This is a genomic window from Deferrisoma camini S3R1 (assembly GCF_000526155.1).
Taxonomy (GTDB): domain Bacteria; phylum Desulfobacterota; class Deferrisomatia; order Deferrisomatales; family Deferrisomataceae; genus Deferrisoma; species Deferrisoma camini.
In genome coordinates, this window is sequence record NZ_JAFN01000001.1 from 3,708,741 (window position 1) to 3,766,411 (window position 57,671).

A 57,671-nucleotide genomic window follows, 5' to 3' on the forward strand; every position below is an offset into this window, starting at 1 on the left:
CAGGCGGCGGCCGACGGTTCGTTCGTTCCGTTTCTGCCGGGGGAGTATTGGCTCGACTACTACATCCCCACCACGAAGGACGGGGACCTTTGGAAGGATCCCGACACGGGGGCGGTTCTGGGCTCCAAGGCCCACCACCAACAGGGCATGGACCTGAACCTGGGGCCCCACGCCCCGGACAAGCCGTATGACGCCCCCTGTTTCGAGTGCCACGATGTCCACCGGGGCGCCGACGAGGTCGAGGCCGCGATCGCGGGGGAGATCGAAGGGGTGACGATCCCGGTGGAGGACGGCGAGGCCGACGGCGTGGTGCTGTGCCTGGCCTGCCATGCCGGGTTCGGGCCTTTCGGCAGCCTCGACAAGGACACCCTTCGTGCTGCCGTTGAGGGCGATACCACGGCCGAGGCGACCGTAGAGGAGACCGTGAAGGGGCATACGAGGCACCCTGCCGAGGTGTCGGAGTGCGCCAACTGCCACATGCCCAAGACGGCCAAGAGCGCGATTAAGTACGATATCCGAAGCCACACGTTCGAGATCATCGAGCCCAAGGAGTCCAAAACCACGGCTGCGGGAATTCCCAATGCCTGCGGGGGCTGCCACGTGCAAGGGTTGGAGGAGTCCCAGGACGCATGGGCCGACCGGCTCCAGGGGTACTTCGAGTATCTGTTCGAGGGGGGCGAGACGATCACGGTGGTCGACGACGGTTACGTCGGCACGAAGGTGTGCGCCACCTGCCACGAGGAGCAGTACGAGGAGTTCAGACTCTCGGGCCACAACTACAAGCTCAACAAGGTGGTGGCCGGGCGCAAGCCCACCTACCCCTTCTCCGAACTCCCCGACGCCTCGGTGTTCGGGGTGGACGGCCTCACCGACGGCGACAACACCCTCGGGCCTCCGGCGGACTACGGCGACGTGAGCTACGTCATCGGCGGGTACGGCTGGAAGGCACGGTTCATCGACAAGAACGGCTACATCGTCACGGGCGCCGACACCCAGTACAACCTGCCCCGAACCGATCTGGAGGGCACCTACCCGGACCTCGGGAAGTGGGTGGCCTACGACGACGGCGTGGTCGACAAGGAGTACAATCAGGGCTGCTTCAAGTGCCACACCACGGGCGCCGAGGACCTGAACGACCCGGACAACGTGAACCCCGATCTCCCGGGGTTCGGCGGCGACCGATTCGCCATGCCGGGCATCCAGTGCGAGCGGTGCCACGGCATGGGTGCCAAGCACGCCAACTCGCTCGACCCGGAGGACATCGACCACCCCGAGGACGAGGCGGGAAGCATGGAGGCCAGCGATCTGTGCGGCGAGTGCCACACCCGAGACGGCGAGAACCGGATCGCCGCTTCCGGGGGGCTCGTGAAGCACCACGAGCAGTACGACGAGTTCCTCCGGCTTCCGATCGACGCCGACGGCACTGTGACGGGGGCGGCCGAAGGAGGCCACTACACCAGCGGCGTGGGCTGCGTGGGGTGCCACGATCCCCACAAGACCACCCGGTACCAAGACGTGGCGTCCACGGGCCGGGCGATCCGCCAAGAGTGTATCGACTGCCACGAGGGCTACGACGAGTTCACCGAGGAAGCCGCTCCCATGGCCGGCGAGGTGGACTGTGAGGACTGCCACATGCCGCGAATGGCCAAGAGTGCCGTCAAGAGCGAGGCAGAGGGCTCGGGCCCGGCCCTGGGCGACATTCGCAGCCATATTTTCAAGATCGACACCTCGGCCTCCTCCCAGTTCACGTCGGACGGAAAGCTGGCGTTCCCGGCGATCACGGCCGAGTTCGCCTGCAAGACCTGCCACAACGGCGAGGAAGAGACCGATGAGGTCGACTTCGAGATCCGGGTCCACGTACAGACCCCAGACGAGTCGCCCACCTACGTGGGCACGGCCACCTGTGCCGTGTGCCACGACGAGCAGTATCAGGAGTTCAAGCTGTCCGGGCACAACTACAAGCTGAACCAGGTGACCTTCGACACCAAGCCCACCTACCCGTTCTCCGAGATCCCGGACGCATCGGCCTTTGGGGTGGACGGCCTGACCGATGGCGACAATGCGTTGGGGCCGCCGACCTCGTACGCGGACGTGGCCTACGTGATCGGCGGATACGGCTGGAAGGCCCGGTTCATCGACAAGAACGGGTACATCGTGACCGGTGCGGACACCCAGTACAACCTGCCCCGAACCGATCTGGAGGGCACCTACCCGGACCTCGGGAAGTGGGTGGCCTACGACGACGGCGAAGTGGACAAACCCTACGACTACTCCTGCTTCAAATGTCACACCACCGGTCCGGAGAACCTGGGTGACCCCAATGCGAACCCGGGCCTTCCGGGGTTCGGGGGGGACCGGTTCGCCGAGGCCGGCATCCAGTGCGAGGCGTGCCACGGGCCGGGATCGAGCCATGCCCTCTCGCGCAACCCCGAGCACATCGAGATCGACACCACGGCCGAGCTGTGCGGCCGGTGCCACACCCGCGACGCTCAGGGCCGGATCGCGGCCTCGGGGGGGCTGGTGAAGCATCACGAGCAGTACGATGAGCTGCGTGGCATCAACCCCGACGATGTGAATGCCGGACCCACCGGTGCACACTACAACGCGGGCATTACCTGCGTTACCTGCCACGACCCCCACAAGACCACCCGGTACCAAGACGTGGCGTCCACGGGCCGGGCCATCCGCCAGGAGTGCATCGACTGCCACGAGGGGTACGACGACCTGACGGTGGACGCGATGGAGGGCGAGGTGGAGTGCGAGGACTGCCATATGCCGCGCCTTGCCAAGAGCGCGGTGAAGAGCGATCCTGAGGGACCGGCGCCGGCGTTCGGTGGCATCCGCAGCCATATCGTGAAGATCGATCTGTCTGCGGCGGACCAGTTCACCTCGGACGGGAAGTTCGCGTATCCCTGGATCACCAGGAGCTTCGCTTGCATGGCGTGCCACAACGATGCGGAGGAGCCGGCGGACGACGCGACCGGCTTCACCGGGAACATGCACGTATCGACTCCGTAACGTACGGCAGACCTGGGACGGCGACGGGCCGGGTTCCGGTGAGGGGCCCGGCCCGTCGTGTAGGAGTTCGTGCGTGAGAGTGCTTGTGGTCGTGGTGATGGCGTTGCTCGGGGTGGCGTGGCCCTGGGAGGCCCCGTCCGCTCCCCCCCTGCGGCTCGGCGTGGCCTCGATTTTGTCGCCCGAGGTGGCGCGGCCGCTCTATCTGCCCCTGGCCCGCGCCCTGGGTAGCCGGCTGAACCGGCCGGTCGACCTGGTGCAGCGGTTCGGGTACGGCCGCCTGAACGATCTGCTGGCGCGGGGTGAGCTGGATATGGCGGTCCTGTGCACGGGCGGGTACTGCGACGTGGTGAGCCGAGGCGGCGGGGAGCCCCTGCTCGTGCCCGTCATGGGTGGCAGCCCCCGGTATCGGGCCCTGCTGGTGGTCCGCAGGGGGAGCGGGATCGGGTCGTTCGCCGACCTCGAGGGGCGGACCATGGTGTTCACCGACCCCCTGTCGTTGACCGGTTTCGTGTATCCCTGGGCGCGACTGAAGGAGTTCGGGGGGGCGCGGCGCTGGTTGGGCGACTACTTTTTCTCCCGGAGCCACGACCGATCGCTCCGGTGCGTGGCCCTGGGGCTGGCGGACGCGGCCTGCGTGGACAGCCGGGTGTGGGGGTACCTCGTGGCGACCCGCCCCGACACGGTGGCGGGCCTCGTGGTCGTGGCGCGGTCCGAGGAGTTTCCGATTGCTCCCCTCGTGGTGTCGAAGCGCCTGTCCCTCGGAGTCCGGGCCGAGCTCAAGCGGGCCCTGGTGACGCTGTCCCAGGACGGGGAGGGGCAGATGGCCCTGGCCCAACTGGGGATCGACGGCTTCGTGGACCCGGATCCCGAGGGGTACGCGCGGGTGCTCGATCTGTTCCGCCGGGTCGAGGCCGAGGTGGGCCGTGAGCCCTGATCGGCCCGTCCGCGGGACCGATCGCCCTCCCGCCGGGTGGGGCGGGTGGGGGCTGGTGCCGTCCCTGTGGGCGGTGATGGTGGCCCTCTCGCTGGGCGGGGTGGTGCTGACCGCGGTCTGGTTCGAGCGGGGGGCGGTGAGCGTGCTCGAGGACATGCGGGCCGAGCGGGCGGCGGAGGTGGCGAGCCTGGGGGCGCGGCTGGCCTCACCCCTGCTCGCCACGGACGACCGCTACGAGCTGTACCGCCTGGTGGACGGTCTGGTCACCAGCGCCCCCCACACGTGGTTCGCGGCCGCGGTGTGGGATGCCCAGGGGCGGGTGGTGGTGTTCCGGACCCAGCTGCCTGGGTGGGAGCCGGAGCCGGGTCCCCCTTCCGGCCGGACCGGAGCGGACGACGATCTGAAGGCGAGCGTGAGGCCGGCCGAGGTGGACGGTGCGGTTCTGGGATGGTTCGGGGTGTATTACGATCGAGCCGGCATCAAGGCGCGGGTGGCCCCGGTCCACCGGGCCCTTTGGCGGGTGGCCGCCCTCCTCATGGCCGTTTCGGTCGCAGTATCGGTGGTGGCGGCTGCACGCATCTCGGGGCCGATCCGGAGGCTGGATCGGGTCGTGGCCCGGGTGAGCGACGGGGACTTCACCGTCCGGGCCGACGAGACCGCCTGGGGCGAGGCGGGGCGGCTGGCCAAGGGGGTGAACGGGATGCTCGACCGGATCGAAGCGTTGGTCTCCGAGGTCCGGCGGGCCGAGGCCGCGTCCCGGCGAGCCGAAGAGCTGGAGAGCCTGGCGCATCTGGGCGGCGGGCTCGCCCACGAGATCAAGAATCCCCTGACCACGGTCCGGCTTCTTCTCGAGTCCATGGGCCGCGAGGCCCCCGAGGACTCCCCCCGCGTGGAGGTGGCCCGCCAGGACCTGGATCTTCTCGCAAGCCAGGCGGCCAAGATCGACGCGGTCCTGGAGGAGTTTGTTCGGTTCGCCCGACCCCGGCCCCTGCGGCCGGCGCCGGTGGACCTGGAGGACCTGGTGGGGGCCGTGGCCGAGGCCCAGGCCGTGGCGGCCCGGCAAAGAGGGGTGCGGATCCATGTGTACCCGGGACCGCCGGTACGAGTGACGGCCGACCGGCAACGACTGGAGCAGGCCCTGACGAACCTGGTGGCCAACGCCCTGGCCCACTCGCCGCCCCAGGGCACGGTGAGGCTGGGGTGGTCCGCGGATGGCGATCGGTTCGCCCTGTGGGTCGAGGACGAGGGAAGGGGGATCCCCGAGGAGCTCCGAAGCCGCGTGTTCGAGCCGTTCTTCACCCGGCGGGAGGGCGGGTTGGGTCTGGGGCTCAGCATCGCCCGGTCGGCGGTGCTCCAGCACGGGTGGGACATCGACGTCGAGGCCCCGGAACACGGTGGGGCCCGTTTCGTGATCCGGGGGGCCGTGGAAGCACAGGAGGCGTAGGTGGGTATTGTAATCCTGGTGGACGACGATCCGGACATTCGATACTCGTTCGGCCGTGCCCTCGGGCGGGACTACGACGTTCGGGCCTGCGCGTCGGCCGAGGAGGGCCTGGCGGCCGTGGAGGCCGATCCCGGAGGCGTTGACCTGGTGCTTCTCGACATTCGGATGCCGGGCCGGGACGGGTTCTGGCTGCTGGAGAGGCTGCGTTCCTCCCATCCGAACCTCCCGGTCGTCATGGTCACCGCCTACGGAGACACCGAGACGGCGATCCGGGCCATGAAACAGGGGGCCTACGACTACCTCGTCAAGCCGTTCGACGTGGGGCACGTGCAGACCCTGATCGAGGCCGCCCGCAAGCAGCGGGCCCTGACCCGCTCGGCCGTCTCCTTGGGGCCCGAGGCGGAGGCCGGCGCAGACCGAATCATCGGCAACTCCCCGGCGATGGTTCGGGTGTACAAGCGAATCGGTCAACTGGCGGCCACGAGCCTCCCGTGCTTGATCACCGGCGAGACGGGCACGGGCAAGGAACTCGTAGCCCGGGCCCTGGTCCACCACGGAGACCGGGCGGGGAGGCCGTTTCTCGTGGTGGACTGCGCCGCCGTGCCCAAGGATCTGTTGGAGTCGGAGCTGTTCGGCTACGAGGAGGGCGCGTTCACGGGCGCCCGAAAGGGGGGCAAGCTGGGGAAGTTCGAGCTGGCCCACGGGGGCACCCTGTTCCTGGACGAGATCGCCGAGATCCCGGTGGACCTCCAGGCGAAACTCCTCCGGGTCCTGCAGGGCGGCCGGATCCAGCGGGTGGGTGGGGCCGAGGAGATCCCGGTGGACGTCCGGGTGGTGGCCGCCACCTGCGCCGACCTGGAGGCACGGGTGGCGGACGGCACGTTTCGTTCGGACCTGTTCTACCGAATCAACGTGGGCCGCATCCACCTCCCGCCGCTGCGGGAGCGGCGGGAGGACATCCCCGCCCTGGTCCGGTACTTCGCCCGCAAGCACGGGGCCGCCGTGGGCCGAACCGTGACCGGGGTGTCTGAGGACCTGATCCGCACGTTCCAGGCTCGGTCGTGGCCGGGAAACGTGCGGGAGTTGGAGAACGAGGTGCGTCGGCTCCTGGCCTCGACCCGCGGGGAGGTCCTGGCCCCGGAGTTGGGTGTGGCGTGCGCGGAGGACACGGCGGTCTGCTCCGAGCTTCGCTCCCTGGCGGCCCGGGTCCTCGACGAAGGCCCGACCGACGCGTTCCATTCGTTCGTGGCCCGGGCCGAAGCGAGCCTGATCGCCGAGGCCCTGGAGCGAACGGGCGGCAACGTGAGCGCCGCGGCCCGGCTGCTCGGCATCACCCGCCTCACCCTGCGGAAGAAAGCCGAAACCTACGGGATCCGGGTTCGGGACCCCGCCGTTTGAGCCGGGTCGATGTTTCGGCCCCCCGTGCCACGGTCGGCTAGCCCGCATTATTCATGAGCGTTCGTCGCGAAACCGTCGAGTGTGAGTGAGATCGGGGCAAGCGCAGCAACGAGGGGCGCAGGCGTACTGGACGGTACGTCGAGCCCCGAGGCGCGAGCACGCCCCGAGATGGCGTGCAATCGGCGGTTGCAGCAGAAGGCTTCATGAATAATGCGGGCTGGGGCGCCGGGAGTTTCGCAGATCCTCTCCTTTCTCGGTTTCCGGGAGCCGCTCTTCCCACGACGCAGAAGTCCCTTCTCCCGGCTGTTCCCACGTGTGATCCTAACGACGTTTGGGGTATTGCGCGACTTCGGTTCGCATGGGTATACTCAGAACCGCGTTTGGGTTCGTGAGGGGCGACCCCGGGGGAGGAGAAGGGGAAACCGCCGGGTCGCGTTTTCGTTCAACCCGTTGGGAGAAGGAGGTCAGTCATGGCGGAAGAGATTCGCGAGGTGTATCCGGTTCCCGAGGAGTTTCGGAAGCGGGCGTACATCCAGAGCCGGGAGGAGTACGAGCGGCTCTACAAGGAGTCGTTGGAGAACAGCGACGCCTTCTGGGCCCGGGTGGCCGAGGAGCAGGTGACCTGGTTCAAGAAGTGGGATCGGGTGCAGGACTGGAAGTACTCCAAGGACGAGGTCTACATCAAGTGGTTCCTCAACGGCAAGCTGAACGTCGCGTACAACTGCGTGGACCGGCACCTCGAGAAGCGGGGGGACCAGGTGGCGATCATCTGGGAGGGCAACGAGCCCACCGAGGACCGCACAATCACCTACCGGGAGCTCCATGAGCAGGTGTGCCGGTTCGCCAACGTGCTGAAGTCCCGGGGCGTGAAAAAGGGCGATCGGGTGTCCATCTACCTGCCCATGATCCCCGAACTGGCCATCGCCATGCTCGCCTGCGCCCGGATCGGCGCCATCCACTCGGTGGTGTTCGGCGGGTTCTCGGCCGACGCCCTCAAGGACCGGATCCTGGACTGCGACTCCCACGTGCTGATCACCTGCGACGGGTTCTACCGGGGCAAGAAGCTGGTGAACCAGAAGGCCCAGGCCGACGCGGCCATGGCCCAGTGCCCGGGCGTGAGCACATGCATCGTGGTGAGCCGTGTCGGGGACGACGTGCAGGTGGAGATGAAGGAGGGGCGGGACATCTGGTGGCACGAGGCGGTGGCCGAAGCGAGCCCCGAGTGCGCCTACGAGGAGATGGACGCGGAGGACCCGCTGTTCATCCTGTACACCTCGGGCTCCACCGGAAAGCCCAAGGGCGTGATGCACACCACCGGCGGGTACCTGGTGTACACGTCCTACACCCACAAGCTGGTGTTCGACTACCACGACGGCGACATCTACTTCTGCGCGGCCGACATCGGGTGGGTCACCGGCCACAGCTACATCGTGTACGGCCCCCTGTGCAACGGCGCCACCACGGTGATGTTCGAGGGCGTGCCCACCTACCCGGATGCGGGGCGGTACTGGGACATCATCGGCAAGCACAAGATCAACATCCTGTACACGGCTCCCACGGCGATCCGGGCCATCGCGGCCCAGGGGGACGAGTACGTGACGAGCCGGCTGGACAAGCTGGAGACCCTCCGGCTGCTGGGCACGGTGGGCGAGCCGATCAACCCCGAGGCCTGGCGCTGGTACTATGAACTCCCCGGTCGGAGCAAGTGCCCCATCGTGGACACCTGGTGGCAGACCGAGACCGGCGGCATCCTGATCACGGGGCTCCCCGGCGCCATCGACATGAAGCCGGGCAAGGCCACCACCCCGTTCTTCGGGGTGGAGCCCGTGCTGGTGGACCCCGAGAAGGGGCACGTGCTCGAGGGGGAGGCCGAGGGCGCCCTGTGCATCGCCCGGCCGTGGCCCGGCCAGATGCGCGGCGTGTTCGGGGACCCGGACCGGTTCCGTCAGACCTACTTCGTGCAGTACGACGGGTACTACTTCACCGGCGACGGGGCCAACCGGGACGCGGACGGCGACTACCAGATCATCGGCCGCATCGACGACGTGATCAACGTCTCGGGGCACCGGATGGGCACGGCCGAGGTGGAGAGCGCCCTGGTGCTCCACCCGAAGGTGGCCGAGGCCGCGGTGGTGGGCTACCCCCACGACATGAAGGGCCAGGGGATCTACGCCTACGTGACCCTGGTGGCCGGGGCCGAGCCGTCGGAGGAACTGCGCAAGGAGCTGGTCCAGCTCGTGCGCAAGGAGATCGGGCCGATCGCCACCCCGGACTTCATCCAGTTCGCGCCGGGTCTGCCCAAGACCCGGTCCGGCAAGATCATGCGCCGGATCCTGCGGAAGATCGCGGCCAACGAGGTGGAGGCCGGGTTCGGCGACACCTCGACCCTGCTCGATCCATCGGTGGTGGACCAGCTCGTGGAGGGCCGGCTGAACAAGTAGCCGTCCCCCCTTTGATGGATCGAAAAGGCCGGCCCCTTGCAGGGCCGGCCTTTTCTTGGTCGCCGATCTTCGAGAGCCGAGAGAAGGCGCGGGCCGTTCTTCTCCCTGGCCTTCCCACCTCGAGCTGTGGTACCCGTTGGGGCCTTCGCGATCGGAGGCTCTCGGATGCGTACCCAGCCCAAAGCCGCCCCGTGGGCCGTGGATCTGGCCCTGGTGACGGTGGTCCTCCTGTGGTCCCTGAACTTCGTCATCCTGAAGGCGGCCCTGCCCCGGTTCGACCCCCTGGCCCTCGCGGCGTTGCGGTTCATGGGGATCGCCGTGCTGTTCGAGATCCTTCTGCGATTCAAAGGGGTCGAGGGGCGCCTGGATCGCGCCGACCGCAAGGCCTTCGTGGGGTCGGCCCTGGTGGGTTACACCCTGTACCAGGGGCTGTTCATCCTCGGGCTCCATCGGGGCACCGCGTTCTCCACCGCGCTCATGATCAACACCGGCCCGATGTGGGCCGCCCTGATCCTGACCCTCTGGGGGCTGGAGAGGGTCGGCCGCCGCCAATGGGCCGGCATCTTCCTGGCCCTGGTGGGGCTCGTGTTCTACGTCGGCCCCCGCCTCCTCGCCCGGGGAGGTGGCGGGGTCGGGGATCTCCTGGCCTTGGGGGCGGCCGTGTCGTGGTCGTGCTACGGCATCCTCAACAAGCCGCTGCTCAAGAGGTACGGGGCGTTCTACCTCACCACCCGCACGTTCCAGATCGGCGCGGCCCTCTTCCTGCCGTTCGCGGTGCCTGCGCTCCTTGGCCAGGACTGGGCCGGCATCGGCCCGGCCGGCTGGGCGGCCGTGGCCTACTCCGTGGTGTTCCCCATCGTGGTGGCCGTGAGCCTCTGGAACTGGGCCATCGGGCAGCGGGGCGTGAGCCGCACCGTGGTGTACCAGTACTTGGTACCCGTGGTGAGCGGTCTGCTCTCCTGGCTCTGCCTGGACGAACCCTTCACCCCCCAGAAGCTGGCCGGCGGGGCTCTTGTACTGGCGGGTGTGGCCCTGAGCCGAAGGGGTTGACCCGGCCTGCTCCGGCCGGACCACCAACTTGCGCAGCGCCTCACGCCCCCCCACAGGCCGTTTCCACTGTGCGAGGCTCAGGATGCCGCTGCTGGCGCGCCAGATGTTGGGAAAGATCCGCCGGCTCTGGCTCGTCTGGCTTCGTCCTCGATACGTGGCCCGGAAACGCCGGGAGCGGACCGGCCGGTGCCTGCGGTGCGGGCGTTGCTGCAGCCTTGCGTTCACCTGCCCGATGTTCGCCGGGCAAGGACTCTGTTTGACCTACGGTGCGATCCGACCCCGCGTTTGCGCCGCGTTCCCGATCGATGAGCGGGACCTCGCGGAGATCCGCGCGAGCGGCGGCGCGTGTGGGTCGTATCGCCCTATTTCCTGCCGGACGAGGCCCTGCTCCAGATGCTGGCCGTCCAGACCCGGGCCGGGGTCGAGGTGACGGTCGTCGTTCCAGAGCGTTCGAACCATCGGCTGGCGGACTGGGCACGGGAACGCCCGTTGCAGATCCTGCGGGACGCGGGAGCCCGGGTCCTGGGATACGGCCGCAGCATGATCCATGCGAATCTCGTCGCCGTCGACGAGAGCTTCGGTCTTTTCGGATCGGCCAATCTGGACATGCGAAGCCTCTATCTGAATTTCGAGGTCGGGCTGGCGCTCTACACCCCGGCGGACGTCAGAGCGCTCCGGCGGATTGCCGCCGAATACGCGTCGGCGTCCGGACCCCTGGCGTTTCCTCACCGCAGGGGCAACGTGGGAGAACTCCTGGTGGACTTGGCGGAACTCTTGGCACCCCTTTTGTGACGGCGGGAGACGGGAGTCGTGTACTCGGTTACCGAACGGATCCTGACGCTCCTGGCGGCCCATCCCCATCCGGTGACCTTCTTCCTGCTGGTGCTCACGGGACTGGGGCTTCCCGTGCCGGAGGACGTGATCCTTCTGGCGGCCGGGGCCGTGGTGAGCTGGGGGCGCACCGGCTACTACCCTATCGTGGGGGCGGCCCTCCTGGGGGTGCTGGTCGGGGATCTCCTGCTCTTCCTCCTGGGGCGGAGATACGGTCCCAACGTCCTCAAACATCGACCGTTTCGGTACCTGGCGAGCCCACGGCGCATGGACCGGGCGCGGGACATGCTGGCCCGTCGAGGCGCGGGAGCCGTGTTCCTCGCTCGGTTCGTCGCGGGGGTGCGGTTTGCGGTGTTCTTTGTGGCCGGGGCGAGCGGCATGAACGCGGCCACGTTCGTTCTGCTCGACCTCACGGGGGCCGTGCTCTCGGTTCCCCTGGTGGTCCTCGTGGGGTACGTGTTCGGCTCGAACCTGGAGGAGGCCCTGGGCTTCCTCCATGCCCACCGCTGGCAGGTGCTCGCCGCCGCGGTCGGCTTGGTGCTGGCGGGGTGGGCCCTCGTTCGGGTGGGCCGGGCCCTCGGCCTGTGGAACCGGATCCGGCGGGCCGGGGCGGCCCTGGCCGGCGGGTACCTGGGACGCCGCCGGTGGTTTCGTTTGGCCCTGCTGGCCGCGGCATTGGGCGGTGTGGTCTACTACGCGGCGGTGGCCGCCCAACCGCTGCCCGCGGCCGACCGGAACTTCCGGGAGATCGCCCGGATTCCCGCCGTGGGCCCGGGAGAGCCGTTCAGCTTTGCGGTGTTGGGCGACAACCGCAACAGCCAGACGGTGTTCACGGAGATTCTCCGGCGCATCGATGCGGATCCCGACATCCGGTTCGCGGTGGACCTGGGAGACCTGGTATTCGACGGCGAGAGGGAGAAGTACCGGTTCTTCTTGGAGCAGATCGGCGGATTCACGAAGCCCCTCCTGGTGGCGCCGGGAAACCACGACATCCGCGAGGGCGGCCGCGCCGTGTACTATGACGCGTTTGGCCCATTCTACTACTCGTTCCGGGTGGGCGACGCCCTGTTCGTGGTGCTGGACGACGCCGACGAGGTGGGATTCACGCCGTCCCAGTGGGCCTGGGCCGAGCGCGTGGTGAAGGAATCGGGCGCCGCGCACACGTTCGTGATGTTTCACGTGCCGCTGTTCGATCCCCGCCACCGCACGGACCTCGACTGGCTCAAAGCCGTGCTGCCGGGGCCCGCCCGGAACTGGATGTTCCACCACAGCCTGGCCGACGACGCGAAGGCCCGGGAGTATGCGGCAGCGTTCCGGCGGTGGGGGGTCACGAGGCTGTACTGCTCCCACGTTCACGGCTTCTACCGGGGAGAGTGGGCCGGCGTGCCGTTCACCCTGACGGGGGGTGCCGGCGCCCCGCTGGTCGGGGTCGACCCCGAGCACGATTTCTACCATTACGTGAAGGTCACGGTGGGACCCGGGGGCGTGCGCGAGGAGGTGGTTCGGATTCCTTCGCCCTCGTTCGGGCTTCTGGCCCGCGCCGGAAACCTGGTTTTTCTGCATCTGAGAAGCTTCGTGGCCACCCACGTCCCGGGTACGGTTCTGTTCCTCGTGTTCGCGGTGGGCGCGTGGGACCTCCTGGCTGCCCGGCGCGGTCGGGAGAACGCAGCGTGATGCGGGTCTCCCTCCTGGCCGTGGCCCTCGCCCTCATCATGGTGTCGGCGAGCTCGGCCTCTGCCGGGGTGGGCCGAGACCCGGTCCGGGCTGGTCGGGACGCCCTCGCGTACGCCGTGACCCCGGCCGGCTGGGGTGCCGAGGAATGGGGCCGGTTCGGGCTCGCCGCGGGGGCGGTGGCGGCCGTGGGGGTGGCCGACGAGGGCGTCCGGGTCTCCGTACGAGACGTCCGCACCGGGTTCACGGGGGATCTCGCCCGGGCGGTGAAGGGGCTCGGCGAGCCCCTGGGCTGGGGCGGGGCTGTGGTCGCGGCCACGTACCTGGGGGGCTGGGCGGCCGGAGCCGACGACGTGCGGGAGACCGGGTTTCGCATGGCCGAGGCCGGCGTGCTTTCGCTGGCGGCGGCATCGGTGCTCAAGGTCGCCGCAGGCCGAAGCCGGCCCGGGGAGGGGCAGGGCGCCGGCACGTTTCGGCCGCTCCGGGGCGGTCTGGGCGGCGGGCGCTCGTCGTTCCCCTCAGGCCACACCACGTTCGCCTTCGCCGTGGCCGCGGTGGCGGCCGAACGGGTGCCGGGTTCGGGCTGGGTGGCCTATCCGCTCGCGGCGCTCGTGGGCTGGTCGCGCCTCCACGACGACGACCACTGGGCGAGCGATGTCGCGGCGGGGGCCGCCCTGGGCGCGGCCACCGGCTGGTGGGCGGCGCACCGCCCGGATGAGTCCGCCGCCCGGCTGGTGCCCTGGGTCGGCCCGGGCGGGGGAGGCCTGGCATGGGCCGGAGAGTTCTGAGCCGGCCGCGCCTTCCCGGCACGGTCCGGGCGCTCGGGTGGGTGAGCCTGCTCACCGATCTGTCGAGCGAGATGATCTATCCCCTGCTCCCGGCGTTTCTCACGGGCGTCCTGGGGGCGGGGGCCGGAGCCTTGGGGGTGATCGAGGGGGTGGCCGAGGCCACGGCGTCGGTGCTCAAGTGGGTGTCGGGCCGGTGGTCCGACCGGATGGAGCGCCGGAAGCCGTTGGTGCTGGTGGGGTATACGGTGTCCGGGATGAGCCGCCCCCTGATCGGGGCGGCCTCCTCGTGGCTCGGGGTGCTGGGACTGCGGTTCTCGGATCGGGTGGGCAAGGGGCTTCGCACGTCCCCGCGCGACGCCTTGATCGCCGAGGCCGTGGCGCCCGAACAGCGCGGCCGGGCGTTCGGATTCCACCGGGCCATGGACCACGCGGGTGCCGTGGTGGGGCCCCTGGTGGCCGCGGCCCTGCTGGGCTGGGGCGTGCCGCTCCGCGTCGTGTTTGGGCTGGCCGCGCTGCCCGCAGCGGCGGTGGTCGTTGTGATCGCGCGAGGAGTTGCGGAGTCTCCCCGTTCTGCTCCGCAACCCGATCCGTCCCTGGCCGCGGCCCCAAAGCCGGGGGGATTCGGCCCCGGCTTCGGACGGTTTCTGCTGGCCCTGGCGGTGTTCACCCTGGGCAACTCTACCGACGCGTTTCTCCTGTTCCGGATGTCCGAGCTGGGGGCCCCGGCTGCCAGCGTGGCCGTGTTGTGGGCGGCCCACCACGGGGTGAAAACCGCGGCAACCCTCTGGGGGGGCCGGATCGTGGACCGGCTAGGCCCGCGACGGTGCCTCACAGCCGGGTGGTTGTGGTACGCCGTGGTCTACCTCGGCTTCGCCCTGGCGCGGGGGCCGGGCGCGGGCGTGGTGTGGTTCCTGGCTTACGGCCTCTATCACGGGTTGGCCGAGCCCGCCGAAAGGGCATGGACCGCCGCCCTGGCCCCCCGGGGCGTCCGGGGCGCCGCCTACGGGTGGGTTCACGGGGCGATGGGGCTCGCCGCCCTGCCTGCGAGCCTTCTTTTCGGGGGCCTCTGGGAGGCCTGGGGGGCTCCGGTGGCCTTCGGTGTCGGGGCGGCGCTGGCAGTGGGCGCGGCGGCGCTGCTGGCGGGCGTACCGAGCCGTCCCGTCGGCGGCGCGAACGCCTGAGCGGCCGCGCACGGACTTCCTCCCGTCCCCAGGGCGGACCGCCTCCCGGCCGGTCCCCGCCCGCAAAGAGGCTCCCGCCGAAGAGTCGGTCCAGGGCTACGGCGAGATCCAGGTGCTCGTCCCGTCGGAGATCGACTCCAGCACCGGATCGATCATCCGCAGCTCCAGCTCGCTCTCGCTCTGGTCCACGAACACCCGGGCCGTGGCCTGGGGGCTCGTGCGGCCTGCCTCCACCACGGTGGTGGTGAGGAACGGGAACGCGGTGGGGTCCGAGCCGCCCACTCGCACGCGGAAGTCCACGAGATTCCGCTGGGCCGGGTCCACCTCCGGGTACTTCGTGCTGAGATCGGAGGGGGCGGCCTGGGTCTGTCCCCCGGGTACCGCGACGATCACGAGGGGCCCGAACGCCGGCCTCATGCGCAGGTAGAACGGGGCGCTCCGGTCCTGCCCGGCCACCTGGACCGTGGCCCCCCCGCCCTTGCGGCTCGCCCGGGCGCTGGCTCGGGCCAGGATCCGGGCCGTGCGCAGGTCCAGATCGGACTGGGTTAGCCGGGCGAGCCACGCCACCCGGGCCCCGGCCTGGGGGTCGCCCTGCACCGCGTTCTCCGGGATCACCAGGGCCACCTGGTCCAGGGCGTAGGCGTGGGACGTATGGTTGGCCGAGTAGTTCTCCGGGGCTATGGAGTCGTTGATCACGTTGGCCAGCACCCCCGCGATGAGGCCTGCGGTGAGCTGGGCGCCGCTCACCTCGAACCGGAGGGATTCGGGAGCCTGAGTGAACACGCCGAAGGGCTTCTTCACCGGAACCCGTTCGAAGGTGCCCGTTTCATACAAGAGGAACTTGCCGGTGTCCTGGTCGAGCACGGCGTTCACGGTGAGGCGCTCCCATACCCGGGGGAACACCTCCTCCAGGCCCTCCTGGGCGAGGATCCCTGGCGGCGCCCCCTGGGCGGTGCTCACCAAAGAGGCCAGGGCGTGGTCCGGGAGGCCCTTGCCGGTGCTGGGGTTCATGGCCTGGTTGTCCCAGATCTGGAACGCCGCGGCTACCCCGGCGGAGGCCAGAACTCCGGCCGGGCCGGCCGCGGTGAGCATGGCGCCCACGGCCGCCGCCCCCACGGACACGACCACCTTGGCCGTGGAGGCCTTGAGGGCCGCCTCGGCGTCCACCCGGGTGGTCAGCCGGATGTCGTCGTCCCGAACCACCTGGGGGTAGCGGCTCAGCACCAGCGGCGCCTTGAGGGTGGCTTCGACCAGGGGCTGGCCGCTCGGGTCCGTCGGGTCGGTGGTGAACTCGAAGGCCGCGTTCGGCCCCCCCAGGTGGAACGCGGTGCGGATCACGTCCCGGCCGTCCAGGTCCTTGGAGAAGGTGACCACCCGGCCGTCGGCGGCCGAGTCCGCGCGCACCGCCTCCTCGCCGATCGTGTCGCCCAGGTCCGAGATCTGACCCGTGCGCAGGTAGCCGCAGTCGAGCCCGGGGGTGTCCACCCCGGGGGTTCGGGTGATCACCTGGTACCGGGTGCCCGCGAACCGTCCTCCCGAGGCGCCGCCCTGCTGATACAGAAGGCCGCTGTCGAGCATCGTGTCGGGCGGAGCAGGAAAGAACGACAGCAGTTCGGTCCCGTTGGGCGATTTCCTGCCGTACGTCCAAGGGTCGAAGCACACCCCCCCCAATGTGAGGCCAAAGGGCGTGAGCCGGGTGGACCCGGTCACAATCGTCTCGGTGACCGGATCCGGGGCGAACGGCTCCGGCTCACCGACGAAGTCCGCCCACCGGCCGTCGTCCGGGGTGCCGGGGAAGAACGGCATGTCCAGGACTCCGAGCCCCTTCTCCGGGTCGTGGTCGATCCCGATCCAGACCTCCTGAGCCGCGTTGGGATCCGGAGGGGTCGGCTCCCCGGTCGTCTGGTTCGGCTCGAAGGAAAGGGCGGCGTAGGCATCGTCCCGGGATAGGTTTCCTTCCTCCACGGCCAGCGTCGGCGCCCGAAGCGTCTCGTGCCGGGGCACGAAGTTGAAGACGGTGAGGGTCTGCTCCAAGATCGTCTGCGCCAGACCCTGCTGGGTCACCTCCACGGCGAGCGTGGTGTCCCCCGGGTTGGAGCTGACCCGGTCGGGCAGCCCGTCGGGCAGATCCACGGTCTGGTCGCCCACTGTGGTGGTCTGGTCCGTGAGGTCACCGTACAGGTCGAACCGCGCCGTCTGCCCGCCCGCAAGCCACCGCTGCAGCTTGGGCTGCAGGGTGTACGTGGGAACGTACACCCCGGGGGTCCGGGTGCGCGTGCGGGAGAACCCGGCAAGGGGAGTGGTCTGGCCCGCGGTCTCCACCCGGGCGGTCACGCGCACGGGAAGCGTGGTGCCCGTGACCTCCACCTCCACGGGCACCCGGGCCCGCTCCGCCACCCCGGGCCATTTGGCATTGAGCGGGAGCACCGTGGGAACGGCGCCCGTGGGCTTGACCTCGGCGATGTCCAGGGGGCCGGCCTTGTAGTGGGCCTCGCCCTGGCTCCCGAAGAACAGATGGAGCTCGAAGCTCCCCCGGCCGGAGGTGAAGTACTCTTCGGGCACGGTCAGGGTCACGTCCAGGGTGCTGGCGTCCACTGGCGTCACCGCATCCACCAAGGGCTCGAGCGCCGCCTGCCCGTCGCGCCGCAGCTCCACCCGGGCGAGGGTGGGCGTGCCGGCGGCCAGGAGGTCGGCGAAACTCTTTCCTCCCTTCAGCCGCCAGGTCGCCTGGAACGCCCCGGAGTGCCCCGAGGGGGCGAGCTGCACCGCCGGCGTGGCTACGAGGGAGGCGCCCCCGAACACGAGTTCGATCGTCCCGGCAGCCTGGTTGGGTAGTTCCGTGTAGAAGAACGAGCCCGCGATCACATCCCCGGGCTCGGCAGCCACGGCGAGCTGGGGCTGGAGTTCGGCGCACCCGCCCTTTGCGACCTCGGTGGTCGAGGAGGTGGTATTCGTCCCCCCGCTCAACACCGTAAAGGTGAGGGCGTTCGACTGCTGGCTGCCGTCCGGGCGGTACAGCGTGAAAGATCTGGAGGAGAAGTCTACCTCCACGCCGTTATCCGCGCTCGTGCACACCCTCACGGGCTGGAGCGCGCCTTCGGAGAAGTCCTGGACGGTCCGCTCGGCCCACGTGGAGGCGCTTCCCGTGACCACCTCGGTGGATTGCACCGCGTAGCCGGTGTCGTCCGGGAACTCCAGGTACCGGATGCGGAACTCGTAGGTGCCGGCCTGGCTCGAGTCGAACGCGGCCACGAACCCGTCGGTGCCCTGGGACGTGAGCCCCGAGCCGCCTCCGATCCCGGAGCCGGGGAAGGTCCCGGTGAGCAACGGCGCCGGAGTCCATCCCCCGCCGCCCCCCTGCGGCCGGTACTCCACCACCGGGGTGAGGCCGACGACGGCGGGGGCGTAGCTCACGTTGACGTAGAAGGGAGAGCCCGTGGGCCCGATGTTCGTGGGGCCCACGTTCACGGTGTCCGGCTCCGGGAAGGCCCCGGTCACCGTGAACTGCACCGGCGTGGCGATCCGCTGCCCCCGGTACAGGAGCACCGTGCCGGTCAGGTCGAGGGTCACGGTGACGTCGCCCACGGCCCGGGGCACGACGTCGGCGAGCACGTGCACCGTGCCCTGGAGATCCGGGTTCTGGCCGGGCAGGTCGAGGATGCCCCCGATCTGCGGAGCGGGCACCAGGCCGGAAACCGTGACGGTCTCCGTGCGGACCTCCACCTCGGCCACCCGGTCCGTGCCGTCTTCGTACACGATGGGCGGGTCGGCGACGGTGATGCTACCGCCGAACCCGCCTGCGGTGTTGTGCCAGAGGGCCTCCAGCCCCGGCGGCAGGAAGCCGCCCTGGTCCGCCGCGACCCGGAAGTTCCCCCGAACATCCCCCAGAAGCGCGGCGAGCTCGTCGGGCAAAAGGGTCTGCCCCTGGCTGTCGGTGGCTTTGAGGAAGAGCGCCAGGGCCACGGTCTCGTTGAAGCCCTGAGTTCCCTCGGGCGTCACCACCACGTCGCCGGCGTTGGTGGCCGCGCCTTCCACGCCATCGGCCTTCACGATCCAGGGGGTGACCTCCAGCCCCAGGAACTCGGCCGTGAACGTGGCGCTCTTCCCGGTCTGGCTCTCGGTGACCCGGAACGCGGCCACCCCCACCTTGCGGCCGAACACCACCCGGCCCGCGGCCGCGTCCACGTAGGCCACGTAGGTGGTGGGGTCCGGCAGGGGATCCACGGGGCTCTCCCGGGGCTGGACCCAGCCGTTCGAATCGAGGGCCTCGTAGGTCACCGCGTCGGTGGGCGCCAGGTCGTAGGCCCCACCGGCGTGGGGCCCCCGCTGGGGTTCTAGGAGCACCTGGATGGGCTTCTGGTAGCCTTCCACCGCTCCGTAGACCGCGTCCGGGGTGACCTCCAGCACGTAGTCGGTGTCGGAGACCACGATCACCCCGGCCTGGGGGGAGCCGGGCGTCGTGGTGTCGGTGAACGTCACCGTGGTGCGGCCGAGCTCGCTGCCCATGGTGACCGTGGGGGGGGCGACCGATGCGGTGGCCACCGCCGTGTTGTCCGTGGACGCCTGGATGCCGGGGTCGTTGGTGAGATCCACCGAGGTCCCGTCCGACAGCTCTGCCGTGAGCGAGATCGCGTGGCTCGAACCCGCCTGGGTGGACCGCACGATCCCCGGGTCGGCCACGAGCTCCATGAGCGGGAACGACACCTCGTCGAAGGCGGTGGGGTCCTCCACGCTCTGGGCCCGGATCGTGATGGTGAGGGGCTTCGTGGGCATGAGCGGCGGCGCCTTGTACTCCCCGGCGTCGGTGATGGTCCCGGTGGCCGGATCGCCCCCCTCCACGTTGTTCACGAACCAGCGCACGTTCGTGTTCACCGCTCCCGTGACCGTGGCCGTGAACGTCACCGTGGCCCCCAGCCCCACCCGCGGAGGTTGCGGATCGATCGCCACCTGGATGTCCGCCGGTTCGGCCACCAGGGTCACGGCGGCAGACGCGCTCGCCGTGGGATCGCCGGCCAGCCGCGCCTCGAGCGTGACCTGGTTTCCGGCCGTTGGCATGAGGATCGGCGCGTGGTAGGTGTACGTGCCGGGCGCGTCCGCGCTCTCCTCGATCGTGCCCACCTGGGTGTCGCCCCCCTCCACGCCGTTGACCAGAACGATCACGGCCTGGCCCGCCGGCTCGGTGGTCACGGTGAAGGTCTCCCGGCCGTCCAGGGGCACGGTGGCCTCGGCCGGGGCGATGGAGACCGTCGTTGGGGCCGACACCGTGAAGGTGACCTCGGCGAACCGCGTCGGATCCGACTCCAGTTCGGCCCGCACGGTGACCGCACCGGGCGGGGCGCCCGCCGGCGCGGTGTAGGTGCCGTCGGACGCGATCGAGCCGTAGGTGGCATCGCCCCCTTCCACGCCGTTCACGAGCCACCGGACCGGGTCGGTCACGGGGTCGGCGCCCGAGAACAGCACGAACCCCACGGTTTCTCCCAGGGCCACCTGGGACACCGCAGGCGCGAGCGAGAGCGTTGTGCCTCCCCCGCTTCCCCCTGCTTGCTGCTGCCGAAAGGTCACCGTGGCCGAGGCCGCGACCTGGGGCAGGGCCTTGAGCCGTGCCGTGACCGCGACCTGCCCGGCCGGAGGCGGACTGGCCGGCGCGGCGTACTGCCCGGAGTCCGAGACCGTGCCCACGGTGGCGTTGCCCCCGAGGATCCCCTCCACCAGGAACTCCACAGCCGTGTCCGAAAGGGCGCCCTCCGGGTTCACCGCGACCGCGGCGGTGAACACCGTGGTACCCCCCGGGTCCAGGACGGCGGTGGTCGGGTTGAGGGTGATCCCCACCGAGGCCACGGTGAACGTCGTCTCCGCCGCGGCCGAGGGGGCGGTCGCGCTTTCGGCTCGCACCGTGACCACCACCGGGGCCGAGGGGTCCGAGGGCGCGGTGTAGGTGCCGGCCGGGTCGATCGTGCCGGCGTCGGCGCCGCCGCCCTCCTCGCCGTTCACGAACCAGCGGGCGTCCGTCGCCGGGGATCCGCCGGCGTCTACGAGCTGGAACGAAACGGCCTGCCCGGGAAGCACCGTACCCGGCGCGGGCACCAGGGCGAAGTCCCCTGTGACCGGAGGCCAGGTCCGGAAGCTCCAGCTGTACGTCGTGCCGTCGGCCGTGACCGAAGCGGTGTAGGTCTGGCCGGGCTCCAGGGGGGCCCGGGGGACGATCACCACGGCGTCGCGGGTGTTGAGGACGAGCCGCCCGCGGTCCTGGTCGTCCGGGTCGGGGTTGGTGTAGGTGGCCTCGTCGAACCAGCAGACCTCAAGGTCGGTGCCCCCCCCGGCTTGGAGCGACACCGCGGTGACGTCGGGAACGTTGGTCCCAAAGGGATCCGAGCCGAGCTGGACCACCAGGGGGAGCCCCGTGGGTGCCGTGAATCCATCGCAGCCGGAAAGGGGGTCGGGGCTCTCCAACCCCGGGTACTCCAGCAGGTGCACCACCGCGTCCGGCCCGGGAAAGAACAGGGGAAAACTCACCCCGTCCGGCACCTGGTCCGCGAGGCCCGAGAGCACGTTCAGAACGGCCGCCGACTGCCATCCCGTGCCGTCCGCCTCGTTCCAGATGCCGTACCCCACCCGCTCGAGACGGGGATCCAGGATGCCCAGGGCGTGGAACGGGCCGGTCATCCAGGCGTCGAAGGCCCGGGCGCTGTCCATGGCCGCGTCCTCGGACTTGACCACGTTGCCCTTCTGGGCCGCGGTCTGCCCTTCGGCCGAGTACCCCGGCTTGGTGGGCTCCTCGTCGTGGACGTTGCCGTCCGGATCGATCTCGGGGTGGGAGGTGTCGTTCGCCACCAGGTACTTGGCGTGCTTGAGGGCGCCGACGCTCAGGTCGGCGTCCTCGGCCACGGCGGGGAGGAATGTGCCGGCGCGGGCGGCCCGGCGGGAGGCAGGGGCCCGGGTGCCTGAGCGAAACAGATTCAGGTAGGCGAGCCACTGCTCCCCCACCCTTACCGTGATCTCCGCCTCGTCGGTGACCGACGGATCCGCTTTGGCCGTTGCCCGCACGTGGTAGGTGCCGGGCACGAGCGGAGCGGTGTACCGGCCTGAGGTGTCCACCGTGCCCCCCCCGGGCTCCACCACCGACCAGTCGGCCTCGGCCGAGGCGCTGAGCTGCACCGAGGTGCCGATGTCCACGGTCTGCTGCTGGGGGGTGACCGCGAGCTGCACCGCCCCGCCGCCCGCACCTTCCCCGGCTCCGCCCCCCGTCTCTTCCGTGGCGTCTCCTCCACCCCCTCCTCCGCAGGCGGCGAGGCCCAAGGTCAGCAGGAGGACGGCAACGCAACGCATCGCCACCGTGGCGGGGGACAAAGGTCGAGACACTCGGCGCATGATTTCACTCCTTTGCCCCGCCCGCGATGTCGTCTACTCGAACGTGGCGCATGGGCCCTGGGGGAGGGCCGCCTTGCTCTGCCAGTCCAGGTCCATCTCGCCGGTTCTGAGCACCCGGAATCGGTCCAGGGGAATGTTCGGCAGCGGGACGAAGTCCCCGTCTGGCAACACCCCGTCGTACGGGTTTCCCTCGACGCTTCGGGGGTCGATGGCGTAGAGCCCGATCCCCGAGCCTCCGCCCGTGTCCACGAGGAACATGCCGTACTCCTGGAGCGCACGGGCGATGGTTCTCTCGTAGGGGGTAAGCCCGAGGGTGTCGAGGTCCAACTCCGGATCGAGCTGGAGCCGGGCCCCTTCGGGCATGGGCACGGCGCCCGGACCGGCGAGGTCCCGGATCTCCTCTTCCGTGCCGTCCCAGACCCCATCGGTGGCCGTGGCCGGCGCCACGGGACCGCCCGCGCGGGTGTAGGGGTAGTTGAACACGAGGGCGTGCTCGATCCGGCCGGCCTGCAGCTCGTCGGGCCAGATCAGCCCGCCCAAGAAAGCGAACCCCGAGCCCCGGGTCGAAAGGCCTCCCGGGTAGATCCCGGTGCCATCGAGGGAGACCGCCCCGCCCCAGCTCGCCACGGCCTGGTCGCCGACCCACCGGAACTGCCAGAAGTCGTACTCACACCGGGTCTGGAGGTCGAGCACGATCAGGTTGTTGTCCTGGTCGGCGTTTTCACCGCAGGTGGTGGTGTCCGGGGGGACCGGGTTGTCGGAGCCGTCCACGTCGAGGGTCGGCTCTGCGCTGTCGGGAATCGGGACACCGGTCATGCGCGAGGCGCCGAGCTCCCACCACGGGCCGCACGGCAGCTCCACGGTGCGCCGCGGGGTGGACGCGTCGGCGATGTACACGGGTGAGGAGTATTGCCGCACCTGAATCACGAGCTCCCCGCTCGCTTGGAGGAGCCGCACCATGGCGTCGGAGTCCGGATCGATGGCCGGGTCTTGGGAGATCGGCCGGTTCAGGGGGCTGTCGGCGGAGTAGAGGTTCACCTCGGAGAATCCCGGCAAGATCGACGGTGCTGTCCCTTTTCCGCCCCCGGCCGGCGGCTCAAGCGAGCTTCCATTGGGCCCGGTTTCGTCGGCAACCTGCGGGTCAACGGTCGGGTCGGAGTCTCCCCCCCCGGAGCCTCCCCCGCCGCAGGACACGCCTGCCAACAGGAGCATCCCTGCCAAGGCGATCCGCATCCAGCCGCCGGGGGAGGGGTAACAGCCTCGGATCCGCGCACCCATGTGCCTCCTCCTAGTCGTACCTCCGGGGTCATTCCTGTGCCCCCCGCATGATGTTCCTCGAACGTTTCACGGGTTTTGAAAAACTTGCAAGGTCTGTACCGGCCCGCTCAGCCGCGAGCAGGTCGCAAGAGGGCAGAGGGGTGAGTAGTTCGGTTCCTCGGGTGGGAAATCTCTTTCTCAAAATATAGACTGAAAGAGTCAGTTATCGACGGGCCGGCGGGATGAGGGTAGGATGAGGAATTATCATGAGAAGACGCGCCACGCTCTGGGCCCTACTCTTGCTCCCCCTGTGGTCGGGGGTTGCCCGTTCGGAGGGAACGGCGGGGCGTCTCGGCCGGGACGCGGGAGCGTACGTCACGGTTCCCGCTCGGTGGGGTGGGCAGGAGTGGCGCCGGCTCGCGTTGACGGCGGGCTCGGTGGGGGGCGTCATGCTCGCGGACGGGGGGGGACGGCGGCGGGTCCTCGCGGGAAGAGCCCGGTCGGGCCGAGACCTGGCCCGATTCGTGAAGGGATTCGGAGAGCCCCTCGGACTCGGCGGCGGGGTTGCGGCCTCGGTGTTCCTGGGTGGGTGGCTCTCCGGCGATCCGAGCACCCCGGATAACCCGGATTCCGATGAATGGCAACTTGGTACGAGAGGCAGACACCGACCAGGCGGAGGAGAGAGGGCGTGAAGTGCGACAAACCCAGTTCACGGGATCGCCCGGGGGGCGTGGAGGCTCCCGAAGGGGAGGGGAGAACCGTGGTGGCTGACGATATCCGGATGAGGGTGGCCGCTTTGGAGGAGGAACTCCGGTCACTCCGTGCGACCAACGAGCCCCTGGCTCAACGGGCGCAAGACCTGGAATTCGTGGAGGTCCGGCTTCGGGACCGCACGTGGGAACTCCGGGAGAAGAACGCCCTGCTCCAGGCCATTTACGACGCGGTGCCGGACATGATCTTCCTTCACGGCGCGGATGGGAGGGTGGAGGAGGTCAACGAGAACGTGCTCCGGACGTTCGGGTGGACCCGGGACGAGGCCCGGCGGGTGGGGGTGGTCGAGGCGAGCGGGCCGGACATGCGCCCCGAGGAGGCCATGGAGCGGATCCGCCGGGCCAAGGCGGGGGATCCGCAGGATTTCCAATGGACCGCCCGCCGGAAAGACGGGACCACGTTTCCGGTGGAGGTGCGACTCCGGCGCTTGGAGGGGCTGCCGGGGGAGCCGAAGGTCCTGGCCCTGGTGCGGGACCTCACCGGGGAGAGGCGGCGTCAGCAGGAGTTGCGGGTGCAGGAGCGGCTGGCCGCCCTCGGTGAGTTGGCCGCCGGGATCGCTCACGATTTCAACAACCTCCTGACCCCCGTGTGCAACTATCCGGAGATGCTCCGGGACCTGCCGGGGGTCCCCGACCGGGTCCGCAGGGCGCTGGAGGTGATCGGGGAGCAGGGCCATCGGGCGGCGAGGCTGGTACACCAGCTCCTGGACTTCGGGCGGGGGGCCCCACCCGACCGCCGGGTGCTGGACCTTCGCTCCTTCGTCCCCGAGGTCGGGGAGATGGTTCGTCGTACCCTGCCCGACGCGGTGGAGGTGCGGGTGGAGATCCCCGAAGGGAGCGATCTCAGGGTGTGGGCGGATCCGGTGCAGATCCAGCAGATTCTGGTGAATCTGGCCGTGAACGCCCGGGACGCCATGCCCAAAGGGGGGGGCTTGACCTTCGCTGCGGACCGGGTTCGGCTCCCGGCGGAGCCGGTTGAGCCCGGGACCCCCGAGGAGGGGGAATGGGTGCGGCTGACCGTGCGGGACACGGGAGAGGGGATCCCGTCCGACGTCCGGCCGCGGATCTTCGATCCCTTCTTCACGACCCGCGGGCCCGGCGAGGGCACGGGCCTGGGGTTGTCACAGGTCCACGGTCTGGTGACCGAGCACGGCGGGCGGATCACCGTGGAGTCCGAGCCCGGCCGGGGCACCGTGTTCCGGATGTACCTGCCGCCGGCGCCCAGCCCCACGAAAGGATCGCCCGGAGAACCGACAGGTCGCCGGTAGAACCATCCCTCGGACCGCGGTCGGGTCAGCCGCCCTGCCCGAAAAGCCGGTCCCCCGCGATCTCTCGGGCGGCCTGCAGGGCCGTGCGGCCCGACCGGATGCCCCGCTCCAGGGCCCAGCGCTCGGCCTCGGCCTCCCACCCGGCCGGGGGCTCCACCCCGAACGCCGCCAGGTGCCGGGCCACGGCCTCGCGAAAGGTGGCCGGATCGAAGGGGTAGAACCCCAGGGACAGCCCGAACCGGTCGGCCAGGCTGATCGCCTCGGCCACGCCCTCCTGGGGATGGATCTCACCGTCGTTGGGGAACCGCTCGGGCACCAGGTGCCGCCGGTTCGAGGTGGCGACGACCAGGGTGTTCTCGGGGCGGGCCCGCAGCCCCCCTTCCAGCAGCACCTTGAGCTCCCGGTACCGGTCGTCGGTGCCGGCGAACGAGAGGTCGTCCAGGTACACGACCCACCGCCGGGGGTCCCGGTCCAGGGCTTCGAGAACCGACGGGAGCTCGGGGATTCGGGGCTCCGGCACCTCCACCAGCGCCAGCTCGGGAAACACCCGGAACAACGTGCGCACCAACGACGACTTCCCCGTGCCCCGGTCGCCCCACAGGAGCACGTCGTGGGCAGGCGCGCCCCTCAGAAACCGGCGGATGTTTTCGTAGAGCGCCTGTTTCTGCCGCTCCACGCCCACGAGGAGGGCGGGGTCCACCTCGGCCACCCGAGCCACCGGCTCGAACCGGCCCTTCCACACGAAGGCCCGGTGGTCGGCGGCGGGGGGTGGGGGAGGACCGGGGGACGCCCCCGCCAGCAGTGCCGCCAGACGATCGAGTCTTTCGAGAAGCGCCTGCATCGCGTCGGTCACCCCTCGTTCTCGCCCGAAGCCCGCGCCCGCCCGCCGTCCTCGACGGCGGCCTTGAACTTCTGGAGCTGGGCCTCGTAATAGGAACGGTTCGTTTTCGCCCGGGCCAGGGCGGCCCGCGCCGCCTCGACCGCGCCCCGGAAGTCCCGCACCCGAAACCGGGCCTCGGCCAGGGTGTCGAGGATGTGGGGGGAGGGTTTGAGCCGTACCGCCATCTCGGCAAGGGCCAGGGCCCGCTCCGGCCGGAACAGGTCCGGAGCCTTCGTGGTGACGTAGAGCCACGCCAGGTTGTTCAGTGCCTCCGCGTTGTTGGGGTCGAGCCGGATCACCCGGAGGTAGGCCTCCTCCGCCTTCGCCTCGTCGCCCGCCTCGTAGTACAGGTTCCCCAGCACGAACCACGCGCCGGCGTCCCGGGGATTCTTTTCGACCCGGTGCACCAGGCCCTGCTCGGCGACGAACCGGTTCAGGGATCGGTTCAGGGGGCCGGTGTGGAGCGCCACGGCGAGCCCGGCCGTCAGCACCACCCCGGCCCCGGTGAGACCGATGAGCCGCCGCACCCGACGGTGGTGGGCCCGGCCGACCCGGGGGTCCCGGGCGGCCGCCCAAAGGAACTCGACCCGCTCCGCGATGGATCCGTGATGCCAGCTGGGTAGGTCGCGGATGTCGCCCGAGTACCGGGCGACCCGCTCCAGGGCCGCGACCACCGGCTCGGGCCGGCCCAGGGCCTCCAGCGAGAACAGGTCGGCCTGGCGCTCGAAGGCCCGGCTCAGGCGGCCGAACAGACCCCGGAAGTACCCCACCAACAGCAGCAGCAGGCCGGCCGTGGTGGAGGCCGACACCACCAGGTCCGCCCGCGGGTTGCGCAGGAACTGGGGATCGGCGATCCCCCACCCGGCCAAGGCGGCCTCCACGAGCCGGAAGAACACCCCGACGAGCCCCACGTACCCCACGAAGAAGAACAGGTAGTACCAGAGATGGCGGTATCGCACGTGGCCGGCCTCGTGGGCAACCACGCCGTCGATCTCGTCGGGGGGAAGCAACTCGGCCAGGGCAGGGGTGATCAGCAGATACCGGTACCGGGGCACCAGTCCGACGATGCCGGCGGTGAGCACCCGCCCCTCCAGGAGGGGCCAGTAGAGCATCTCGCGCACCCGGAGCCCCAGGTGGGCCGACAGCCGCTCGAGCTGGGCCCGGAGCGGGCCCGGTGGGATCGGTTCGCATCCCCACATGGCCTTGACCAGGGCGGGGAGGAACACTCCGAGGAGCACGAGGAACGCCGGCGCGTACAGGAGCTGCAAGAGGGGGTTTGCCTCGAGGGCCGCGTAGCCGGCCGGCCACAGGGCGCGCAGGGCGTCCGACAGCGCCATGAGCACGATCCACGGCGCCAGGATCGGCAACTCCATGCGGGCGTGGCTCCAGGCGAACCGGGCCCGGCTGTGCTCCCCTCCAAGGAGCACGCCCTGAAGGGGGTATGCCTCCCACCACAGGATGACCAGGAGCGCCACGAACGGCAGGATGCCGAGCACGCTCGCGAGCATCTCGGACCGCCCGGCGGCCGGTTCCACCACCAACCCCACGTAGTCCGTGGCGTAGCACACGGCCGCGAACGGCACCAGCATGACGGCCTGGTAGGTCTGGAGGAGCCCGGGAAACAGGGCGCGGAGGTGGGCCGCCTCGACTCCGTCGTGGAGCGCCTGGGCCATGAGACGGCGGAACCGCCACCGCAGCGCGGCCCAGGTCACGGCCGGGTACAGCACCATGTGCCCCGCTGCCGACAGGGTCCAGGTGGGCTCACCTCCGCGGGGGGCCAGCGCCTGTATCGCGATCGCGATCAGAAATACGAGAACGTTTCCGTACATGGCGGGCCCATTGTACCCCCAACACGGCCCCCCGGCACCAGGGGGTCGGGCGGGCGCTGGTAAACGACCGGGAACGTGGTATGCATTTATGGTATGCATTTGAAACTGTGGTAGGCCACGAGGCGACCTGTTCGTGAAAAAAAGGAACTTCTTGCGCGGCTCACACTGGAGTTTCGGCGACAAGGCATGCGGCCTGCTTCCGGCCGCGCGCGGCTCTCCAGCAGACCCCATGCCTCCCGGACCATGAGGTGGAGGCGAAGAGGCATGGTAATGCCTAGAACGTCGGGCAATCCGGGAGGTTTTCAAACCTCCCAGCGTCCCAGCCTCCTAACGTCCTAGCGGAAGTTACATGGAAGGTGCGGTGTCCGTGGGGTGGGGAAAGGATTCCTCATGAGGTTCGGGGAACGGTCCCCTGCCGGGGCGGCGTGGGTGGCGGTCGGCGCGGTTGCCGCGCTGGGCATGGCGTGGCTGGTGGCCTCGGACCGTTGGTTGGAAGGGCTGGGGCTCGGTGTGGAGGATCTGCTGCGCTTTCGGCGGGTGGAGGGCGCGGTGCTGGTCGCCGTGGTTGCTGCCGGGGCGGGTTGGCTGGTGCGGTGTTGCGCCGGGCGGGGCCGTCGGGAAGACCGGTGGCTCGCGGCCCTGGCCGAGGAGAGCCCGGGTCCGGTGGTCTCGTTCGACGGCCAAGGGCGGTTCGTGTGGGCCAACGCGTCGGCTCGCTCGTTCGCCACCGAGCAGGGGCTGTCGTCTCCGTTGGACCTCTTGCCCCCGGGTCACGGGGAGGTGGTTGTGCGGTGTCTGTCCACGGGGCAGCCCGAGCGGCGGCTGGAGACCCGATGCGGCGAGCGGTGGTTCTCCTGGAACTTCCTGCCCGTGCTCTCGGGCCGGGGGGTGCACGCGTACGGCGGCGAGATCACCGACCTCGTGAGGGCGCGTAGGGAGCGGGAACGCCTGGAGGAGCGGCTGCGGCAGGCGGAACGGCTGGAGGCGTTGGGCCGGTTCGCCGCCGGCATCGCCCACGACTTCAACAACCTCCACATGATCATCCAGGGAAACGCGGAGCTGGGGCTTCTCCAGACCACCCGCCCCGAGGCGGTGAGGCGGTCCCTCAAGCGGATCGCGTCTGCTTCGGGCCGGGCCGCGGACTTGGTGGCGAAACTGCTGGCCTACGCCGGCGCCGAACCCACCGCGCCCGAGACCGTGGACCTGGCAGGGGTGGCGCGGCAGGTGGCGGACGAAATGGCCGATCTGGTGCCGGAAGGGGTGAATCTGCGGGTCGAGGCGGCCCCCCAGACCCCGGCGGCGTGCGCCGATGTGGGGCAGATGCGCGTGGTTGTGCTCAATCTGATCACCAACGCCCTGGAGGCGGTGGCGGCCGGGGGCGAAGTGGCGGTGCGGGTGAGGCTTTTGGACGACGCCGAGGCCTGGCTCGCCGGGGCCGAGCTCTTCGAGATCGAAGGGGGGCGGCCCTACGTACTGCTGGAGGTGGCGGACACGGGGCCGGGCATGGACGAGGAGACCCGGCGGCGGGCCTTCGACCCGTTTTTCACCACCAAGTTCCTGGGCCGGGGGTTGGGGCTCTCGGTGGTGTGGGGCGTGGCCCGCCGGTTCGGCGGAGCCGTTCGGATCGACTCCGCCCCGGGCCGGGGTACGACGGTGGGCGTGGCCCTGCCGGCGTGCCCGGGTTCGTGACCCGTCATCTCCCGCGGCTCCTTCGCCCGATCCCCCAGATCCCTCTGCGGGCCCGCCGAGCCTCGGCCTCCAGGGCGAGGAACCGGCTTTTTCCGGGGTAGTCGAAGAACCGGATGGCCCGACCGAGCCCTGCCTTGAGGATCTCCTCCGACAGATTTACCGGCTCCCTCCTCCCCGGCACGTGGAGCCACAGGAACCCCAGGATCCGGCCGTGGGCGTCGATCCGGTCGCCGGCCACCTCCAGATCCACCCGCTCGGCCCGGCCGATCCACGCCCGGGTGAACTCGGTGGCCCGGCGGGAGAACGGCTCGGCCGGCCTGCCCTCCCGGGCTTTCTCCGGGGTGTCCACCCCAAGCAGCCGCACGTGGATCTTCTGCCCGGCCCACCGGGCCACCACCGTGTCGCCGTCGATCACGTGCACGACCCGGATCGGAGCCCGTTCCGCCTGACCCGCCGCCGCGGCCACCGCAGCCAGCGCCAACAGGAGGGCGACGGCCAGCTTTCTCGAGGTGTGGCTTCGGTGTGGGCGGCAACGCATCGTACAGCCTCCGGTCAACGGTCGCCGGTCTTCGGTTTCCTGGCCCCTCAGGGCAAGCAACTCTCGCCCCCCCGCGGGCACGGGGTCTGCTGGAGCGCCCGCCCGCCTCACGGGCCGAGGCCCCAAAGATTTTTTAGTCTCTCTAGGCGGCCTCGCAGGGACCGGACGGGGCTTCCTACGGGGTCGGAGCGAAACGCGGGATCCGGACCGCGACCTTGGCGTCCAGGGCGCCGATATGGGCGGCCGGTTCGTCGGGCCGCACCGTGATCCGGACGGCCCGTTGAAGGGGCTCGTATCGTTTCTGGTACTCCGGCGGCACGTCGGTGACCGTGGGGTCCACGTGTTCGATCCGGCCGGCCCCCGTGGCTCCCGTGGCGAACACCAGCGTGACTCGGGTTCCCGTCCGGAGGCGCGGTTGCTCTGCGGGGGGGAACCACGCCTCCACGAGGAGGGAGCCGGGGTCCACCACGCGCGCCAGGGCCTCGCCCTCCCGGAGCACCTCGCCCGTTCGGCGGAACACCTCGCCCACCACCCCGCCCAGGGGGGATCGCAGTTCCACCGTTTCGGCCCTCAGGGAGCCGTGCCGGTCAGCCCCTGCTGCGAGGGAGGCCGCCCGGCGCCGCGCGTCGGCGAGCCGGGCCCGGGTCTCTTCCGAGGCCCGGGGGCTGCGCGCCCCGAGCGCCCGGAGGCGCTCCCGGAGCCGGGCCAGCTCGGCCCGGAGGGCCTGGAGCTCCGCGTCGTCGTCGGCGGGGGGCGGGGCTGGGGGGGCCCGTTTCAGGTACTCCTCCAGGGAGATGGCTTCCAGCTCGTAAAGCCTTCGCCACCGGGCGCGCTCCTGTTCCGCGGCTTCCCGCGCGGCCCGCCGTCGCGCCGCCTCGGCCTCCAGTACGGCCAGGCGCCGTTCCCGGTCGGCCGTCCGGTCCTCCAGGGTCTGCCGCTCCCGGGCGATCCTCTGGGCTTCCTGCCGGCGTTCGTCTCGGGCTCGGGCCTCGAGCCTCCGGACTTCGGCCCGCACCGCCTCCCGTTCCTCTGGACCGGTCCGGGGGAGACCGGCAGGGGCGGAGTCGGGGCCGAGGCGCGCCAGCACCTCACCGGCCTCGACCCGCCGGCCCACCTCGGCCCCCGACCAGAGGATCCGGCCCCGGTCCACGGTCTGCACCAGCGCGGACGCGCCCCGCACGAAGCCCTTCCCCTCGATGTACCAGAGCTTCCGGAACCCCAGCCGGAAGAGCACCGCTGCCGCGAGGACGAGAACCCCGAAGTAAATCACCTTGCCCACCGAGATCCGTCTCCGTTCCCTCTCGGAGGGGGTGCGAACCTGAGGACGCAGTTTCGTGAGTCGCATGGGTCACTCTCCCGGGACGGCCCGGGCCGCCCGGCGCCAGTGGGCCCAGTCGTGCACCTCGACGCGGGGCGCGTTCGGCCATAGCTCGGCGAGCCGCCGGATCTCCCGCTCCAACTCCCCCTCGGTGGCAGCCTCCCGGGCGTTTACCGCCGGCCAGCAAGGCGTCGGCCTCCAGCTTCCGGCCGCGGCCGACACCCGGTCGGCCCTGGGCCTTCCGTAGGCCATGAGCACCGCCCCATCAAGGGCCGCCGCCAACCGACGCACGAGCTCGGGGGACGCCCCCTGGGCCAGCCAGAGGGGGAACGAAGCCGTCAGCGGCACCGACGTGGGCAGCGAGTCCAAGGTTCGACGGGCCGTCTCCACCACCTCGACGAGTCCTTGAATCAGGTTCTCCTTTTCGCGAGGCCAAGCGGCGAGGGCCTGGGGCTCCACGTCCAGGTGGAGGCCCTGGAACGGGATCGGGGCCGCCGTCTGGAAGGTCTCGAATTCGGTCAGGCGTTTCCGGAACCGGTCCACGCCTCCGGGCTCGGCCCAGCGGTTCTCCCCCAGCAGGAGGTGGACCTCGATCCCGGCCCGGACGAGCTCCCGAAGCACCCGTTCCCACCCCCCGGAAAACGGGTCCAGCTCGGTCCCTCCGGGGGAGAGGTAGATCCGGTCGATCCCTTTCGTCCGGCAGAACGCCACGGCCTCGGATGGGTCGCCCAGCGCCGAGGGGCCACCCCACACGTACACGCCCCGTGGCGGGTTCTTTCGAAGGCCGGTGAGGCGTTGGGGCGGTCGGAATACCGCCTTCGGGGGGCGCTCGCAGGCGGGGACCCCCGCCGGAAACAGGCGGGCGTGGAGCTCCAGGGCCTCCAGGTACACGTCCCAGGCCCGCTCCAACGGGTCCGGGGCCGGCCGCGGTGGATCGCCTCGAAGCGACCGGGTCCGCTCCCGCTCGGCGGCGAGCGCCGCCTCGGTCCTGGCCAGACGATCCTCCGCCACCAGCGCGTCCACCCGGGCCCACAGGGCCACCCGCTGCTCCCCGGCTCGAACGGCCTGCGCCCGGGCCCGGGCCTCCCAGCGGCGGGCCGCGGCCCGGGCTCCCCGCCTTTCGGAGCCCCCCAGCGGCCAGACGAATCGGATCCCGATGCGGCCACCCCCTTGCAGTCCCTCGTCCACGTCCTCCTCCCAGGTGTAACCGGTTTCGAAGTCCAGCCGGGCGCCGCTCCGTCCAAGCTCCTCTCCCAGTTCCCGCTCCAGGCGAGCGCGCCGGAGCAGGGACGCCGGGGGCCCTGGGGAGGAATCGCACGACGGATCGGGGAACACCACCGGATCGAGGTCCCGCTCCGGATCGGGCGGGGCGCACTGTGCCCCCCTCCACTCCTCCCACGCCGTGCGGGCTTCGGCGTCCCAGCGGGCCGCTTCGGCAAGGGCCTCGTCGCGGTCCCTCCGGGCGGCGAGCACGTCTTCCAACAGGACCACCTTGTCGAGCCAGAGCCCCTCGAGACGGCGTGCCTCCTCGTCCAGACGCCCGGCGCGCTCCCGGGCCCGCCGCGCGAGCTCTCGGGCTCGGGCGTGGCGGGCCTGGGCTGCGCGGGCGCGGGCCGCCTGGGTCCGGACCCGTTCGTCCCGCTCGGCCCGGAGGGCCTCGATCTCCGCCTCGAGACGTTGCCGTTCGAGCGGCAGACGCCGGAACCGCTCCCACAGGGGGTAGCGGAGGTAGAGATCGGCCCGCTGCTGGGTGCCGGTTAGATCCTCCTCGGTGAGGTTGGGGTCCGGGTAATAGAAGTACGACCCCCGGATCTCCCATAGGGTGTCGTCGTAGGCCCGGAGGCGCTCCTCGACCCGTGCGAGACGCGCCTCGACCTCCTGGATCTCGGGCACACACGCGAAATCAGGCGACGGGCCGGCCCAGGCCCGCGCGGCCACCACCAGAGAGAACAGCGTTAGTGCCACCCGTCCGGTCACGGCGGTCCTCACCACCGATCCATCCGGGACCGGACTTTGAAGGGGGCGAAGGGATCCCGGTATGACCCCTTGGACAGGATCTCCTCGAGGTACCCGGATACCCGGGCGAACTTGAGCAGCCGCTTGTAGAGGTTGAACAGGGGAAGATAGGCAAGCCCACGAGCGTCCACCCCGGGCCTCTCCGAGAAGCCGATCATTACGGTCGCCTCGAACACCTCCGCCAGAAGGTACAGGACGTAATTTCCGAGGATCACCCAGGGCAGGATCGTCGGGTAATGGAGGATCATATCGATGAGGTAAACGATCGAGGTCATCGCCAGCACCACATGGAAAAACACGCTGTCGGCGCTGGACACTGCGTTCTCGGGCCGCCACACGGCCCGGAACGGGCTGAACACGTCTCCATGTTTGAACAGCCGGTTCTTCGCGAGGTTCCGGGCCCAGCGACGTCGCTGGCGAAACAGGGCGCCGAGCCGCGTAGGCACATTGGTCATGCAGATCGCCTCGGGCGCAAAGCTCACACGGTAACCGAGCTTGCGGAATTTCGCCGTGAGATCCGAGTCGTTGCCCGGTCCCGGGTCGTAGCCCCCCACGGCCTCGAACACCTCCCGGCGGAATGCGCCGAACGCCCCCGAAACGATGGGCAGGGTTCCCATGGCCGCACGGATGCGCCGGCCCACCGCGATGGCAAATCCGTACTCTAGGTTTTGGAGCTCGGTGAGCAGGTTCACCCGGGGGTTTCGCACTCGCACGTTCCCGGCCACACACCCGACCTGGGGATCTCGGAGGTGGCCTACCATGTGGGCGATCGCGTCCCGGTCGAAGGTCGTGTCGGAGTCGACGAACACGAACACCTCCCCCCTGGCGTATCGGGCGCCCAGGTTGAGGGTTGGCGACTTTCCCTCCCGCTCCACGTTCCGGAAAAACCGGACGTTCGGGAACCGCTTCTGAACCTGAGTGCACACCTCTGGGGTGCCGTCGGTGCTTCCGTCGTCCACGAGCACGATCTCGACGGGGTGGTAGGTCTGGTCTTGGAGGGACTCCACCGTGCGCATGACGGTGTCGGCCTCGTTCAGAACCGGGATCACCACCGTCACCAGTGGGTTACGCCCCCCGAAGGCGTCACGGTCCGCCGGTTGGGGTGGCACCGGGCGATAGAGCCATAGGTATGCGATGAGAACCACATCCGTGACGAGGTACCGCGGAAAATCAAGGAAAAAGAAGTGCCAAAACAGTCGGACCGTTCGGTCGAGCCCGGCACCAAACAAGTAGTCGAATACGTTGATAAGCCGGTCTTCCCAGCCGATCACGAGCGTTCCTCGATCCACTCGAGACGGATGCCCAGGTCAATTCCGGCAAGGCGTTCCACCACCTCTTTCACGGCTCGCCCCATTCCCTTCCGGGCGCCATCGCCGGGGGTTTCCAGTAAAAGTACGCGGAAGCGGTCTTCTCCCAGAGGACAGACGACGTCGGTTTCTCGCAGATTTCCTCGCAAGATCTCGACGAAGGATCGCAGCAACCGCAGGAGTTCCACCGGACCGATCTGTTGGAGGAGATAATCCCGGGCGCCCAGCACGACCTCGACCAGGGTGTACGGTCTCCCGTACCGATCAGCGACATGTCGGGCTAGCCTGAGGATGCTCGCAAACGTTTCAGGCTCTTCCGTGTGAACGTGCTCGCGCAGCAGTTCCCCCAAACTCCGGGACGGGATCTGCCCCGCCTCCGCCGCCGCGGCTCCCCTCGCCGTGAGAGAGTAGGACGCCACGTCGAATTTGCGTGCCACGTCCGGTCCGAACACCTTGCCGCATACGAGACTCAGGCACTCCACTTCGGGTTCGGTGGAAACCGCTCCACAGTCGAGGCACCGCGCCACCTCGTTGGGCCGGTCGAAGTCCACCCCCACGTGCCGGAGGATCCGTCGGCACTTCGGGCATATGAGGTCTTCGCCTTCGCGGAAGTCGGGTTCCGGGGCCACGTGGCCGCACCGGTAATGATGCACGTTGGCGACGACTTGGATCCGGGGCGACCGGCACGAGGGACACACCTCCCGGAAGTTGATCGCATAGTGACCGCAGTACGGGCACAGATGGATCCGATCGCGAAACTCTTTCTCAAAAAGTCCCACCGCCGCGAGTTCCTCGCACAGGGCGAACTCCTCGCCTCGGGGAAGCCCGAGGATCAGCCCGGCGAGCGGCAGGTTGTACCCCTTGGTGGCCGTGGGGTGGCGTACCGGGTCGAGCCGTTCGACCCCCCGGGTGGTCAAGAACCGGAGCAGGCTCACCTCGCGCAACTGCGTGGCGGTGGCCCTGGAGTCCGGCGGGGGGAGGGCTGCCACGGCCTCCCCCACCTGGTCCAGCCGTCCGAGGACGCGCTCCAGGGCCGCCTCGCTCCCGCCCAGGGGCCAGAGGGCATCGGCAAAGAGACGGTCCTCATCGGCCCGGTGGCCCTCGGGGCTCTCCGCTGCCGCGACGGGGCAGAGCGCGGTGGAAGGGTTGCGCCGCAGATCCCGGAGCCAGCCGGAGACCTTCTGGTCGTTCGCGTGGAAAAGGAGCACCCGGTCGGTGACGGCCGGGGTTCCGGGTCCTTCGTCGCCGGCTCGCACACGCACGGGGTGGCGGGCTTTCAGCCGATCGAGGAGGTGGGGGACGGGAACGTCGGTGACGAGAACGTAAGCCATGGGAGTTTCCTCGGGGACCCTCTTGCCGCAGCCCCCGGTCTGTTATCGTCTTCGGAAGCGGCGGTCTTGAGATCAGAGGCTCCGGCGGGCGTTCCGGGTCCGCCGTTCCAGATCCAGGAACTCTTGCCTTCGGGGATACTCGAAATGCCGGATGGCCCGGGAGAGCCCGGCCCGGAGGAGCTCGGCCGAGAGGTTTACCGGATCACTTCGGTTCGGCACGTGGAGCCATAGGAACCTCAGAAGTCCGGCCATGGGCGTCCACACGGTGGCCCGTTACCTCCAGATCCACCCGTTTGGCCCGGGCAGGCGAGCACGCCAAGGCCACCGTCCAGAGGGCGAGGATCCACTCCTTGAGGCGTTGGCGAGCCGTGGGGGATAATGCACCGCTGTCCGACCCTCCGCTTCTGCCGATCCGCTTCCCGACGAGGAACGATATGCGACAGGTTACCATCGACGGCGTGACCCTCCACCTGGCCCGGCCGGCCGACCTGGACCTGCCCTGGGTGGGGCGGGAGGATCTGGTGCGCCAGGTGCTCGCGGCCTGGATGGTCCTGGACGAGCGGGACCGCCCCATGACCCCCCGGCTCGTGGGCCGGCCCGGGGTCGGCAAGACCACCCTGGCGTTCGCCGCGGCCCGGCGGCTCGGGCGGGAGGTGTACCTGTTCCAGGCCACCATGGACACCCGCCCCGAGGACCTGGTGGTGAGCCCGGTGGTGGGGCCCGACGGGAAGATCCAGTACGTGGCCAGCTCGCTGGTGACGGCGGCCGTGCGGGGCGGGGTGTGCGTGCTGGACGAGGGCAACCGCATGAGCGAGAAGAGCTGGGCCTCGCTCGCTCCTCTCCTGGACGACCGGCGGTACGTGGAGTCGGTGCTGACCGGTCTCCAGGTCCGGGCCCACCCGGACTTCCGGCTGGCCGTCACCATGAACGAGGACGCCTCCACCTACGAGATCCCCGAGTACATCCACACCCGGCTCCAGCCCCAGATCCAGGTGGACTTTCCCGAGGCCGACGAGGAGCTGGCGATCCTGCGGGAGAACCTGCCCTTCGCCCCCGAGGACCTGCTGCGGTACGTGGTGGGGTTCCTGCAGGCGGCCCACGCCGCCGACGAGCCCTACGGCGTGCGCGACGGGATCAACGCGGCCCGCTACGCCCTGAAGCTCGCCCGGTCCTCCGGGGAGGACCCGGTGGCCTGGGTGCCCCGGGCCCTGGAGCAGGTGATTGGCGAGGAGGCGCTGGCCTACCTCAAGTTTCCGGAACGGCGTGCGTAGGACGAGATCGGGGCGATTCGACCCAGCCCCCGCGCCTTGGCCAGGTATGTTTCGTCGGCCGTGTAGCAAATCGCGTGGGGGCTCAGGAGCGCGGCGGCGTGGTACAGCGTGTCGAACAAATGGTGGCCCAGCCGTACCGAGAGATCCGTAGCCGTCTCATAGAGTTCCAGGGTGTTGAGGACCGGAAACTCGAGAGCCCACAGTAGGCGGACCGCGGTCCGGGCCAGGTTCGGGGCGAGGCGGGCGATCACGGCACCCGTCTCGGCGAGCCAGTGGGGCGGCTGGAGGGGGGCCACGGATCCCGCCTGGATATCTCGAAAAAGGTCGATGGCCGGCCCAACGTGGTCCTCGCCGGGCCGGTCGGGCAGGACCCACTTGACCGTGACGCTCGCATCCACCACCACCGTGTTCACGGCCTGCCCTCTTCCCGTGCGGTGCGGACCTCTTCGGCGGTGCATGCAGGGGCCGTGGCCCGGAGTTCCAAGATCGCCTCGACGGCCCGGGCCCGCCGGATCCGGCGACGCTCCTCTTCCACCGCGTCCATCATGAGCTTGGCGATGATGGCGCTCTTGTTCCGGCCCGCAAAGGTTTCGTTGAAGGCCTTTTTGACCTCGTCGGGAACGCTGAAATTCACCGTGGCCATGGGGCACCTCCTGGTGTTGAAATCTTCAACAATAGTGTACCCGGACGACTCGCGACCCGCAATGGGGGGACTCCGGCATGCGTAAAGACGAGCTGTACCTGGCCCGTTGGGAGGCCCCCGGCGGCGGGGAGGTCGTGGCCGTGCCGGTGCTCCACGGCCGGGTGGAGTTCGCCGGGGCCGTGGCCCGGGCGTTCCGGTGGGTGCGGCCCACGGCCGTGGCGGTGGAGTTGCCGCCCACCCTGCGGGCCGCCGTGCTGCGCGCCGTGGACCGGCTGCCCCGGGTGTCGGTGGTGACCTACGAGACCGCGGACGGCGAGGCCGTCTACTGGCTGGTGGAGCCGGCCGACCCGTTCGTGGAGGCGCTGCGCTTGGGCCTTGAGGCCGAACTGCCGCTCCTTTTCGTGGACGCGGACATCGACCAGCCCCCCGAGCACGACGAGCCGTTCCCCGACCCCTACACCGTGGCCCGCATCGGCCACCGGGCCTATGTGGAGGCCTGCCTCCGGGAGCGCGCCTACCCCGCCACCCAGGCCGACCTGCGTCGGGAGCGGGCCATGGCCGCCGGCCTGGCCGGGGCCGCCGGGCCGGGGGAGCGGGTGCTGTTCGTGTGCGGGCTGGCGCACCTGGAGCGGGTGGGCCGCATGCTCCCCGGGCCCCACGCCCAGCCCCTGGCCCGGATCCGGCGCGAGGGGGTGCGGCTCTTTCACCTGGCCTCCGCGAGCCTCCCCGAGGTGTCGAGCGAGATCCCGTTCGTCCAGGCCGTGTACGAGATGCGGCGCGCCGGGCCCGTGGCCGAGCCGGACCTCGACGGCTCCACGGTGCGGAAGCGCGTCGGGGCGTTGGAGATCCTCACGGGCCGGGCCCGGTGGGACGAGAAAAAGGCCCTGGACGATGCCGTGGCCTGGGCCGCGGCCCGCAACGGCCCGCCGGGCGCACCCCTGGATCGGCAACGGTGCCTGTACCACCTGGTGCGGCTGGCCGGCCGCCACTACCGCCAGGAGACCGGGGAGGCCCTGGAGCCCTGGCAGGTGCGCACCCTGTTCCGGTACCTGCGCAACTGGGCCCTGCTGGAGGGGCGGCTGCTGCCCGACCTCTATCAGCTCGTCGAGGGGGCGCGGTCCGTGGCCGACGACAACTTCGCCTTCGCCGTGCTGCGGCTCGCCGGTCACATGCCCTGGCAGGCCGGGGCCGACGACCTGGCCGCGGTGGAGCTCTCGGCCGAGGAGCTCCGGATGGGCTCGCGCCGCATCCGGATCCGGCGCCGGCTGGGCCGGACCAAGCGCCGGGTCCTCAAGGTGCCCCGCCGGCGCAAGGGCGAGAAGCACCCGGGGGAGTGGCTCGATGGGTTCGACCCCCAGGCCGTGTGCTCCTACCCGCCCGAGGACGAGGTGATCGAGGCGTTCGGCCGGTGGCTCCAGCAGAAGGCCGGCCGGGTGCTCTCGGAGGAGGCGGCCCGGTCCGAGCCGTTCCGGGGCTCGATGCTCGACGGCATCGACATGCGCGAGACCCTGCGCCACCTGCCCGAGGGGGAGATCTACGTCAAGGAGTTCCGCAAGGTGCCGGGCGGGGTGGGAAGCGTGGTGGTGATCTTCGACGAGGACCCGGGGCTCGAGCGCCACCCCTTCACCATGACCTGGCTGGGCGAGCACCAGCAGGAGTCGGACATGGCGTTCTACGCCACGCCGCCCCTGGACAACGTGGTGGGGCCCGGCATCTGCCGGTGCGAGTACGGGGGGTTCCTGCTGTCGTACCCGCCGCTCAGGATGGCCGACGTGTGGACCGACCCGGACTACGCCTGGACCCGCACCCCGGCCGAGCGGCTCCTGGCCGCCGGCATCGACTACTCCGAGGACCGATTCGTGGTGTACTGCGCCCCCCGGCCGCCCCGGGCGTTCCTGAAGCAGTACGCCGGGTGGCTCGACCGAAGGATCGTGTACATCCCCCTGGGCACCCTGAGCCCCCAGCGGCTCAAGCGCCTGCGGGTGGTCCACATCCTCTGGGGCAAAGACAAGCGCGACATCGCGGCGGACTACATCTGGTAGGCCGCTTCCGCCCCGCGTGGGGGCGTGGTACGGTGCCGGGAGATTCCCAGACCGGTTCGGGGCGCGAGACAAGAACGATGGGCCTACACCTTGATTCATCCACCCGTAAGAGGCTTGGCGCGTTCTACACCGACGGGGCCGTGGTGGAGTTCCTCGTTGCTTGGGGGGCACGAAAGCCGCGGCGCCGGGTTCTGGACCCATCCTGCGGAGACGGCCGGTTCCTGGAGGCCGCCGCCCGCAGGGGCGTGCCGGAGCTGATCGGATGCGACCTGGACCCTGAAGCGCTCGCCATGGCGCAGCAGAGGCTGAACGGCGCGGACTCGGATGCGCGCTGGATCCGAGGGGATTTTTTCGAGCTTTCCCCGGCAGACCTCGGGTCGGTGGATCTTGTGGTGGGAAACCCGCCCTACGTCCGGTACCAGAGTTTCCGGGGAGAAACGCGGCGCCGGGCCCTCACATCCGCCGCGGAGATGGGGGTGCGCCTGACGGGGCTCACCTCCTCCTGGGCCCCGTTTCTGCTCCATGCCACGCGATTCCTGGAGACGGGGGGAGACCTGGCGATGGTCGTGCCCGCAGAGCTCGTGCACGCCCAGTACGGGGTGGCGACGTTGCGGGGCCTCCTGAAACACTTCGGGCGTCTCCGACTCCTCGGGTTCGACCGGAATCTGTTCCCGGAGGCCCAGGAGGAGACGTTTCTTCTGTTGGCTGAGGAGCGTGGAAAGGCCTCGGACCGCATGGAGTGGGTGGATGTGGGCGATCCCGAGGGTTTGCTCCGGCTGTTGGACGTGGAGCCGCCCAGCGTACCGCTCGTCGTGGCGGGAACGGTTCGGTTCGGAGAGGCGCTGATCGGACCGGAGGCCCGGAAGGTGTGGCACCGGTGGAGGGGGTCTCGGTACGTACGCACGTTGGGGTCCATCGGACGGGTCGTGAACGGATATGTTTCGGGGGACAACGGCTTTTTCCACCGGACCCTCGACGAAGGGGCGGAATTGGGCATGCCCAGCCGTTGGCTTGTTCCGGCGGCCCGAAGCGCGAAATCCCTGAGGGGGCTTTTCTTCTCCGAGGAGGACGTCCGAGCTTTGGAGGCCAGGGGGGTGGCCCATCATCTGGTCGTGCCGGAGGATGGGTTGTTCGGCGCCGCCACTGCCGATGCTCTGGCCCGGTGGTGCAGGTTGGGGGAGCAGGAGGGTGTGCCTGACCGGTACAAATGCCGAACCCGGCGTCCCTGGTGGAGGGTCCCGGGGGTCTACACGGCGGACGTGTTCTGGTCCTACATGATCGGCGATCTGCCGCGGGTCAGCGTAAACCGGGCAGGGGCGGTGTTCGCGAACAGCTTGCACGGGGTGCGGTTGCAAAAGGACCACGTCGATCCACGGCGGGTCGCGTTGGCCGCGTACACCTCCCTGGGATTGCTGGCCATGGAGTTGGAAGGCCGGGTGTACGGCGGGGGGGTGTTGAAGCTGGAACCCACAGAGTGTGCCGCGATTCCGCTTCCCTTCCCCCCGGTGGAGGCCGAGGATCTGGACAGGGTTGCGCAACGGGTGGACGCGTGCCTGCGGCAAGGCGAGTTTGAAGGGGCCATTGCCCGGGCCGATGAGCTCCTGCTGATCCGGGGACTGGGGATGGCCGAGGAAGAGGTGCTTGTTCTGCGAGACGCGTGGCACCGGTTGGTCGAGCGACGGAAGCGTCGTAGACCTGCGCGGACCCCGAACCCGGCAGAAAGGAGACCGGCCGATGGGGACCCGGCTTGAGGCGCGGCTGCGAGGTGTTCTGGCGAGCATTCCGGCGCCCGGCGCCAACGGCACCCGTGCGGAGAAAAAGAACTACACCGAAGCGTTGAGCAGTCAGGTGACCGAGGCGCTCGCCGACGCATTTCGGGAGGCCGGCCTGCCGGGCGTCAGGGCGCCACGGGGCCGGGACAAGCAGTTCATGGGAGGATACGGGACGAAGGGCGTGGATGCGTACCTGTCGGACGAAAAGCACGGGCTTCTTCTCTCCTCCGGAACAAAGGGGCTCCTTTACGATGTTCCGAAGAATCTGAAGAACCGGTACCGGGACATGGTGATGGAGGCGCTGGAGCTTCACAAGCGGTTCCCGTACGCGGTGTGCGGACATCTCCTGTTCCTGGGAAAATCCGAGGCAGATCGCACCTCGAAGGCCTTCGGGACGGTGCTCGGTGAGGCCGTTGCCCTCCTGCAAGGAATCTCGGGCCGCACCCGACCCGATGAACCCCCCGAGCTTTACGAGGTGGTGGGGGTGACGCTGTTAGACCCAGGGGAGCCGGAGTCTCTCGACCTCTATCCTTCTGGGGTGCCGGAAGCCCTACAAGGGGGCAGGTACGTGGATCGAATGGTTCGCCGTTTTCGGGTGCGCACCCCCTTTTACCGCCCGTAGATCGGGTCCCCCATGGCCAAGACCCGGACCGTGTTCGAGTGCCAGCAGTGCGGGGCCCAGAGCCCCAAGTGGCTGGGCCGGTGCCCCGACTGCGGGGCGTGGGGCAGCCTCGCCGAGGTGCGGCAGGAGGCCGCCCCCGCCAAGGGGGCCTATGCGGGGCTCGCCACCTCGGCCGAGGTGGCGCCGCTCGCCGAGGTGGAGGGAGGGGCGGAGAGCCGGTGGCCCTCGGGCCTGCCCGAGCTCGACCGGGTGCTGGGCGGGGGCATCGTGGCCGGGTCGGCCGTGCTGGTGGGGGGGGACCCGGGCATCGGAAAGTCCACCCTGCTCCTCCAGTTGGTCCAGGCCCAGGCCCGGAGCGGCCGCAAAGCGCTCTACGTCACGGGCGAGGAGTCGGCCCGCCAGATCCGCATGCGGGCCGACCGGCTGGGCGGCCCTCCGCCCGGCCTGTACGTGTTGAGCGAGACCGATCTGGGCCGGGTGCTCGCGGCCGTGGACCGGGTGGGGCCCGAGATCCTGGTGGCCGACAGCGTCCAGACCCTGTACTCCCCCGAGATCGGCAGCGCGCCGGGCACGGTGAGCCAGGTGCGCGAGGTGTCGGGGCGCTTGGCGGTGCTGGCCAAGGGCCGGGGGGTGCCGGTGTTCCTGGTGGGCCACGTGACCAAGGAGGGGGCCCTGGCCGGGCCCCGGCTGCTGGAGCACATGGTGGACACCGTGCTCTACTTCGAGGGCGACCGGGGCCACCCCTACCGGATCCTCCGGGCCGTGAAGAACCGGTTCGGATCCACCAACGAGGTGGGGGTGTTCGAGATGGGCGAGGCCGGGCTCCAAGGCGTGGCCAACCCCTCGGCCCTGTTCCTGGCCGAGCGGCCCAAAGGTGCCGCCGGCTCGGCCGTGGTGCCGTGCCTCGAAGGGACCCGAACGCTTCTTGTGGAGGTTCAGGCCCTGGTGGCCCCGGCAACCTTTGCCGCACCCCAGCGCACCACCTCGGGGGTGGAGCGCAACCGGGTCCAGATCCTGGCGGCCCTGCTGGAGCGGAGGCTGGGCCTGCCGCTGGCCACCCACGACATCTTCGTGAATGTGGCCGGGGGGCTCCGGGTCGCGGAGCCGGCCGTGGACCTGGCCGTGGTGGCCGCCCTGATCAGTGCGTTCCGGGACCGGCCGCTTCCGGCGGACGCGGTGTTCTTCGGCGAGGTGGGGTTGGCCGGCGAGGTGCGGGGCGTGTCGCGGGCCGACGCCCGGCTGGCCGAGGCCCGGGAGCTGGGGTTCGGACGGGCGTTCGTGCCCCTTCCCGCGGCAAGGCATTTGCATGGAACCGGGGGTATCGATCTCATCGGGGTGCCTTCGGTGGCCGATCTCCTCGACCGCCTGGGGTAGCCCGGACGGTCCACGCGGTGCCTCGGCGCCTGGGGACGAACGGCGCTCCCCCGCGGCGAACGAGTCCGCGCCCGATTCCCAGGGGTGCCATGGGTCTTCCTGCCAAGCTGCTGCTCGGGTTCCTCGTCCTGTCCCTGGCGCCGATCGCGGTCATGACGGGCCTGTCCCTCAAACATCTGGTTACCATCCAGGCCACGGCGGTGGACGAGACCCGCGCGCTCCTGATCTCGGCCCAGATCAACCGGATGACCGAGCGGCTCGCCCAGGAGTCCACCCGGCTGGCCAGCGTGTTCCAGCGACTGCGCGACGAGATCCACGTGGTACAGCGGTTCGCCGAGGCGTTCCGAGCCGACCCGGAGGCGTTCCCCTACCGCAACGGCAGCCGGTACCGGATCGCCCCGGACGGCAGCTACGGCAACCCCGACGACGACGGAAACTCCGTGCTGTTCGTGCCCCGGTACCGTCCGGACCTGACGCGCCTCGCCCGGGCCACCGAGGTGTTCGACGTGGTGGCGCGGCCCCTGGTGGAACGGGAGGAACGGATCGTTCTGGCCTGGATCATCCTGAAGGAGGGGCTGACCCGGGCCTATCCCTGGCGGGACTTCGGGGACATGCCCCGGGAGAAGGACTACACGACCTGGCCGTTCTACTACCTGGCCGACCCTTCCCACAACCCGGCCCGGGAGGAGGTGTTCACCGACCTGTACCTGGACCCCCTGAGCGGCGAGTGGATGATCTCGTGCCTGGCGCCGGTCTACGTGGGGGGAGACCACGTGGCCACGGTGGGCATGGATGTGACCGTGGACAACCTGCTCCGGGACATCGCGGCCATCCGGTTGTCTCCGGACTCCAGTTCGGCCCTCCTCTCCGGCAACCGCATCCTGGCCGCGTCCGAGAACTTTCCGTTGGCCGCACTGGGCCTGGATCCGTCCCGTCCGGCCCACGGCCAGGATCTGGGAGAGGCCGGGGAGCCCGAGGTGGCCGCCCTGTTCGCCTCTCTGCCGGGCACGGGCGAGGGGGTGCGGTTCCTGAAAGGCGGAGGGCGGTGGTTCGTGGGGGCTGCAACGGTGGCCCCGCCGGGGTGGCGCATCGCGATCCTGGTGCCCGAGGACGACGTGGTGGGCCCGGCCTACGAGAGCGCCGGCCGGATCCTGAGCGAGACCGACCGGATCCGGTCGAACTTCATCCACATCCTGGTGTTCTCCACCCTCGGGGTGCTGGGGCTGACCTGGCTCGTGGCCGTTCACCAGTCCCGGGGGCTCCGCACCCTGCTCCGGGGCATTCGCCGGATCGGGGAGGGCGACCTCAAATACCGTCTCCCCGAGGGCCCGGGGGACGCGGGTCGGCTGGCCAGCGCCTTGAACTCCATGGCCGAGGGCCTCCAGCAGAAGAAACGGGAGCTGGAGCGGGTGTACGCCGAGGTGGAGCAGGAACGCAAGCTCTCGGCCGTGGGACGGCTGGCCGCGGGGGTGGCCCACGAGGTGAACACCCCGCTGGCCACCATCGCCACCTACGCCCAGCTGCTCCGGCGTCGGCCCGATCTGCCCCCCGAGGTCCAGGACGACCTGAACGTGGTGCTGGGCGAGGTGCGGCGGATCCAGGACAAGGTGGGTGGGTTGCTGGACCTCGCGCGGCTGGAGGGCCCCTGTCGTGTGTCCGCGGACCTCAACCGGCTGGTCCAGGACGTGGTGGGGCTGGCCCGCCACGAGGCCGAGGCCCGGGGGTGCTTGCTGCGGACCCAGCTCGACCCGGCCCTGCCCGCCGTCCGGGTGGACCGCTCCGGCATGAAGCAGGTGCTGTGGAACCTGATCGGGAACGCCCTGGACGCCCAGGGAGCGGGGGGGGCCGTTTGGGTGCGCACCCGAGGGCCGAACGGCCAGGGGCCGCACCGGGTGGTTCTCGAGGTGGAGGACGAGGGGCCCGGCATCCCCGAGCACCTGCTGCCGAAGGTGTTCGAGCCGTTCTTCACCACCAAGGAGGTGGGCCAGGGAACCGGCCTCGGGTTGCCGGTATCGTTTCGGATCGTGAGGAGCCACGGTGGCCGAATGGAGGTGGAGAACCGTCGGCCCCGGGGCTGCGTGTTCCGGGTGGAGATTCCGGTGGAGGAGGACCCATGAGCCCGGGGGAGGCGGCGCGGATCCTTCTGGTGGACGACGACGAGAGGTTGCTCCAGGCCCTGGAGAAGGCGCTGGTGTCCATGGGGTACGAGGTGTGCGCCGAGACCCGGCCGGCCCGGGCCGTGGAGAAGGCGGCGGAGTGGGGGCCGGACGTGGCAGTGGTGGACCTCAGAATGCCCGGCATGGGGGGGCTGGAACTGGGCAAGACCCTGTTGGAGCGCATGCCGGGCCTCCCCGTCGTGGTGCTCACGGGGTACGGCACGATCCGGGGGGCGGTGGAGGCCCTGCGAAAGGGCATGTTCGATTACTTGACCAAGCCCTTCGACCTGGACGAGGTGGACCTGACCCTGCGTCGGGCGGTGGAGCAGGGGCGGCTCCGCCGGCAGAACCGGGGGCTCTCCGAGGCCCTGGCCCGGGCCGGGCCGTGGGGCGGGCTGGTGGGCCGCAGCCGCGCGATGGAGGAGGTGAGGCGCGCGGTGGAGATCGCCGCCTCCACCGACTCCACGGTGCTGGTGACCGGGGAGACCGGCACGGGCAAGGAGTTGGTGGCCCGGGCGCTGCACCGAAGGGGCAGCCGGCGTGACGAGCCGTTCGTGACCGTGGACTGCGCAGGGGTCCATGGTCCGCTTCTGGAGAGCGAGCTGTTCGGCCACACCCGCGGAGCCTTCACCGGGGCTCTTCGGGATCGGCCGGGGTACTTCGAGGTCGCCGCCCGGGGCACCGTGTTCCTCGACGAGATCGGCGAGCTGGAGCTGCCTCTGCAGAAGAAGCTTCTGCGGGTGCTGGAGGCCCGGACCTTCTCCCGGGTGGGGGAGACCCGGGAGCGCCTCAGCCGGGCCCGGGTGGTGGCGGCCACGAACCGGGACCTGGAGGCCGAGGTGGATGCCGGCCGGTTCCGCTCCGATCTGTACTACCGCCTCCGGGTGATCCAGATCCGGATTCCGCCGCTTCGGGAGCGGCCGGAGGACGTGGCTCCCCTGGTGGAGCACCATCTGCCCCGCTTGGCTCGCCGTCTGGGCCGGCGAACCCAGGGGATCACGCCCCAGGCCCTGGCTACGCTCGAGGGATACGCTTGGCCCGGAAACGTCCGTGAGCTCGTGAACCTGCTGGAGCACGCCCTGGTGTTCCACGACCCCCCGGTGCTGGATCTCGGGCATCTGCCGCCGGGCCTCCACCAAGGGAGCGAGGCCCCGGAGGCATCCCCACTCACCTACACCGAGGTGAAGTCCCAGGCCGTGGAGGAGGCCACCCGCCGGTACCTGGTGGGGCTCCTGCAACGGTACCGAGGGAACGTCTCCCGGGTGGCGAAGCACGCCGGCCTGAACCGGCGCCACGTCCACCGCCTCCTCAACTCCCTGGGGCTGGACCTGTCCGCCTACCGCCGGTCGGGATAGGGCCGGCCTCCTGCCCCGCCTCGCCGGGACACGCGCGTCCCGGTGGGGCTCCCCTTACCCCCCCGAGTTGAGACATGCATGTCCCGCCGAACGGGGCCGGTGGGACACGGATGCCCGTGTTCCGGGTACAGGCAAACCTTCGTTTGTCGTCCGATTTGTTCTGTGTTCTGTATAACCCCCTTAAATAAATTGGATATTGTGTCGCTTGCTCGTTTTTGTCGGGATGGGAGCATGAGTGGGCATGCATGTTGAAAAGGCGTTTGCCTCGTGTGGCTCCCCCGCGAGAAAGGAGGATGACGAATGGCGAGACGGACTCTGGCGGTACTCGTGCTGGCGTTGCTGTGGGCAACCGCCAGCCAGGCGATCCTGGTGGACCCCTACGACAACATCCTGGCGCCGGACGGCTACTACGGTCTCCTCTATCTCAACTACTACCAGGCGGACGAGTTCACCGGCCCCGACGGCGACAAGGCGGCGGACATCGACCTGACCGCCACGGTCGCGGTCGTTCGGCCGTTGGCCTACTTCCACGTGGGGCCGGTACCGGCTGCGTTCCAGGTGATCGTGCCGTTCGGGAAGGTGGAGGAGACCGATCTGTTCGACGAGGACTCGTCCGGCCTGGGAGACGTCATCTTCGGCCCGGGGATCTTCCTGTACACCAACCAGAACACGAACACCTACGTGTCCTACTGGTTCTACGTGTTCACCCCCACCGGCGAGTGGGACAAGGATCAGACCATCAATCTGGGCCAGAACCACTGGTATTTCGAGCACCAGCTCGCGTTCAACCAGATCCTCGGCAAGTGGGTGTTCGACATGAACCTGAACTACTACCACCACCTTGAGGAGCCCGACAACGACTGGAAGGCCCCCCCGCGGTTCGAGCTGGAGCTGAGCCTGGCGTACCAGGCAACCGACCGGCTGGTCCTCGGGCTCAACGGCGGCGGGTACTGGGACCTGGACAACGCGGAGATGGACGGCACCGAGGTGGACGACACCAAGGCGAAGCGGATCCAGTTCGGCCCCACCCTCGGGTACCAGATCACCGACCGGTTCGGGGCGAACCTGCGTTGGACCCGGGACCTGTCGGCCGCCAACGACGTGAAGGGCGACGACGTGTGGCTGCGGTTCTCCTACGCGTTCTGAAGGAAAGGAGCAGAGACCCATGAAGGTTCGAATCCCGATGGTGCTGGCCGTGTCGGTGCTCTGCGCCGGGATCGCAGGGGCCGGTTCGTTTTCCCCGGACTCGCTGGTCTGGAAGAAGTGCACCGGCTGCCACGAGCCCGTCGGCGGGGTGATCCCCAGGGTGGAGGAGGTGCGCACCACCCCGGAGGAGTGGGCCGTGGTGGTCGAGCGAATGGCCCGGCTGCACGGCATGTCGCTCTCGGCGGGTGAGATGGAGCAACTGCTCAAGGAGCTGTGCGCCACCCAGATGCTCCGGCCCGACGAGGAGGAAGCGGTCGCCTACCTGCGGCTGTTCAACAACACCCAGCACCAGGAGGCGCCCCGTGACAAGGACGAGGAGCGGCTGTTCGCCACCTGCGTGCGGTGCCACAGCTTCGGAAAGATCGCCTCGTACCGCATGACCCCCAAGAACTGGGCGAAGCTGCGGGACTTCCACCTCTACATGGACCCGGCGATCCTGTTCCAGATGCGCGAGATGCACTGGATCCAGGAGGCGGACGCCGTGCTGGCCTACCTGGCGAAGCGGTTCCCGTACCAAGAGGCGTGGAAGGCCCCGAAGGCGGACCTGTCCGGCGAGTGGGTGGTGTTGGGGTACGAGCCCGGCAAGGGCACGTACCGGGGCACGGCCCGATGGAAGGATGCGGGCGGGGGCGAGGCCTCGGTGACCGGCACCCTGTGGTTTTCCGATGGCACCACCGAGGCGTTTCGGGGCGCGGGCACGGTGTACGGGGGCTACGCCCTGCGCACCCGCACCCGGCACAACGGGTTCGAGACCCGCGGCGCGTTCACCCTCGACGGGGACGTGATCCGGGGGCAGCACCACTTCCCCGCCCCGGACTTCCGCACCTCGGCGAGCACGTGGTACCGCAACGACGGCAAGGCCCGGGTGCTGCGGGTCACCCCCGGGTACCTGCTTCCCGGCGAGGAGACCCGGGTGGTGCTGGAGGGGATGAACCTGCCCGAGGTGTCGGCCGAGGAGGTGTCGTTCGGCGGCTCCGTGGAGGTGCTGGCGGCCCGCAGGCTGGACCCGGGTGTGATCGAGGCGGTCGTGGTGAGCCGTCAGCCGGCCCTGGGCTCGGCCGAGGTGAGGGTGAAGGGCCTGCCGGCCGGTGAGGTGACCCTGGCGCCCCGGGTGGACTACATCGTGGTCACCCCGGCGGTGGGTCGGGCCCGGCTGGACGGCGGGGCCTACTACCCCCCCGAAGGGGTCCAGTTCGAGGCCGTGGCCTATTCCAACGGCCGAGACGTGTGGGACGGGGCCGACGACGTGGCCCTGGGGCCGGTGCCGGCCCGGTTCCGCCTGGAGGAGGAGGTGACCCGGCCCGGCGACGACGACCTGCCCTGGCTGGGCGCCATCGAGCCCGACGGCACCTACATTCCGGTGGGCGACTACCGGCCGATCGCGGCCCGGGAGTACTCGGGCGAAGGGTCCGGCTGGGTGAAGGTTGTGGCCGAGTACGATCGGGGCGGTCGCACCTACCGGGCAGAGGCCCGCCTGGCGGTCACCGTGCCCGACTACATCCGGAGGATCAAGTGAGCGCCACCTACGCCTGGGCGGACCATCGCCTGTTCCGTTGGGACGGCGAACCCGTGCTCTACGGGGTGGAGGACGTGAGCCTGTTCCACCTGGACCGGGAGGCGGACGAGGTCCTGGCCCGGTGGCGGCCGGCCGAGCCCCTGGTGCTGGAGCAAACCCCGCCCCAGGACCGCCCGGTGCTGGAAGCGTTTCGCCGGGCCCGGCTCCTGGTGCCGGCCAGGGCCCGGGTTCGGAGCCCCAGGCCCCGGCCTCCGGCGGCTCCCCCCCTTTCCACCCTGGTGCTGGAGGTGGCCCAGGACTGCAACCTCGCCTGCCGGTACTGCTACGCAGACGGCGGCACCTACCACGGCGCCCCCCGGCTCCTCTCGCCTGCCGTGGCCCGGCGGGCCGCCCGGTACCTGGTGGACCGGTCCGGGCCCCACGGGGAGGTGACCCTGGTCCTGTTCGGTGGGGAGCCCCTCTTGAACCTCCCCGCTGTGCGGGCAGCGGTGGACGAGGCCGAGGCGGCCGCCCGGGCCGCGGGCAAACGGGTCCGGTTCAGCCTGACCACCAACGGCACCCTGGTCACCGAGGAGGTCTGCGAGTTCCTCCACCGGCACCGGGTGAGCGTGTCCGTGAGCCTGGACGGGCCGCCCGAGGTCCACGACGCCAACCGCCCCACCCGGGGGGGCTCGGGGTCGTACCGGGCCGCCCGGCAGGGGTTGGCCCTCCTCCTTCGGTCCCCCCAGGCGCCGGTGGCGGCCCGGGTCACCCTGCCGCCGGCCCAGTGGGACCGCATCCCCGAGGTGTTCGACCACCTGATCGGGCTCGGGGCCCACGAGGTGGGCATCGCGCCCGCAAGCCCGGTCACCCGGGATCTGCTCCCCACGGCCGAGCAGGAGGAGGCCCTGTTCGCGGGGTTCTCTGGGTTGGCGAGCCGGTTTCTGGCGGCGGCGGGGAAGGGGGAGGTCCTTCCCTTCTCGAACCTGCTGGACCTCCTGGCCCGGATCCACCTGGGGGCCTCCCGTTCGGCGCCCTGCGGCGCCGGGCTCGGATACCTGGCCGTGGACACCGAGGGCCGCTTCTTTCTGTGCCATCGGCTGGTCGGAGAGGAGCCGTTCCGGGTGGGGGACCTGGACTCCGGTCCCCGGCCCGGGGCCATCCGGGGGTGCTTGGAGGCCTTGGCCGCGCCCCGGGAGGAGCCGTGCTCCCGGTGCTGGGCCCGGGCCCTGTGCCGGGGCGGCTGCCACTACGAGAACCATCTGCGGGAAACCGTGCTGGGGTTGCCCTTCGGGGGGACCTGCGGGTTCGTGCGCCGGTGGATCGAGCTGGGCATCCGGGTGTACGCCCGGTTGTGCGCCTCGGGTCACGAGGATCTGCTCGGCCGGATCGGGGCCCGGGCCCGCTGCTGAGATTACGCCCACACCGCCCTCCCGGGCGGTCCAGAAAAACCGGAAGGAGCGAGAGATGAGCGACAAAAAGGCGGTCTTGAAAGCCCTCAACGAGAAGGCCCGGGCCATCGAGACGTTGGCCGAGGGGGAGGAGGAGAGCGCGAGGGCGCTGCAGGAAGGCCCTCCCGGCATGCCCGCCGGCTGCACCACGGTGTTCGACACCGGATGGGAGACCAACCCCCGGCCCACATACCCCGTGGGCAACTGCCAGGCCTCGGCCCGGGACTTCCACGGGTGCGCCGGGGACTGCTGGTGGCCGGCCCAGGTGCCGGACGGCCTCACCAACTACCCCGACGTGGACAAGCAGTGCCCCAACGTGGCCCGGGACTGGCGGAAACTCCAATACGATTGACCGGAAGCGGCCAGACCATGCCCGGGGTTCTCACCGGTTCGGACTGCGGAAAGGAGCAGCCATGAGAAGAACTTCCTTGATCGGAGTCGTCACGGCCCTCGCTGTGGGCCTGGTTTCGTTCCAGGCCTCGGCGAAGGATCTCTTCTACTACATCGGCTACGGGGTGATCCAGGTGATCGACGGCGACACCGACGAGATCGTGGCCGACATCCCGGCCGAGGGGTGGCTGCGGGAGTCCGCGCTGTCGCCGGACAAACGCTACCTGTACGTCACCGCCAAACGCCGCCTGATCCACAAGGTGGACCTGAAGGCGAACAAGGTGGTCCAGACCCTCGACATGAGCGGCGGGGGGTGGGACCGGTTCATCTACGGGTTCGACGTGGCCCCGGACGGCAAGACCGCCTACGCGTCCATCCGGGCCCGCACGACCGAAGGAGGAGAGGTGGTCGTGAAGCCGCCCCAGCTCTCCCAACTCGACCTGGCCACGGGCAAGGTGCTGCGGACCCTGGAGCTGCCCTGGGACGCCGCCACCCTGACCACGGTGCGCGACGGCCGCATGGTCTACGTGATCGGGAAGGACCTCTACAAGATCGACGTCTCCGGAGATCAGATGCGCCTGGTGGAGACGTACCCCATGTACGAGAAGCAGATGAACTTCCTGCCCTTCTGGAACTACGCCTGGGAGAACGGTGGGGTGTTCATGGCCAACTACTACACCCCCGAGCTCATGGGGCTCCTGGCGATCGACAAGAAGACCGGAGAGATCCGGGACACGCCGCTCAACGGCATCCCGGTGTTCGCGTACTCGGTGATCTACTCCCCCGACAAGAAGAAGGCCTACGGCGTCATGGACGAGCTCAACGTGATCGACCTGGAGACGAAGACCTACGAGTCGATCACGGTGAACCACGAGGGCACCTGCTACGGGGTCAACGTGTCGAGCGACGGCTCCAAAGTCTACGTGGGCGGCGGCGGATCCACGGTGACGGTGTTCGACGCCCGGACCCTGCGGCCGCTCAAGGTGCTCCAGATGGCCACCGACGGCATGGACATCCGGCGGGTCACGTTCTGAGCCCCTCCCGAGCGCCGGCCCGGGGGGTTCCCGGCCGGCGCGCATCCTCGCTTCGGCGGTGGGGAGGAAGCATGGAGTACGGTTGGCGGCCCAAGGAGCCCGGCCCGATCCCCGAGGACCCCAGGGACCTGTGCCCGGAGGGGTGGAGGGCGGTCCTGCCGTCGGGAGAGATCACGGCGCTCTGCTTCGGCTCGGAGTTCTGCCAGGAGGCCCTTCCCACCCCCGAGGGGGCGCAGCGCTGGGTGGGGTGGGCCGGGGATCTGGGGTTGGAGCCGGTGCTCCTCACCCCCCCCGTGACCTCCCGGGGCCTGGCCCGGCTGGGGGCGCTCCTGGAGGGGCTCTCCGGTCGTTGCCCCGGTCTCCAGGTGGTTTGCAACGATTGGGGAACGCTCCGAGCCGTGGGCGAGAGGTTCCCGCGGTTTCGGGTGCGCGCGGGGCGGCTCCTGAACCGGGGGTTACGGGACCCCCGGCCGGGAGCCCAAACCGGGAGGGAGGCCGGGGACCGGGCCGGGCGCCTGCGCCGGCTGCTCGCCGGCCTGGGGGCCGAGGCCGTGGAGACGGACGTGGACCTGGCCGGTGGATTTCTGGGCGACGGGTCGGAGGGGCTGGAGCGAACGCTCCATCTCCCCTTCTCGTTCGTCGCCAGCGGCCGCAACTGCCTGGTCCGGTTGGCCGAGGGGGGCGAGGCCCCGGACGACTGGACCACGGGGCGCCCCTGCACGACCCCCTGCCGCCGGGGGCCGAAGCGGGTCGTGAGGCAGGACACCCCGGTTCCGCTGTGGCGGGCCGGGAACACCCTGTTCCGTGAGGCCCCCTTGGGGGAGGCGCTTCGCGACCTGGCTCGGGCCGACCGGGTGGTGCTACATGAGGAGCCCCTGCCGTGAGCGCGATTCTCGCCCCGGTCCGGCACCCCGAAGAGGTGGCCCCGCTGCGGGGGGCGGGGGCGACGGAGTTCTACTGCGGGCTCACGCCGTGGTTCTGGTCCCGGGCCGGTGGCGAATGGGTGAACCGACGGAACCCGGAGAGCGCCGGCCTGGAGGACGAGGATGCCCTGCATCGGGTGGTGGAGGAGGCCGGCGGGCTTCCGGTGTACGTGACCCTCAACGCCCCGTGGTACCCGGGAGACGCGGTCGACGGGCTCGCGGCGTTCGGGGCGTGGCTCCTCCAGGAACAGGGGGTGTCGGGGCTCATCGTGTCCGACATGGAGCTCCTCCTGGCCCTTGCGGATCTGGGCCTGGCCCATAGGCTCCACCTGTCCAGCGTGGCCGTGTGCACCAACCCGGAGGCCGTGGGGTTCTTCCGGGACCTGGGGCTCCGGAGGGTCATCCTTCCCCGGCATCTGGCGCTCGACGAGATCGGGGCGGCGCGGGTGCCGGGTGTGGAGCTCGAGGTCTTCCTTCTGAACGACGGCTGCGTGTTCGAGGAGGGGCTGTGCGCCACGACCCACCGGCTCGGCCCGTTTTGCCTGGGGGACGGCCCCGGGACGGAAGGGGTGGGAGCCGAGGCGGTGGACCGGTACGAGTTCTGGAAGTGGACCCGGAACAACTGCGGATGCCGCACGAACCGAGGGATCCCCCTGGGACCCTGCGGTCTGTGCGCCCTGCCGCGGTTTCTGGGGTGGGGCATCGAGAGCCTGAAGGTGGTGGGCCGGGAGGCGTCGCTGCCCCGGAAGAAGGGCTCGGTCCGTCTGGCCGCCCGGGGGATGGAGATCGCCCGGTCCGGCGGGGGGCCGGAGGAGATCCGGGAGGCCGTGATCGGGATGCGGGGGGCGGCCGGGCTGTGCGAGGGGGGGCGCCTGTGTTACTACCCCGAGGTGTGGCGGGGAGAACCCAGGAGGGCGGCGTGTTGAGGGACCTGCGCGAGTTCGCCCGCCACCTGCGGGGCAAGGGGCCTACGCTCTTCCTGCTCCTGGGCCTGGGGTTTGCCGGGGCCGGGGTGTCGCTCTCGAGCCCCCTTCTGGCGAAGGCCTTCGTGGACGCCGTGGCGACCCGGGGGGACTACTCCGTGGTGCCGTGGATCGCCGGTGGGCTGGTCGGCGTGGCCCTGCTGGACCTGGGCCTGGGCGTCGTGATCCGGCTGGTGCATACGCGGCTCTCGGCCGCGCTCCTCACGGAACTGCGGCAACGGCTCCTGGAGCACTGCCTGTGCGCCCGGCTGGACGAGCTGGAGGGGTACCGGCACGGGGACCTCCTCAGCCGGTTCGGCACGGATATCCCCCAGGTCCAAGGGCTCCTGGTGGACGGCGTGCTGGGGGGGCTGCGCAATCTCCTGACGCTCGGGGTGGCGGCGGTGATCCTGGTCCGGATGCACCCGGGCCTTGCCGCGTGGAGTTTCCTGGGGGTGGCCGCGGCGTTGACCGCCGCCGTCTGGTTCCGCAGACCGGTGGAGGCCCACGCCCGGCGAACCCGTCTCGCCATGGTGGATCTCTCCCATTTCCTGGCGGAACGCCTGGCCGCGCTCCGGCCGATTCGGATCCACGGGGCCGTCGGGGAGGAGCTGGGGCGGTTCCTCGGGGTGCAGCGGACCCTGGTTCGGCGGGTGGTGGCCTTTCAGGGGGTGGACGCCGCGGCCGGAGGGGTTCCCGGGCTTCTCCTGACGTGCAGCCTGGCGTGGATCTACTGGATGGGCGGAGGGCTCCTGGAGTCCGGGAGCCTGACCCTGGGCACGTTCGTGGCGTTCGTTCTGTACCAGGGACGCCTGTTCGGGCCGGCCCAGGGCCTGCTGGGACTGGTCCGAGGGCTCCAGGAGGCAAAGGTGAGCGTTTCGAGGGTTGCGGAGCTGCTCCGGCTGGCCCGGGAGCCCACGGCGCCTCCGACGCGCCGGCCCGAACCGGAGAGGCTCGTGCGCTTATCGCGCGTCTCGTTCTCCTACCCGGGAAGAGAGCGGCTCCTCGAGGGGGTCGATCTCGACCTGGGGCCCGGCGAACGGGTGGTACTGATCGGGGCGTCGGGCGCCGGGAAGTCGACCCTGGTGCAGCTCCTCTTCGGGCTTCGGTCTCCCGGGGTGGGCACCGTGCGCCTCGGGGGGGGGGATCCCAGGGCCATGCCCCCGCCCGAGCTGCGCCGGTGGATCGGGTACGCCGGCGCCGAGCCGTTTCTCCTCCACGCAACGGTGGAGGAGAACCTCTGCTACGCCCGGCCCGACGCCACGGAGGCCGAGATGCTGGAGGCGGCCCGGATCGCCTGCGCGCACGGCTTCATCCTTTCGCTTCCCCAGGGCTACCGGACCGTGGTCGGGGGGCGCGGGCTGACCCTGTCGGACGGCCAGCGCCAGCGCCTGGGGTTGGCCCGCCTCGTTCTCCAGGCGCCCCGGGTGTTCGTCCTGGACGAGGCCCTGAGCGGGCTCGATCCGGAAACCGAGCGGCGGGTGTGGGAAAACCTCACGGGGGCCTTCCCCGACCGGTCGTTCCTGGTGATCACCCACCGGCCGGAGCGGCTTTCCGGTGTGGGGAGAGTCCTTCGGCTGGAGCACGCACGCCTTGTCCCGGCATCCATCCCGGACGAACCGAACCTGCGTACCCACTCCCCTTGAGACACGGAGGAAGCCCCATGTCGCGGATTCTTCGCATCGACCTTTCCCAGAAGCGGTTTTCGTTTGAGGACCTGCCCGATGCCTGGCAGGGGCTGGGGGGGCGCGGGCTCACCTCGGCCGTGGTGGCGGAGGAGGTGCCGCCCGACGCCGATCCCCTGGGGCCCGAGAACCGGCTGGTGCTGGCGCCGGGCCTGCTGGCCGGGACGGCGGCGCCCAACAACGGGCGCCTGTCGGTGGGGGCCAAGAGCCCGCTCACCGGAACCATCAAGGAGTCCAACGCCGGCGGGTCGTTCGCCCAGAAGCTCGCCCGTCTCGGCGTGGCCGCGGTTGTGCTCGAGGGGAGCGCCCCGGACCCGGTGACGGTGACGATCCGGGCCGCGGGGGTGGAGCTCGAGCCCGCCGGCGATCTGTGGGGGAAGGGCGCGTACGAAGCTGCCGACGCGCTGGGCGCCCGCTGCCCGGGCTGCGGCATCGCCCTGGTGGGGCCTGCCGGGGAGAGGGGGTGCAAGGCGGCGGCGGTATGCGTGACCACGCCCGACGGGTTCCTGCGCACGGCCGCCCGGGGCGGGTTGGGGGCGGTCATGGGCTCCAAGGGGGTCAAGGCCGTGGTGGTGGACGACGCGGGCGGGCCGGGCGCCTCGGTGGCCGATCCGGACCGGTTCCGGGCGGCCGCAAAGACCCTGTCGGAGGGCATCGCGGCCCACCCCCTCGTGGGCGGGTTCCAGGCCCTGGGCACCTCGATGCTGGTGGGGCTGATCAACGAGCTGGGGGGGCTGCCCACCCGCAACTACTCGGCGGGCCGGTTCGAGGGCGCCCCCCGGATCGCCGGGGAGGCCTTGGCCGAGATCATGGCGGCCCGGCCCAACGCGAGCTCCCGGCACCGGTGCATGGCCGGGTGCCTGATCCACTGCTCCCAGGTGTACACGGCCGAGGGCGGCGAGGTGATCACCTCGGGGTTCGAGTACGAGACCCTTGGGATGGTGGGGAGCAACTGCGCCATCG

The 57,671-nt window shown here is 70.3% G+C and carries 40 protein-coding genes (2 of these 40 cut by a window edge); 28 read left to right on the plus strand and 12 right to left on the minus strand.

Annotation, left to right across the window (positions count from 1 at the left end; translation table 11 throughout):
• The 10 genes from DEFCA_RS0116400 to DEFCA_RS0116445 all read left to right on the plus strand — a co-directional run.
• A protein-coding gene (locus tag DEFCA_RS0116400) for a multiheme c-type cytochrome (RefSeq protein ID WP_025324090.1) crosses the window boundary here: on the plus strand, nucleotides 1–3,018 show its 3' portion. Its footprint begins 990 nt before the window's first position; only the last 3,018 of its 4,008 coding nucleotides appear in the window; its start codon lies beyond the left edge, outside the window; it ends in the stop codon at nucleotides 3,016–3,018.
• A gap of 73 nt (nucleotides 3,019–3,091) precedes the next feature.
• Nucleotides 3,092–3,952 carry a PhnD/SsuA/transferrin family substrate-binding protein gene (locus DEFCA_RS0116405; RefSeq protein WP_169709620.1) on the plus strand — a complete coding sequence of 287 codons (861 nt, stop codon included), beginning with the start codon at nucleotides 3,092–3,094 and terminating at the stop codon, nucleotides 3,950–3,952.
• Nucleotides 3,942–5,396: a sensor histidine kinase gene (locus DEFCA_RS20995; protein WP_025324092.1), complete on the plus strand. Its 1,455-nt coding sequence runs from the start codon at nucleotides 3,942–3,944 to the stop codon at nucleotides 5,394–5,396. The genes DEFCA_RS0116405 and DEFCA_RS20995 overlap by 11 nt, the downstream gene beginning before the upstream one ends.
• Nucleotides 5,397–6,794, plus strand: a complete 1,398-nt coding sequence (locus DEFCA_RS0116415) for a sigma-54-dependent transcriptional regulator (protein ID WP_025324093.1) — start codon at nucleotides 5,397–5,399, stop codon at nucleotides 6,792–6,794.
• Between the two features lie 470 nt (nucleotides 6,795–7,264).
• Nucleotides 7,265–9,235 carry an acetate--CoA ligase gene (gene acs, locus DEFCA_RS0116420; protein ID WP_025324094.1) on the plus strand — a complete coding sequence of 657 codons (1,971 nt, stop codon included), beginning with the start codon at nucleotides 7,265–7,267 and terminating at the stop codon, nucleotides 9,233–9,235.
• A gap of 165 nt (nucleotides 9,236–9,400) precedes the next feature.
• Nucleotides 9,401–10,285, plus strand: a complete 885-nt coding sequence (locus DEFCA_RS0116425; protein ID WP_025324095.1) for a DMT family transporter — start codon at nucleotides 9,401–9,403, stop codon at nucleotides 10,283–10,285.
• A 345-nt stretch (nucleotides 10,286–10,630) separates the two neighbouring features.
• Nucleotides 10,631–11,077 carry a phospholipase D-like domain-containing protein gene (locus DEFCA_RS0116430; protein WP_025324096.1) on the plus strand — a complete coding sequence of 149 codons (447 nt, stop codon included), beginning with the start codon at nucleotides 10,631–10,633 and terminating at the stop codon, nucleotides 11,075–11,077.
• Between the two features lie 18 nt (nucleotides 11,078–11,095).
• Nucleotides 11,096–12,790, plus strand: coding sequence for a VTT domain-containing protein (locus tag DEFCA_RS21000; RefSeq protein ID WP_025324097.1), 1,695 nt, complete (start codon nucleotides 11,096–11,098; stop codon nucleotides 12,788–12,790).
• Nucleotides 12,790–13,575, plus strand: a complete 786-nt coding sequence (locus DEFCA_RS23725; protein ID WP_025324098.1) for a phosphatase PAP2 family protein — start codon at nucleotides 12,790–12,792, stop codon at nucleotides 13,573–13,575. The genes DEFCA_RS21000 and DEFCA_RS23725 overlap by 1 nt, the downstream gene beginning before the upstream one ends.
• Nucleotides 13,557–14,756: an MFS transporter gene (locus DEFCA_RS0116445; protein WP_025324099.1), complete on the plus strand. Its 1,200-nt coding sequence runs from the start codon at nucleotides 13,557–13,559 to the stop codon at nucleotides 14,754–14,756. Before DEFCA_RS23725 ends, DEFCA_RS0116445 begins: the two co-directional genes overlap by 19 nt.
• Nucleotides 14,757–14,852: 96 nt before the next feature.
• Here the strand turns inward: DEFCA_RS0116445 and DEFCA_RS0116450 are convergent, their stop codons facing one another.
• Together DEFCA_RS0116450 and DEFCA_RS0116455 are read right to left on the minus strand one after the other, a co-directional pair.
• Complete coding sequence (locus tag DEFCA_RS0116450; RefSeq protein ID WP_169709622.1) at nucleotides 14,853–22,124, minus strand: CAP domain-containing protein; 7,272 nt, start codon at nucleotides 22,122–22,124, stop codon at nucleotides 14,853–14,855.
• Between the two features lie 33 nt (nucleotides 22,125–22,157).
• Nucleotides 22,158–23,162, minus strand: coding sequence for a hypothetical protein (locus DEFCA_RS0116455; RefSeq protein WP_169709623.1), 1,005 nt, complete (start codon nucleotides 23,160–23,162; stop codon nucleotides 22,158–22,160).
• 982 nt (nucleotides 23,163–24,144) lie between these two features.
• On the opposite strand from DEFCA_RS0116455, the gene DEFCA_RS24405 reads away from it, so the two are divergent.
• Nucleotides 24,145–25,419, plus strand: coding sequence for an ATP-binding protein (locus DEFCA_RS24405; protein ID WP_169709624.1), 1,275 nt, complete (start codon nucleotides 24,145–24,147; stop codon nucleotides 25,417–25,419).
• A 25-nt stretch (nucleotides 25,420–25,444) separates the two neighbouring features.
• Here the strand turns inward: DEFCA_RS24405 and DEFCA_RS0116465 are convergent, their stop codons facing one another.
• Nucleotides 25,445–26,272 carry an ATP-binding protein gene (locus DEFCA_RS0116465; protein ID WP_025324103.1) on the minus strand — a complete coding sequence of 276 codons (828 nt, stop codon included), beginning with the start codon at nucleotides 26,270–26,272 and terminating at the stop codon, nucleotides 25,445–25,447.
• Nucleotides 26,269–28,128 carry a M48 family metallopeptidase gene (locus DEFCA_RS0116470; RefSeq protein ID WP_169709625.1) on the minus strand — a complete coding sequence of 620 codons (1,860 nt, stop codon included), beginning with the start codon at nucleotides 28,126–28,128 and terminating at the stop codon, nucleotides 26,269–26,271. Before DEFCA_RS0116470 ends, DEFCA_RS0116465 begins: the two co-directional genes overlap by 4 nt.
• 390 nt (nucleotides 28,129–28,518) lie before the next feature.
• Here DEFCA_RS0116470 and DEFCA_RS0116475 point away from each other — a divergent pair, with 390 nt between their 5' ends.
• Nucleotides 28,519–29,817 carry a two-component system sensor histidine kinase NtrB gene (locus DEFCA_RS0116475; protein ID WP_025324105.1) on the plus strand — a complete coding sequence of 433 codons (1,299 nt, stop codon included), beginning with the start codon at nucleotides 28,519–28,521 and terminating at the stop codon, nucleotides 29,815–29,817.
• Between the two features lie 4 nt (nucleotides 29,818–29,821).
• On the opposite strand, the gene DEFCA_RS0116480 is transcribed toward DEFCA_RS0116475, so the two are convergent.
• The 6 genes from DEFCA_RS0116480 to DEFCA_RS0116505 all read right to left on the minus strand — a co-directional run bounded on the left by DEFCA_RS0116480 (nucleotide 29,822) and on the right by DEFCA_RS0116505 (nucleotide 36,579).
• Nucleotides 29,822–30,355 carry a thermonuclease family protein gene (locus tag DEFCA_RS0116480; RefSeq protein WP_025324106.1) on the minus strand — a complete coding sequence of 178 codons (534 nt, stop codon included), beginning with the start codon at nucleotides 30,353–30,355 and terminating at the stop codon, nucleotides 29,822–29,824.
• 175 nt (nucleotides 30,356–30,530) lie between these two features.
• Complete coding sequence (locus tag DEFCA_RS19800) at nucleotides 30,531–31,700, minus strand: HlyD family secretion protein (protein ID WP_169709626.1); 1,170 nt, start codon at nucleotides 31,698–31,700, stop codon at nucleotides 30,531–30,533.
• 3 nt (nucleotides 31,701–31,703) lie between these two features.
• A complete protein-coding gene (locus DEFCA_RS19805; protein WP_169709627.1) occupies nucleotides 31,704–33,662 on the minus strand; it encodes a hypothetical protein in 1,959 nt (652 codons plus the stop codon).
• Nucleotides 33,659–34,747: a glycosyltransferase family 2 protein gene (locus tag DEFCA_RS0116495; RefSeq protein ID WP_169709628.1), complete on the minus strand. Its 1,089-nt coding sequence runs from the start codon at nucleotides 34,745–34,747 to the stop codon at nucleotides 33,659–33,661. The genes DEFCA_RS19805 and DEFCA_RS0116495 overlap by 4 nt, the downstream gene beginning before the upstream one ends.
• Nucleotides 34,748–34,956: 209 nt before the next feature.
• Nucleotides 34,957–36,327: a TackOD1 domain-containing metal-binding protein gene (locus DEFCA_RS0116500; protein ID WP_025324110.1), complete on the minus strand. Its 1,371-nt coding sequence runs from the start codon at nucleotides 36,325–36,327 to the stop codon at nucleotides 34,957–34,959.
• A gap of 72 nt (nucleotides 36,328–36,399) precedes the next feature.
• Nucleotides 36,400–36,579: a hypothetical protein gene (locus DEFCA_RS0116505; RefSeq protein ID WP_025324111.1), complete on the minus strand. Its 180-nt coding sequence runs from the start codon at nucleotides 36,577–36,579 to the stop codon at nucleotides 36,400–36,402.
• Nucleotides 36,580–36,761: 182 nt separating this feature from the next.
• Here DEFCA_RS0116505 and DEFCA_RS0116510 point away from each other — a divergent pair, with 182 nt between their 5' ends.
• Complete coding sequence (locus DEFCA_RS0116510; RefSeq protein WP_025324112.1) at nucleotides 36,762–37,598, plus strand: AAA family ATPase; 837 nt, start codon at nucleotides 36,762–36,764, stop codon at nucleotides 37,596–37,598.
• Here DEFCA_RS0116510 and DEFCA_RS0116515 read toward each other — a convergent pair.
• Both DEFCA_RS0116515 and DEFCA_RS0116520 read right to left on the minus strand, forming a co-directional pair.
• Complete coding sequence (locus DEFCA_RS0116515; RefSeq protein WP_025324113.1) at nucleotides 37,568–38,011, minus strand: type II toxin-antitoxin system VapC family toxin; 444 nt, start codon at nucleotides 38,009–38,011, stop codon at nucleotides 37,568–37,570. The genes DEFCA_RS0116510 and DEFCA_RS0116515 overlap by 31 nt on opposite strands.
• Nucleotides 38,008–38,241: a hypothetical protein gene (locus DEFCA_RS0116520; protein WP_025324114.1), complete on the minus strand. Its 234-nt coding sequence runs from the start codon at nucleotides 38,239–38,241 to the stop codon at nucleotides 38,008–38,010. The genes DEFCA_RS0116515 and DEFCA_RS0116520 overlap by 4 nt, the downstream gene beginning before the upstream one ends.
• Before the next feature lie 77 nt (nucleotides 38,242–38,318).
• On the opposite strand from DEFCA_RS0116520, the gene DEFCA_RS0116525 reads away from it, so the two are divergent.
• The 15 genes from DEFCA_RS0116525 to DEFCA_RS22475 all read left to right on the plus strand — a co-directional run.
• Complete coding sequence (locus DEFCA_RS0116525) at nucleotides 38,319–40,283, plus strand: hypothetical protein (protein WP_029734268.1); 1,965 nt, start codon at nucleotides 38,319–38,321, stop codon at nucleotides 40,281–40,283.
• Nucleotides 40,284–40,360: 77 nt separating this feature from the next.
• The gene (locus tag DEFCA_RS0116530) at nucleotides 40,361–42,034 is read left to right on the plus strand and encodes a methyltransferase domain-containing protein (protein WP_025324116.1); all 1,674 of its coding nucleotides are present in this window, start codon (nucleotides 40,361–40,363) and stop codon (nucleotides 42,032–42,034) included.
• Nucleotides 42,018–42,677: a hypothetical protein gene (locus DEFCA_RS0116535; RefSeq protein WP_025324117.1), complete on the plus strand. Its 660-nt coding sequence runs from the start codon at nucleotides 42,018–42,020 to the stop codon at nucleotides 42,675–42,677. Before DEFCA_RS0116530 ends, DEFCA_RS0116535 begins: the two co-directional genes overlap by 17 nt.
• A gap of 12 nt (nucleotides 42,678–42,689) precedes the next feature.
• On the plus strand, nucleotides 42,690–44,051 hold the full coding sequence (gene radA / locus DEFCA_RS0116540; RefSeq protein WP_025324118.1) for a DNA repair protein RadA: 1,362 nt from the start codon (nucleotides 42,690–42,692) through the stop codon (nucleotides 44,049–44,051).
• 89 nt (nucleotides 44,052–44,140) lie between these two features.
• Entirely contained in the window at nucleotides 44,141–46,168 is a 2,028-nt protein-coding gene (locus tag DEFCA_RS21015; protein WP_025324119.1) for a HAMP domain-containing histidine kinase, read from the plus strand.
• Entirely contained in the window at nucleotides 46,165–47,562 is a 1,398-nt protein-coding gene (locus DEFCA_RS0116550; RefSeq protein WP_025324120.1) for a sigma-54-dependent transcriptional regulator, read from the plus strand. The genes DEFCA_RS21015 and DEFCA_RS0116550 overlap by 4 nt, the downstream gene beginning before the upstream one ends.
• Before the next feature lie 300 nt (nucleotides 47,563–47,862).
• Nucleotides 47,863–48,708, plus strand: coding sequence for a SphA family protein (locus DEFCA_RS0116555; protein WP_025324121.1), 846 nt, complete (start codon nucleotides 47,863–47,865; stop codon nucleotides 48,706–48,708).
• 19 nt (nucleotides 48,709–48,727) lie between these two features.
• On the plus strand, nucleotides 48,728–50,284 hold the full coding sequence (peaA, locus tag DEFCA_RS0116560; RefSeq protein WP_025324122.1) for a quinohemoprotein amine dehydrogenase subunit alpha: 1,557 nt from the start codon (nucleotides 48,728–48,730) through the stop codon (nucleotides 50,282–50,284).
• Nucleotides 50,281–51,675, plus strand: coding sequence for a radical SAM/SPASM domain-containing protein (locus DEFCA_RS0116565; protein ID WP_025324123.1), 1,395 nt, complete (start codon nucleotides 50,281–50,283; stop codon nucleotides 51,673–51,675). The genes peaA and DEFCA_RS0116565 overlap by 4 nt, the downstream gene beginning before the upstream one ends.
• A gap of 55 nt (nucleotides 51,676–51,730) precedes the next feature.
• Complete coding sequence (gene qhpC / locus DEFCA_RS0116570; protein WP_029734271.1) at nucleotides 51,731–52,066, plus strand: quinohemoprotein amine dehydrogenase subunit gamma; 336 nt, start codon at nucleotides 51,731–51,733, stop codon at nucleotides 52,064–52,066.
• Nucleotides 52,067–52,127: 61 nt separating this feature from the next.
• Nucleotides 52,128–53,138, plus strand: coding sequence for a cytochrome D1 domain-containing protein (locus DEFCA_RS0116575; protein WP_169709630.1), 1,011 nt, complete (start codon nucleotides 52,128–52,130; stop codon nucleotides 53,136–53,138).
• A gap of 71 nt (nucleotides 53,139–53,209) precedes the next feature.
• Nucleotides 53,210–54,022 carry a hypothetical protein gene (locus tag DEFCA_RS21020; protein ID WP_051463279.1) on the plus strand — a complete coding sequence of 271 codons (813 nt, stop codon included), beginning with the start codon at nucleotides 53,210–53,212 and terminating at the stop codon, nucleotides 54,020–54,022.
• Complete coding sequence (locus tag DEFCA_RS24410; protein ID WP_025324125.1) at nucleotides 54,019–54,987, plus strand: U32 family peptidase; 969 nt, start codon at nucleotides 54,019–54,021, stop codon at nucleotides 54,985–54,987. Before DEFCA_RS21020 ends, DEFCA_RS24410 begins: the two co-directional genes overlap by 4 nt.
• Nucleotides 54,981–56,669, plus strand: coding sequence for an ABC transporter ATP-binding protein (locus DEFCA_RS0116590; RefSeq protein ID WP_025324126.1), 1,689 nt, complete (start codon nucleotides 54,981–54,983; stop codon nucleotides 56,667–56,669). Before DEFCA_RS24410 ends, DEFCA_RS0116590 begins: the two co-directional genes overlap by 7 nt.
• A gap of 17 nt (nucleotides 56,670–56,686) precedes the next feature.
• Nucleotides 56,687–57,671, plus strand: partial view of an aldehyde ferredoxin oxidoreductase C-terminal domain-containing protein gene (locus DEFCA_RS22475; protein WP_025324127.1) — the 5' portion only. It continues 725 nt past the right edge of the window; 985 of the gene's 1,710 nt are visible here — the first part of the coding sequence; the start codon lies at nucleotides 56,687–56,689; its stop codon lies off the right edge, out of view.

Bases quoted from the DNA above. Each gene is read 5' to 3' on its own strand.
- acs (WP_025324094.1), top strand. From the start codon at position 7,265: ATGGCGGAAGAGATTCGCGAGGTGTATCCGGTTCCCGAGGAGTTTCGG.
- DEFCA_RS0116425 (WP_025324095.1), top strand. From the start codon at position 9,401: ATGCGTACCCAGCCCAAAGCCGCCCCGTGGGCCGTGGATCTGGCCCTG.
- DEFCA_RS23725 (WP_025324098.1), top strand. From the start codon at position 12,790: ATGCGGGTCTCCCTCCTGGCCGTGGCCCTCGCCCTCATCATGGTGTCG.
- DEFCA_RS0116445 (WP_025324099.1), top strand. From the start codon at position 13,557: ATGGGCCGGAGAGTTCTGAGCCGGCCGCGCCTTCCCGGCACGGTCCGG.
- DEFCA_RS0116450 (WP_169709622.1), bottom strand. From the start codon at position 22,124: ATGCGCCGAGTGTCTCGACCTTTGTCCCCCGCCACGGTGGCGATGCGT.
- DEFCA_RS0116470 (WP_169709625.1), bottom strand. From the start codon at position 28,128: ATGTACGGAAACGTTCTCGTATTTCTGATCGCGATCGCGATACAGGCG.
- DEFCA_RS0116475 (WP_025324105.1), top strand. From the start codon at position 28,519: ATGAGGTTCGGGGAACGGTCCCCTGCCGGGGCGGCGTGGGTGGCGGTC.
- DEFCA_RS0116480 (WP_025324106.1), bottom strand. From the start codon at position 30,355: ATGCGTTGCCGCCCACACCGAAGCCACACCTCGAGAAAGCTGGCCGTC.
- DEFCA_RS19800 (WP_169709626.1), bottom strand. From the start codon at position 31,700: ATGCGACTCACGAAACTGCGTCCTCAGGTTCGCACCCCCTCCGAGAGG.
- DEFCA_RS0116500 (WP_025324110.1), bottom strand. From the start codon at position 36,327: ATGGCTTACGTTCTCGTCACCGACGTTCCCGTCCCCCACCTCCTCGAT.
- DEFCA_RS0116505 (WP_025324111.1), bottom strand. From the start codon at position 36,579: ATGGCCGGACTTCTGAGGTTCCTATGGCTCCACGTGCCGAACCGAAGT.
- DEFCA_RS0116510 (WP_025324112.1), top strand. From the start codon at position 36,762: ATGCGACAGGTTACCATCGACGGCGTGACCCTCCACCTGGCCCGGCCG.
- DEFCA_RS0116520 (WP_025324114.1), bottom strand. From the start codon at position 38,241: ATGGCCACGGTGAATTTCAGCGTTCCCGACGAGGTCAAAAAGGCCTTC.
- DEFCA_RS0116525 (WP_029734268.1), top strand. From the start codon at position 38,319: ATGCGTAAAGACGAGCTGTACCTGGCCCGTTGGGAGGCCCCCGGCGGC.
- DEFCA_RS0116530 (WP_025324116.1), top strand. From the start codon at position 40,361: ATGGGCCTACACCTTGATTCATCCACCCGTAAGAGGCTTGGCGCGTTC.
- DEFCA_RS0116535 (WP_025324117.1), top strand. From the start codon at position 42,018: ATGGGGACCCGGCTTGAGGCGCGGCTGCGAGGTGTTCTGGCGAGCATT.
- radA (WP_025324118.1), top strand. From the start codon at position 42,690: ATGGCCAAGACCCGGACCGTGTTCGAGTGCCAGCAGTGCGGGGCCCAG.
- DEFCA_RS21015 (WP_025324119.1), top strand. From the start codon at position 44,141: ATGGGTCTTCCTGCCAAGCTGCTGCTCGGGTTCCTCGTCCTGTCCCTG.
- DEFCA_RS0116550 (WP_025324120.1), top strand. From the start codon at position 46,165: ATGAGCCCGGGGGAGGCGGCGCGGATCCTTCTGGTGGACGACGACGAG.
- DEFCA_RS0116555 (WP_025324121.1), top strand. From the start codon at position 47,863: ATGGCGAGACGGACTCTGGCGGTACTCGTGCTGGCGTTGCTGTGGGCA.
- peaA (WP_025324122.1), top strand. From the start codon at position 48,728: ATGAAGGTTCGAATCCCGATGGTGCTGGCCGTGTCGGTGCTCTGCGCC.
- qhpC (WP_029734271.1), top strand. From the start codon at position 51,731: ATGAGCGACAAAAAGGCGGTCTTGAAAGCCCTCAACGAGAAGGCCCGG.
- DEFCA_RS0116575 (WP_169709630.1), top strand. From the start codon at position 52,128: ATGAGAAGAACTTCCTTGATCGGAGTCGTCACGGCCCTCGCTGTGGGC.
- DEFCA_RS21020 (WP_051463279.1), top strand. From the start codon at position 53,210: ATGGAGTACGGTTGGCGGCCCAAGGAGCCCGGCCCGATCCCCGAGGAC.